We start from the raw sequence: 54,782 nt of genomic DNA, 5'->3' as shown, positions 1-54,782 counted from the left end.
CTTCATGTATCAGCAACTAAATTTGTTTCGGCAAAAGCTCAGGCAAGCATGGTCGTTCAGCTGCTCGAAGAAAACTATTTTACAGATGAAGAAGTCGCTGTTATTAAGAGGGGACGCAATGCTAACCAAGGAACTGTCCCGAAAAACACGGATGTTCAAACGTATAGGCATGCGACCAGCTTTGAGGCGATCATCGGTTATCTCTATCTGTTAAATCAGCATGACCGTCTTAAGAACATGATGGAATATGTGTTAACAGATAATTTTAATAAAGGGGAGGTCTAAAAGATGAGTGAAGCAAAAGACCAAAAAGAACAAGAACTGATCATTGGGCGAAATCCGGTTATGGAAGTACTGCGATCCGGCCGTGATATTAATAAAATTTTTGTAGGTGAAGGTTCTCAAAAAGGACCGGTAAGCACGATCGTTTCGATGGCTAAAAAGCAAAACGTTCTTGTGCAATATGTACCAAAACAGAAGCTGGATTCATTGAGCGGAGGAGGCAATCACCAGGGTGTTATCGCAGGTGTTGCAGCGTACTCTTATGCGGATATCGATGATTTATTTAAAATTGCTGAAGAGCGCGAGGAAGAGCCGTTCTTTATTTTATTGGACGAGCTTGAAGATCCTCATAACCTTGGTTCGATCATGCGTACAGCTGATGCAGTGGGAGCACATGGCATCATCATTCCGAAAAGACGTTCTGTAGGTTTAACGGCAACAGTAGCGAAAGCTTCAACAGGAGCGATTGAATACATTCCGGTTGTTCGTGTAACTAATCTCGTTCAGACGATGAAAGAATTAAGAGATCGAGGCATGTGGTTTGCCGGTGCTGATATGAAAGGGAAAGATGACTACAGACAAGCAAAATGGGACATGCCCTTAGGTCTTGTGATCGGAAGTGAAGGAAAAGGGATGGGAAGACTCGTTTCAGAAACATGCGATTTCCTTGTTCAGCTTCCAATGAAGGGTAAAGTAACTTCACTTAATGCTTCAGTTGCTGCCAGCCTTTTGATGTATGAAGTGTACCGCAACCGCAATCCGCTAGAAGCGCGAAAATGAAAACCCGCCACTATTTGATTGTTGATGGCTACAACATCATTGGCGCATGGCCCGAACTTCGGAGCTTAAAAACATCAGACTTTGCAAAAGCAAGAGACATGCTGATCGAATATATGGCAGAGTACCAGGGAACAACAGGGTATCAAGTAATTGTTGTATTTGATGCCCACCTTTCTCCCGGTACAGAGAAAAAGACCCAAAATCATCGTGTGGAAGTGATCTTCACACGTGAGAATGAAACAGCGGATGAACGGATTGAACGGCTGGTCGGAGAATTAAAATCGATTGATACGCGTATTTACGTAGCAACCTCGGATTCAACAGAACAGTGGCAGATCTTTGGTAAAGGTGCACTTCGAAAATCCGCCCGAGAATTAAAGAACGAAATGGATGAGATTGAAAAGCACATCCATGTGTCAGTTGGCGAGCGGAAAAGAAAACAAAACTCATCATCTATCCTTCTTTCAGACGAAATTGCCGAAATATTTGAAAGATGGAGAAGAGGTCAAAAATAAGGAATGTTGACGCTTTTGTGAATTATGAGCTATAATATTGCTATATTTTGCCGGTAAAAACCTGGTGGGGGGATTTGTCGTGAACATAGATCTCAAGGAACTGTCAGTAAGCGATTACGAGCTCATGGAAGATGAAAGCCTTGTGGAACTGGTTCATGAGGGGGACAGCGCAGCACTTGAATATTTGATTAACAAGTATAAGAATTTTGTTCGTGCGAAAGCAAGATCATACTTTTTGATCGGTGCAGACCGTGAAGATATTATTCAAGAAGGCATGATCGGGCTTTATAAAGCGATTCGTGATTTTAAAGAGGACAAGCTGTCATCCTTTAAAGCTTTTGCCGAACTATGTATTACGAGGCAAATGATTACCGCTATCAAAACGGCAACCAGACAAAAGCACATTCCGTTAAATTCTTATGTGTCGTTGGACAAGCCCATCTATGATGAAGAATCTGACCGTACACTGATGGATGTTATTTGCGGTACAAAAGTCACTGATCCTGAAGAACTGATTATCAACCAAGAAGAATTTGATGATATTGAAGTGAAGATGGGAGAAATATTAAGTGACCTGGAACGAAAAGTTCTCATGCTGTACCTAGACGGAAGATCATACCAGGAAATCTCAGTGGATCTCGACAGACACGTGAAGTCGATCGACAACGCGCTTCAGCGAGTAAAACGTAAATTAGAACGTTATTTAGAACTAAGAGAAATTTCATCTTAAGAGCGGGGATTGTCCCTGCTCTTTTTCTTTTGGTGTTGTCGTTGAAAGATGTTGATTTCCGTTTCAGGTGCTTCGCTTTCCGCGGGGCGTACGGTGAGCCACTTGCCGCATTGCGCCCTAAGTGTCTCCACCTGACCGCTCATCCTAGCCGAGAGTCTCACACCTTACACTCCAATCAACTTATCAAAGAAGCCAAAGAAAAATGAGAGATAACGACAAGCTCTAAGAAAAATATCGTCTTAGTATGGATTTAAAACTAAGTTTAGATGAGATAAACCACCATTTTCCCTTTATTGACAAGCTTATACCCCTATGTTAATGTTTTAAAAGTAACATTGTAACGTGGATGAGTGGGTTTGTCGCACGAAAGGTGTTTATTTAGCATGAGAAAAAAAGTTTTTTTAGCCTGTAAACAATGCTCAAAAAGAAATTATACAACGATGAAGAACCAACAAAACAATCCTGAACGAGTCGAGGTTAAAAAGTTTTGCAGCTACTGCAATGCTCATACCATTCACCAGGAAACTAAGTAAGCGAAGTAAGCTTTTTTTTATAAATGTTAAATGAATGAAAGCATGGGGGTTTATGAAGATGGCGGATGTTGCAGAAAAGACAAAAAAATCACCAGCAAAGTTTCTTTCTGATGTAAACAAGGAAATGAAGCGCGTTAGCTGGCCTGCGCGAAAAGAATTATTTCGCTATACAGGGGTTGTATTGTCAACTGTAGTGGTTATGGCTTTGTTCTTCTGGGTTGTGGATTTAGGTATTTCACAATTAGTTGAGCTTATTTTAGGGTAGATTAGATACAGCTTCTTTTGGATAGAATGCTAGAGTATATCCATTTTAGGAGGGAAAGGACACGGGTCCCATCGTATGGAAAAAAATTGGTACGTAGTTCATACCTATTCAGGTTATGAAAACAAAGTAAAAGCAAACTTGGAAAAGCGTTTGGAATCTATGGGGATGACAGATAAAATTTTCCGTGTACTTGTACCTGTAGAAGAAGAGACCGAAACAAAGAACGGCAAGACAAAAACAAGCATGAAGAAAGTTTTCCCTGGTTATGTATTAACGGAAATGATCATGACAGATGATTCATGGTACGTTGTACGTAATACACCTGGGGTAACTGGATTTGTCGGTTCTGCTGGAGCGGGCTCAAAGCCAACGGCACTTTTGCCTGAGGAAGTAGATCATATTCTTAAAGGTATGGGTATTGAAGCACCGCGTGTTGAAGTTGATTTCGAAATTAAGGAATCTGTAAAAGTAAAAGAAGGTCCTTTTGCTGACTTCGTAGGTACGATCGAAGAGATCGATGCAACAAAACGCAAGCTTAAAGTTCACGTCAATATGTTTGGCCGTGAGACACCTGTTGAACTCGAGTTTAACCAAGTTAGCAAGTTATAATGGAAAAAGACTTGTAATCACTTCGAAAAGGTGATAGAATTTTTTATGTTTGATATTACTAATCAACTGCTTCTTCTCTTTTAGGAGGGGAAGCGTATTTTTGAGTGGGAGGGTTTAGGCCCTAATACCACATCACGGACTTAAGGAGGTGTGTCGCGTGGCTAAAAAGGTTATTAAAATGGTGAAATTGCAAATCCCTGCTGGTAAAGCAAACCCGGCACCGCCAGTTGGACCTGCACTAGGACAAGCTGGGGTAAACATCATGGGATTCTGTAAAGAATTCAACGCTCGTACTGCTGATCAAGCTGGTTTAATCATTCCGGTAGAAATCACGGTTTTCGAAGACCGTTCATTTACATTCATCACTAAAACTCCTCCGGCTGCTGTTCTTTTAAAGAAAGCTGCGGGAATCGAGTCAGGTTCTGGTGAGCCAAACAAGAAAAAAGTTGCGACTGTAAAGCGTGATAAAGTTCGCGAAATCGCAGAATCAAAAATGCCTGACCTAAACGCTGCTAGCGTAGAAGCTGCAATGCGTATGGTTGAAGGTACAGCACGCAGCATGGGAATTGTTATCGAAGACTAATTCCGTGTGTCATGTCTATTAGGTTGCGAGTAAAAGGATTGATATCCTGCCCTTTAAACGGTTCGCAACCTTTATTCATGCAATGCGTTCGATTGCGTTTAAGTTAAGCGCAATAAGTGGGAGGAATATCCGCTAAACCACATAAGGAGGACAATACAATGGCAAACAAAGGTAAGAAGTACCAAGAAGCGGCTAAATTAGTAGACCGCACAAAAGCATATGACGCTGCAGAAGCAATCGAGCTAGTAAAAAAGGCTGCTCCTGCAAAGTTTGACGAGTCTGTAGAAGTTGCAGTTCGTCTAGGTGTAGACACAAAGAAAGCTGACCAACAAGTTCGTGGAGCAGTAGTGCTTCCAAACGGAACTGGTAAGACTCAACGTGTATTAGTTTTCGCTAAAGGTGAAAAAGCAAAAGAAGCTGAAGCTGCTGGAGCAGATCACGTTGGCGATTCTGACTACATCAACAAAATCCAACAAGGCTGGTTCGAGTTTGACGTAATCGTCGCAACTCCAGACATGATGGCTGAAGTTGGTAAACTTGGACGTGTTCTAGGACCTAAAGGTTTAATGCCTAACCCTAAAACTGGAACAGTTACATTTGAAGTTGAAAAAGCGATTAACGAAATCAAAGCTGGTAAAGTAGAATACCGTGTTGATAAGACTGGTAACGTACACGTGCCAATCGGTAAAGTATCTTTCGAAGCTGAAAAGCTTGCAGAAAATCTTAACACAATCATCGAAACATTGTTGAAAGTTAAGCCTGCAGCTGCAAAGGGAACTTACATGAAGAACGTAGCTGTTTCTTCTACTATGGGACCTGGGATCAAAGTTAATCCATCTTCATTTGCTGTAAAACGATAGTTGACAAACGGGTTCAAACCCGTTATATTATATACTGTTAAACACAAACGCATCAGATGAATGCCGTAGACAGCAGGAGCCAACTGGCTTAAATCTTCCTGCCGAGGTGAAGCATCGATAAGCTCATTAGTTCTTTACTTATGACTTTAGATACTCACGCCTCCATGTCTAGACATGGAGGCTTTGTTTTTGGACAAAACCTGCGGTGATGCAATCATTTTACAGGAGGTGTAATAATGAGCAGCATTTTAGAAACAAAAAAGCAGTTAGTATCCACTATTTCTGAGAAAATCAAAAATAGCCAATCAACAATCCTTGTTGACTACCGTGGTCTTACTGTTTCTGAGGTTACTGAACTTCGTAAGTCTTTGCGTGATGCTGGCATCGAGTTTAAAGTTTACAAAAACTCAATGGTAGTCCGCGCGGCTGAAGAGAATGACCTTAACTTATCAGAACACTTAACTGGTCCTACAGCGATCGCATTCTCTAATGAAGATGTTGTAGCTCCTGCTAAGATTCTTAACGATTTCGCTAAGAAGCACGAAGCGCTTGAAATCAAAGCTGGTGTAATCGAAGGACGTATCGCGTCTCTAGAAGAAGTGAAAGCTCTTGCTGAACTTCCATCAAGAGAAGGACTTCTTTCTATGGTACTCAGCGTGCTTCAAGCACCTATCCGCAACTTTGCGTTGGCTACTAAAGCCGTTGCAGAACAAAAAGAAGAACAAGGCGCGTAAGCCCATTCTTCAACCAATAATAACTTACATTCCATAAGGAGGAAATTATAATGTCTAAAGAGCAAATCATTGAAAGCTTAAAAACAATGACTGTTTTAGAGCTTAACGACCTAGTAAAAGCAATCGAAGAAGAGTTTGGTGTAACTGCTGCTGCTCCTGTAGCTGTAGCTGGTGGAGCTGCTGGTGGAGACGCTGCTGCTGAGCAAACTGAATTCGACGTAATTCTTGCAAGCGGTGGAGCTTCAAAAATTAAAGTAATCAAAGTTGTTCGTGAACTTACAGGTCTTGGACTTAAAGAAGCGAAAGAACTTGTTGACGGTGCTCCTAAGCCAGTTAAAGAAGGCGTATCTAAAGAAGAAGCTGAAGAAATCAAAGCTAAGCTTGAAGAAGTTGGAGCTTCTGTTGAAGTTAAGTAATTCAAAAGAAAAGGTTCGCCCGATGGCGGACCTTTTTGTTTGTTTCGCTTAATCTTTTTAGAAGAATTCCTTCTAGAAGGGTGTTGCTATTCTCGTCTTTTGCAAGTTGATTGGAATGCAAGGTGCGAGACTCCTACGGGACGAGTGGTCAGGTGGAGACTCCTAATGGCGCAAAGCGGCAGGAGGCTAATCGGACGCCCCGTGGAAAGCGAGCAACCTGGAGTGGAAAGCAACTACTTACACAAGCTTCTTTGTAGATAGACCGTTAAAGAATTTCGGAACGGGAATACTGTCTTTATCAGAAGGTAAGGAGAGTTTTAAAACGATGAAAAACCATTATTATTCTGAAACACCCGGTACAGAAAGCAAAAGAGAGACGTGGGATTTTTTATTAAACGGCGAAAAGTTTCGCTTTACCACGGATGCTGGTGTCTTTTCAAAGAAAGAAGTAGATTTTGGCAGCCGTGTTTTAATAGAGTCCTTTGTACCTCCAGAAGCACCTGGTGATTATATAGATGTAGGATGCGGATACGGACCGATCGGACTTTCGCTTGCTAGAGCGGAAAAAGATCGTGTTGTTCAAATGGTGGATATCAATGAAAGAGCAATTGAACTTGCTAAGCTGAACGCAGGTAAGAATAAGATCGATAACGTTAAGATCTATAAAAGTTACTTATTTGCTGAAGTGGAAGATAAAGAGTTCGCTGCTGTTATCACAAATCCGCCGATTCGTGCAGGCAAGGCAGTCGTTCATCAAATTTTTGAAGAAGCGTACCATAAACTTAGCGTTGGTGGCGAGTTATGGGTCGTTATTCAAAAGAAACAAGGTGCACCATCTGCTATGGATAAAATGGAACAATTATTCGGCCAAGTTGAAACGGTTGCGAAGAAAAAAGGCTACTATATTTTACGCGCAATAAAAGTTTGACTTGATAAATTCCGTATGTTAGTATTATAAAATGCCAATGGATTCGCATTTTGCTGCTTATTTTTCGTGGTAAGCGAAAAAACGTTGATAAATCAACGTTTTTTACTCATGTTTAGACGTATAGAATGCAAAAAAGTTGGACAAAATTATATAATAGCTTTTATCAAAATAGGAAAACTGCGGTTTTAAAAATATGAAACCCTTTTTCTTTTTGTTTTCTAACCTTCTTACTAGAATGTTAGATAGAAATAAGATACACGAAAAAAACGCTGGATTTGAGGGGTGAAGCAGTTGACAGGTCAACTAGTTCAGTTTGGACGCCACCGCCAACGAAGAAGTTATGCAAGGATTAGCGAAGTGCTTGAATTACCAAACTTAATTGAAATTCAAACCGCTTCCTATCAATGGTTTCTTGATGAGGGGTTACGTGAAATGTTCCGAGACATTTCGCCGATTGAAGATTTTACAGGGAACCTCGTTTTAGAGTTTATTGATTATAACTTAGGTGAGCCGAAGTATCCTGTAGATGAATCAAAAGAGCGCGATGTTACTTACGCTGCTCCGCTTCGTGTGAAAGTGCGTCTGATCAATAAAGAGACGGGCGAAGTAAAAGAGCAGGAAGTATTTATGGGAGATTTCCCGTTAATGACAGATACGGGAACCTTTGTGATCAACGGGGCAGAGCGTGTAATTGTATCACAGCTCGTTCGTTCACCAAGTGTTTACTATAGTGAGAAAATCGACAAAAACGGTAAAAAAGGTTTTACCGCTACTGTCATTCCAAACCGCGGTGCTTGGCTGGAGTTCGAAACAGATGCTAAGGACGTAGTTTATGTGCGTATCGACCGCACAAGAAAAATCCCTATTACCGTATTGCTTCGTGCTTTAGGGTTTGGGTCTGATCAAGAAATCATTGATTTGCTTGGAGAAGACGAGTATCTTCGCAATACGCTGGATAAAGATAATACAGAAGGAACGGAAAAAGCCCTTCTCGAAATCTATGAGCGTCTTCGTCCGGGAGAGCCTCCAACAGTAGATAATGCCAAAAGTTTATTAGATTCTAGGTTCTTTGATCCGAAACGCTATGACTTGGCTAACGTTGGACGCTACAAAATCAATAAAAAGCTTCATATAAAGAATCGTCTATTCAACCAGAAGTTAGCTGAAACACTTGTTGATGCTGAAACTGGTGAAGTGATTGCTGAAGAAGGTACGTTGCTTGACCGCAGAACGCTGGATAAGATTATCCCTGCTCTTGAAAGTGGTGTAGGTTTCAAAACCGTAACACCAGCAGGAGGAGTGGCAGAAGATCAAGATATCGCTCTTCAATCTATTAAAATCTATGCGCCTGACGATCAAGAAGGCGAAAGAATCATTAATGTTATCGGAAACGGTCTTGTTGACAAAGAAATTAAAAACATTACGGTTTCAGACATTATTGCTTCTATTAACTACTTCTTCAACCTATTGCATCAAGTAGGAACTACAGATGATATTGACCATCTTGGAAACCGTCGTTTACGTTCTGTTGGTGAACTTCTTCAAAACCAATTCAGAATCGGACTTTCCAGAATGGAGCGTGTTGTCCGTGAGCGTATGTCTATTCAAGACACAAATGCGATCACACCACAGGCGCTAATCAATATCCGTCCTGTTATTGCCTCTATTAAAGAGTTCTTCGGCAGCTCACAGCTTTCACAGTTCATGGATCAAACGAACCCGTTAGCAGAATTGACGCATAAACGTCGTCTATCTGCACTAGGACCAGGTGGTCTTACACGTGAACGTGCAGGCTTTGAAGTTCGTGACGTTCACTACTCTCACTACGGCCGTATGTGTCCGATTGAGACGCCAGAGGGTCCGAACATCGGGTTGATCAACTCACTTTCTTCTTATGCGAAAGTGAACCAATACGGATTCATCGAAACACCATACCGTCGGGTCGATCCTGAAACAGGTCGTGTGACGAGCCGTATCGATTACCTGACTGCTGATGAAGAAGATTTATACGTAGTTGCACAAGCGAACTCCATTTTAGGTGAAAACGGAGAGTTCATGAACGAAGACGTAATCGCACGTTTCCGTGGTGACAACACTGTTGTAAAACGCGAACGCATCGACTATATGGATGTATCGCCGAAACAGGTTGTATCTGCTGCGACAGCTTGTATTCCGTTCTTGGAAAATGATGACTCCAACCGTGCCCTAATGGGAGCGAACATGCAACGTCAGGCTGTACCTTTGCTTGTTCCTGAATCACCGATCGTTGGTACAGGAATGGAGCACGTATCTGCAAAAGACTCCGGAGCTGCAGTAATCTGTAAGCACGAAGGAATCGTTGAACGTGTTACAGCAAAACAAGTTCAAGTGCGCCGCATTAAAGAAGTAGATGGCAAGGAAGTTTCAGGCGACCTTGACACTTACAACATGCTTAAGTTTATTCGTTCCAACCAAGGAACGTGCTATAACCAGCGTCCGATCGTAAGCACGGGTGACCGAGTAACGAAAGGGGAAATCTTAGCGGATGGACCTTCAATGGAACTCGGTGAACTTGCTTTAGGTCGTAACGTTCTTGTTGCCTTCATGACTTGGGAAGGTTACAACTACGAGGATGCTGTCATTATGAGCGAACGTCTCGTAAAAGATGATGTATACACTTCGATCCATATTGAAGAATATGAGTCAGAAGCACGTGATACGAAACTCGGACCAGAAGAAATCACTCGTGATATTCCTAATGTCGGAGAAGATGCATTGCGTAACCTGGACGAACGCGGAATCATCCGTGTTGGTGCGGAAGTTAAAGATGGAGATATCTTAGTTGGTAAAGTAACGCCTAAGGGTGTAACGGAACTAACAGCTGAAGAGCGTTTATTACATGCGATCTTTGGTGAAAAAGCTCGTGAAGTCCGCGATACTTCATTGCGTGTACCTCATGGTGGAGATGGAATCATCCTTGACGTTAAAGTGTTCAACCGTGAAGATGGCGATGAACTTCCTCCGGGTGTGAATCAGCTCGTTCGTGCATATATCGTGCAAAAACGTAAGATTCACGAAGGAGATAAAATGGCCGGGCGTCACGGAAACAAAGGTGTAATTTCTAAAATTATGCCTGAAGAAGATATGCCTTATCTTCCAGATGGAACGCCAGTTGACATCATGTTAAACCCGCTAGGGGTACCTTCCCGTATGAATATCGGTCAGGTATTGGAGCTTCACCTTGGAATGGCTGCACGTCAGCTAGGCATTCATGTTGCTACACCGGTATTCGATGGAGCGCGTGAGGAAGATGTTTGGTCTACGATCGAAGAAGCTGGAATGGCTCGCGATGGTAAAACGGTACTTTATGATGGACGTACAGGTGCTGCATTTGATAACCGTGTATCAGTTGGGGTCATGTATATGATCAAACTGGCTCACATGGTTGACGATAAGCTGCATGCTCGTTCAACTGGACCTTACTCACTTGTTACACAGCAACCTCTTGGTGGTAAAGCACAATTTGGAGGTCAGCGTTTCGGTGAGATGGAAGTATGGGCGCTTGAAGCATATGGCGCGGCATACACACTACAGGAAATTCTTACGGTTAAATCCGATGATGTTGTCGGCCGTGTGAAAACGTATGAAGCCATCGTTAAAGGTGAAAACGTTCCTGAACCAGGTGTTCCAGAATCATTTAAAGTATTGATCAAAGAACTTCAATCTCTTGGAATGGACGTTAAGATCTGTTCAGGAGATGACAAGGAAATTGAAATGAGAGAGCTTGATGATGAAGACGATCAGGCAAGCGAGAAATTAAATCTAAATCTTGAGTCTTACACTTCGAATGACTAAAACAGGATATCAAAAGGGAGGTACGCTCCTTGATAGACGTAAATAATTTTGAATATATGAAAATTGGTCTTGCTTCACCGGACAAAATCCGGTCGTGGTCAAGAGGGGAAGTAAAGAAACCTGAAACAATCAACTACCGTACACTTAAGCCTGAAAAAGACGGCTTGTTCTGTGAAAGAATTTTCGGTCCTACAAAAGACTGGGAATGTCATTGCGGAAAGTATAAGCGCGTCCGTTATAAAGGTGTGGTTTGTGACCGTTGTGGTGTTGAAGTAACAAGAGCTAAAGTTCGACGTGACCGTATGGGTCACATCGAGCTTGCTGCTCCTGTATCACACATTTGGTACTTCAAGGGAATCCCAAGCCGTATGGGTCTTGTTTTGGATATGTCTCCAAGAGCATTAGAAGAAGTAATCTACTTTGCTTCATACGTTGTTACTGAAACAGGGGATACTCCTCTTGAGAAGAAACAACTGCTTTCAGAAAAGGAATACCGCACATACCGTGAAAAGTATGGAAAAGGTTTCACTGCACAAATGGGTGCAGAAGCGATCAAGCGTCTTTTAGAAGACATCGATGCTGAAAAAGAAGTTGAGATGTTGAAAGAAGAGCTTAAAACTGCACAAGGCCAACGCCGTACACGTGCGATTAAGCGTTTAGAAGTACTAGAAGCATTCCGTCATTCTGGCAATCATGCTGATTGGATGATTCTTGAAGTACTTCCGGTTATCCCACCGGAATTGCGTCCGATGGTACAGCTTGATGGCGGCCGTTTTGCCACATCTGACCTTAACGACCTATACCGTCGTGTTATCAACCGTAACAACCGTTTGAAGCGTCTATTAGACCTAGGTGCTCCTAACATTATCGTTCAAAATGAAAAACGTATGCTTCAAGAAGCAGTTGATGCATTAATCGATAATGGCCGCCGTGGCCGTCCGGTTACAGGGCCAGGAAATCGTCCGTTAAAGTCACTTTCACACATGCTGAAAGGGAAACAAGGACGTTTCCGTCAAAACTTGCTAGGTAAACGTGTTGACTACTCTGGTCGTTCGGTTATCGTTGTAGGTCCGAACCTAAAGATGTACCAATGTGGTCTGCCTAAAGAGATGGCACTGGAACTGTTTAAACCGTTTGTTATGAAAGAATTAGTATCAAAAGGTCTTGCACACAACATTAAGAGTGCAAAACGCAAAGTAGAGCGCGTTCAGCCTGAAGTTTGGGATGTTTTAGAAGAAGTTATTCGCGAGCACCCAGTACTTCTTAACCGTGCACCTACACTTCACAGACTTGGTATCCAAGCATTCGAACCAACGCTTGTTGAAGGCCGTGCAATCCGTCTTCACCCACTCGTATGTACAGCATATAACGCTGACTTTGATGGTGACCAAATGGCGGTCCACGTTCCTTTATCAGCTGAAGCTCAAGCAGAGGCTCGTATCTTAATGCTTGCTGCCCAAAACATCTTGAACCCGAAAGATGGTAAGCCGGTAGTAACACCTTCACAGGATATGGTATTAGGTAACTATTACTTAACACTTGAGCGTGCAGGAGCTATTGGTGAAGGGTCTGTATTTAAGGACATCAATGAAGCGATCATCGCTTATGAAAATGGATATGTACACTTGCATACGCGTATTGCCGTGCCTGTATCCAGCTTGAATAAAGAGACTTTCACGGAAGAACAGCAATCTAAACTTCTGATGACTACAGTAGGTAAGTTGTTATTCAACGAAATCCTGCCTCCGTCATTCCCGTACATTAACGAACCGACTACGACGAACCTTCAAGTGGAGACACCTGAAAAGTACTTCTTAGATCCGGCATCTAATGTGAAGGAAGAAATTCAGAAGCATGAAGAAATTGTTCCTTTCAAGAAAGGAATCCTCGGTAAGATTATCGCGGAAGTGTTCAAACGCTTTAAGATTACTGAAACGTCTAAAATGCTAGATCGCATGAAAGACTTAGGATTCAAATATTCTACACGCGCTGGTATTACGATCGGTGTATCCGATATCGTTGTATTACCAGAAAAGCAAGAAATCCTTGCTGTTGCGGAAGAAAAAGTAGTTAACGTTACAAAGCAATTCAGACGTGGTTTAATCACGGAAGAAGAGCGCTATGAGCGTGTAATTAATGTTTGGAGTTTGGCGAAAGACGAAATCCAAAATAAATTGATGGGTACGCTTGATAAGCGAAACCCAATCTTCATGATGAGTGACTCCGGTGCCCGTGGTAACGCGTCTAACTTTACGCAGCTAGCTGGTATGCGTGGTCTGATGGCCAACCCTGCTGGTAAAATCATCGAGTTACCGATCAAATCAAGTTTCCGTGAAGGTCTAACAGTACTCGAGTACTTTATCTCTACTCACGGAGCGCGTAAAGGTCTTGCCGATACAGCCCTTAAAACAGCTGACTCTGGTTACCTTACTCGTCGTTTGGTTGATGTTGCTCAAGACGTTATCGTCCGTGAAGATGACTGTGGAACTGACCGTGGCTTAGAAGTTGCTGCTATTAAAGAAGGCAACGAAGTGATCGAGCCGCTTCATGAGCGCTTGATTGGTCGTACTGCATATAAAAAGGTATATCACCCAGAAACAAAAGAAATTCTTGCAGACGTTAATCAGCTGATTACTGAAGACATGGCCGCTCATATTGAAGAAGTAGGCGTGAAAGCAGTAACGATCCGTTCTGTATTTACTTGTGACACTCGTCACGGTGTTTGTAAGAAATGTTACGGACGCAACCTTGCAACAGGATCCGACGTTGAAGTTGGGGAAGCTGTTGGAATTATCGCTGCTCAATCCATCGGTGAGCCAGGTACACAGCTTACAATGCGTACCTTCCATACAGGTGGGGTAGCAGGAGACGATATCACACAAGGTCTTCCGCGTATCCAAGAATTGTTTGAAGCGCGTAACCCGAAAGGTCAGGCTGTTATTTCAGAGCTTGAAGGTACGGTTGTTGGCGTAAATGACAATAAAGATAAGCGTGAAGTTGTCGTTCAAGGTGAAATTGAATCTAGATCTTACACAATTCCTTTCGGTGCCCGTATTAAGGCGGTTGAAGGGGATAAGGTAACTGCCGGTCAAGTATTGACGGAAGGTTCAATTGATCCTAAGGAATTAATCAAAGTACGCGGTGCTGAAGGCGTACAAGAATACCTATTGCGTGAGGTACAGAAAGTTTACCGTATGCAAGGGGTAGAAATCGGAGATAAGCACGTTGAAGTAATGGTTCGCCAAATGCTTCGTAAAGTGCGTATCATCGACTCTGGTGATTCTCAAGTACTTCCAGGAGCACTTATGGACATCCATGCATTTACGGATGTTAACCGTAATGTACTTCTTGAAGGTGGAACTCCTGCTACAGGACGTCCGGTGCTTCTTGGTATTACAAAAGCATCTCTTGAAACAGAATCGTTCTTGTCTGCTGCATCGTTCCAGGAAACAACTCGAGTTCTTACTGACGCTGCTATCAAAGGTAAGCGTGACGAGCTTCTCGGACTTAAGGAAAACGTTATTATTGGTAAGCTGATCCCGGCTGGAACAGGTATGAACCGTTACAGAAACATCGGAATCAACTCTCCAGTAGTTGAAGAAGAGAACACTGAAGAGGCAAATCTGCCAACTGAACTTGTTTCTCAAGATTAATAAATGAAATGTTGACATTTGGAGCGCATCGGTGATATGATTACGGATGTGCTCCTAAAGAAATGTTGCTTTGGAGGATATTTGTATGTCTTATGAAAAAGTGACACAGGCTTCTGAAATTATCGTAGGTACTAAGCAAACAATCAAAGCTTTACAGAACGGCGAGGTCAAAGAGCTGGTCGTTGCGGAAGACGCTGATTTTCGAGTAACGAGCAAAGTATTGCAGATTGCTGAAGAGAAGCACGTACCGATCGTAAAGGTTGATTCCATGAAAAAGCTTGGAAAAGCATGCGGTATAGATGTCGGGGCCGCAACTGTTGCGATAAAAGGATAAAATAAACGTTTTTGCGATGAGTAGTAAGATCGCTCCGCTCGCAAAAACTTTCTTTTGTCCTAAAATGAACCACCTGGGTCGGTGGTATTACAAAACGAGAGAGGAGGAAATAAAAAATGCCTACAATTAACCAATTAGTTCGCAAAGGTCGTGTTTCTAAAACAAAGAAATCTGACTCTCCTGCGTTAAACAAAGGTTACAACAGCTTCAAAAAGTCCCAAACTAACGTTTCATCTCCGCAAAAGCGTGGAGTTTGTACGCGTGTTGGTACTATGACTCCTAAGAAGCCGAACTCGGCGCTTCGTAAGTATGCCCGTGTTCGTCTAACAAACGGAATCGAAGTTACAGCTTACATTCCTGGTATCGGACACAACCTTCAAGAGCACAGTGTTGTTCTTATCCGTGGAGGACGTGTAAAAGATTTACCGGGGGTACGCTACCACATCGTTCGTGGTGCTCTTGATACGGCTGGTGTTACTAACCGTATGCAAGGTCGTTCTAAGTATGGAACGAAGCGTCCAAAGGAAGCTAAGAAATAATATTAAAATAAATTAAACAACTATCAGAAAGGAGGGGACCACATGCCACGTAAAGGACCTGTTGCTCGTCGTGATGTGTTACCTGATCCAATTTACAAGTCTAAGCTTGTAACTCGTCTAATCAATAAAATTATGATTGACGGTAAGAGAGGGGTAGCTCAAACAATCTTGTACAATGCGTTCGATCTTATTAAAGAACGTACAAACCAAGATCCTATGGAAGTGTTTGAACAAGCTCTTAAAAATATCATGCCAGTTCTTGAAGTTCGTGCTCGCCGTGTTGGTGGAGCTAACTACCAAGTACCAGTTGAAGTTCGCCCAGAGCGTCGTACAACTTTAGGACTTCGTTACCTAACGAACTACTCTCGTCTACGCGGAGAAAAGACAATGGAAGAACGTCTTGCGTATGAGATCATGGATGCTGCAAACAACACTGGTGCTTCTGTTAAGAAGCGCGAAGATATGCACAAAATGGCAGAAGCAAACAAAGCGTTTGCTCACTACCGCTGGTAAAATTTTAGAGGCAGTTTTCGGACTGTCTCTACAACACTATAAAAATTCCTTTTGAAAAAGGGAAGGAGAGAAATTCATGGCTAGAGAATTCTCCTTAAAAAATACTCGTAATATCGGTATCATGGCTCACATCGATGCTGGTAAAACAACGACTACTGAACGTGTACTTTACTATACTGGCCGTATCCACAAAATTGGTGAAACTCATGAAGGAGCTTCACAAATGGACTGGATGGAGCAGGAACAAGAGCGTGGAATCACGATTACTTCCGCTGCTACAACTGCTCAATGGAAAGGTCACCGTGTCAACATTATTGACACACCAGGACACGTAGACTTTACAGTTGAAGTAGAACGTTCATTACGTGTATTAGACGGAGCGGTTGCTTTACTTGATGCTCAATCAGGTGTAGAACCACAAACAGAAACAGTATGGCGTCAGGCTACAACTTACGGAGTACCTCGTGTAGTATTCGTAAACAAAATGGACAAGATTGGTGCGGACTTCTTATATTCCGTAAAAACTATCCATGATCGTCTTGGTGCAAATGCTCACCCGATCCAATTACCGATCGGTGCTGAAGACCAATTCGAAGCTATCATCGACTTAGTTGAAATGAACGCTGTATTCTACGGGAACGACCTAGGTACTGATATCGAAGTTCGTGAAATTCCTGAAGAGCACATGCCGTTGGCTGAAGAATACCGTAACAAGTTAATTGAAGCGGTAGCTGAGCTAGACGAAGAAATGATGATGAAGTACTTAGAAGGTGAAGAAATTACGAAGGAAGAGCTTAAAGCAGGTATCCGTCAAGGAACTTGTAACGTTGAGTTCTACCCAGTAATGTGTGGTTCGGCATTTAAGAACAAAGGTGTTCAGCTTATGCTTGACGCTGTTCTTGATTACCTTCCATCGCCGGTTGATGTACCAGCTATTAAAGGTGTACTTCCTGACTCTGAAGAAGAAGTAACTCGTGAATCAAGTGACGAAGCACCATTCTCTGCACTTGCATTTAAAGTTATGACTGACCCTTATGTTGGTAAGTTAACATTCTTCCGTGTGTACTCAGGTACATTAAACTCTGGATCATACGTACAGAACTCTACAAAAGGAAAGCGCGAGCGTGTTGGACGTATCCTTCAAATGCACGCAAACTCCCGTGAAGAGATCTCAATCGTATACGCTGGAGATATCGCAGCTGCTGTAGGTCTTAAAGATACTACAACTGGTGATACACTATGTGATGAAAAGAACCTTGTTATCTTAGAATCCATGGTATTCCCAGAGCCAGTTATCTCACTATCTATCGAGCCGAAGTCTAAAGCAGACCAAGACAAGATGGGTATGGCGCTTGCTAAGCTTGCTGAAGAAGATCCAACATTCCGTACTGAAACAAACGAAGAAACTGGACAAACGATCATCGCAGGTATGGGTGAGCTTCACCTTGATATCCTAGTTGACCGTATGCGCCGTGAATTCAAGGTAGAAGCTAACGTGGGTGCTCCTCAGGTTGCTTACCGTGAAACGATTCGCCAAGCTGCTAAAGTTGAAGGTAAATTCGTTCGTCAGTCTGGTGGTCGTGGACAATACGGTCACGTTTGGGTTGAATTCGAGCCAGGTGAAGAAGGATCTGGATTCGTATTTGAAAACAAAATCGTTGGTGGGGCAGTTCCTCGTGAATACATCCCTGCAGTTCAAGCTGGTATTGAAGAATCAATGAAAAACGGAATGCTTGCTGGTTTCCCATTACTTGACCTTAAAGCTCGTATCGTTGATGGATCTTACCATGATGTTGACTCCAACGAAATGGCGTTTAAGATTGCCGGTTCAATGGCACTTAAGAACGCAAAAGCAAAGTGTGACCCTGCAATCTTAGAGCCGATTATGAAAGTTGAAGTAACGGTTCCTGAAGAGTACATGGGTGATATCATGGGTGACGTAACTTCTCGTCGTGGACGTGTTGAAGGTATGGAAGCTCGTGGTAATGCACAAATCGTTAAAGCGATGGTTCCACTTGCAGAAATGTTCGGTTACGCAACTAGCTTGCGTTCTCGTACACAAGGCCGCGGTACTTACTCAATGCACTTCGATCACTACGAAGAAGTACCTAAGTCAATTTCTGAAGAAATCATCAAAAAAGCAACTGGAGCTTAATCGCTTCGGTTGTAAGAAACAACATTTTCATGTAATCTAAAATGGGCAGTATAACCTGTCTGTTTTAAATAAAAAAATCTACTATATGTAACCATATTTAAGGAGGAATCTTTCTCATGGGTAAAGAGAAATTTGATCGTTCCAAAACGCATGCTAACATTGGTACTATTGGTCACGTTGACCATGGTAAAACAACTTTAACAGCTGCTATCACTACTGTTCTTGCTAAGAAAAACGGTAAGGGTGTAGCAATGGCTTATGACCAAATCGATGGTGCTCCAGAAGAGCGCGAACGTGGAATCACAATCTCAACTGCACACGTTGAGTATGAAACTGATTCTCGTCACTATGCACACGTAGACTGCCCAGGACATGCTGACTATGTTAAGAACATGATCACTGGTGCAGCACAAATGGATGGTGGGATCCTAGTAGTATCTGCTGCTGACGGCCCAATGCCACAAACTCGTGAGCACATCCTTCTTTCTCGTCAAGTAGGTGTACCTTACCTTGTTGTATTCATGAACAAGTGTGACATGGTAGACGACGAAGAACTTCTTGAGCTAGTTGAAATGGAAGTTCGTGACCTTCTTTCTGAGTATGACTTCCCAGGAGACGACATTCCTGTAATCAAAGGTTCTGCTCTTAAAGCTCTTGAAGGAGACGCTGATTGGGAAGCTAAAATCTACGAGCTAATGGATGCTGTAGATTCTTATATCCCAACACCTCCTCGTGACACTGAAAAGCCATTCATGATGCCAGTTGAGGATGTATTCTCAATCACTGGTCGTGGTACAGTTGCTACTGGACGTGTTGAGCGTGGAGTAGTAAAAGTTGGTGACGTAGTTGAGATCCTTGGTCTTACTGAAGAGCCAAAATCAACAACTGTAACAGGTGTTGAAATGTTCCGTAAGCTTCTTGACTATGCTGAAGCTGGTGACAACATTGGTGCACTTCTTCGTGGGGTTTCCCGTGACGATGTTGAGCGTGGACAAGTTCTTGCTAAGCCAGGTACTGTTAAAGCTCACACTAAGTTCAAATCAGAAGTATACGTTCTTTCAAAAGAAGAGGGTGGACGTCACACTCCATTCTTCTCTAACTACCGTCCTCAGTTCTACTTCCGTACAACTGACGTAACTGGTATCATCCAACTTCCTGAAGGCGTAGAAATGGTTATGCCTGGAGATAACGTTGAGATGACTGTAGAACTAATCGCTCCAATCGCTATCGAAGAAGGAACTAAGTTCTCTATTCGTGAAGGTGGACGTACAGTTGGTGCAGGCGTAGTTGCAACAATCACTGAGTAATCTCATTACTCTTTTATAAAAACACTCTCCTTTTGGAGGGTGTTTTTTTATATATTTGGATTCTGTTTTCGCATATCGTAGGAGTCGGCAACCTTACGCTTCAATCAACTTGCAAATGATGAGAATAGAAAAAAACATAAAGCAACCATCTTTTAGATAAAGAGCCTTAATAAAACAATAAAACTTGAAAGTGTACTCTAAAAAGCTGAGATAAGAGCGATATAGGACCAGTTTTTAAGGAGAATAGCTGCACGGAACGGTATATCAAATCTTAATTCCTAAATTTCGGAGCATAATTCCGCGAATTTTATGGATAATCCCGCGAGTTTCATAATTAATCCCGCGACTTCACACCATAATCCCGCGAGTTACAAAATCAACTGCGAGCCGAGACAATCCAAGATCATCATCCTCAATCGAATATCTTCTATATATAGAAGAAACACATTCAAGTGTATAAAAGAAATATGCAAAAGAAGAAAAAGGAAGTTGAAATCACGGGATAAAGTCTCTATAATAGAAAAAGTGCGATTAGCGATAAATAAATGCAAATAAAACTTGCATTAGGCATTGCTTTTCTCTATAATAAGTAATGTTGGTCATTCACTGCGATGATCCGGAAGGTTGCTGACACACTAGGCCCCTTTGCCATGGCTGGTGACATCAGGTTGAATTTCCGCGGAGCAATGTCTGTTTATCAAAATAGGCGAATAAAGGAGGGAAAAAAATGGCAAAGCAAAAGATTCGTATCCGTTTAAAGGCGTATGATCACAGAATTCTTGATCAATCAGCTGAAAAAATCGTAGAAACTGCTAAGCGTTCAGGAGCAAAGGTATCTGGTCCTATCCCACTACCTACTGAGAAAGCGATCTACACGATCCTTCGTGCGGTTCATAAGTACAAGGACTCTCGTGAGCAGTTCGAAATGCGTACTCATAAGCGCTTGATCGATATTATCGAGCCAACACCACAAACAGTTGATTCGTTAATGCGTTTGGATCTACCGTCTGGTGTAGACATCGAAATTAAACTATAATTTCACGTTTGCTAATAAATATTTTACTTATTAATAGGAGGTGTGACGAATGACCAAAGGAATCTTAGGTAGAAAAATTGGTATGACTCAAGTTTTCGCAGAAAACGGAGATTTAATTCCAGTTACTGTAGTAGAAGTAACTCCTAACGTTGTTCTTCAAAAGAAATCCGTTGAGAATGATGGCTACGAAGCTATCCAACTTGGATTTGATGATAAAAAAGACTCTCGTACTAACAAGCCGCAAGCAGGACATGCTGCAAAAGCTAGCACGAGCCCTAAGCGCTACGTTAAAGAATTCCGTAATGTTGATGTTGCGGGATACGAAGTTGGTCAGGAAGTCAAAGCTGACATTTTTGCAGAAGGTGACGCTGTAGACGTTACTGGTACATCTAAAGGAAAAGGATTCCAAGGTGTTATCAAACGTCACGGGCAATCACGCGGGCCAATGAGCCACGGCTCCCGTTACCACCGTCGTCCTGGTTCAATGGGTGCTGTTGACCCTAACCGTGTTTTCAAAGGGAAAGCATTACCTGGACGTACTGGCGGAGATACAGTAACTGTACAAAACCTTGAAGTTGTTAGGGTTGATGCAGAACGTAATCTTCTACTAATCAAAGGTAACGTACCTGGAGCGAAAAAGAGCTACGTTACAATTAACTCTGCTGTTAAAGCAAAGGATGCTAAATAAGGAAGGAGGACAATCTGATGCCAAAAGTAGCATTATTTAAACAAGATGGTACTCAAGCTGGCGATATCGAATTAAACGAATCCGTATTCGGTATTGAACCAAATAAAAGCGTGCTTTTCGACGCTGTTATTATGCAGCAAGCATCACAGCGCCAAGGAACGCATGATGTAAAGAACCGTTCTGAAGTTGCTGGTGGTGGACGCAAGCCTTGGAAACAGAAAGGTACTGGACGTGCTCGTCAAGGATCTATCCGTTCTCCACAATGGGTTGGCGGTGGAGTGGTTTTCGGACCAACACCAAGAAGCTATTCTTACAAATTACCTAAGAAGGTTCGTCGCTTAGCTATTAAATCAGCGCTATCTTCAAAGGTTCTAGATAACGACTTGATCGTTTTAGAAGCACTTGCATTCGAAGCTCCTAAAACAAAGGAAATGAAGCAAGTTCTTGCAAATCTATCCGCAGATCGTAAAGCATTAGTTGTAACTGCTGATTACAATGACGCTGTTGCATTGTCTGCACGTAACATCCCTGGCGTAACAGTTGTTACAGCTAACGGCGTTAGTGTTCTTGACGTGTTAAACCACGACAAGCTTCTTATGACTAAAGACGCTGTGGAAAAAGTAGGGGAGGTGCTCGCATAATGGAAGCTCGTGATGTGATTAAGCGCCCCGTTATTACAGAGCGTTCTACTGAAATAATGGCTGACAAAAAATACACGTTCGAAGTAAACCCTCGTGCTACTAAGACTCAAATCAAAGGTGCACTAGAAGAAATCTTTGGCGTAAAAATTCAATCTGTTAACACTGCTAACTACAAAGGTAAGTTTAAGCGTGTAGGCCGTCATACTGGTTACACTTCTAAGCGTAAAAAAGCAGTAGTTACATTAACTCCAGAAAGCAAAGAACTCGACTTTTTTGAAGGAGTTTAAAAAGAACTCGTAAAGGAGGGAAATTACAATGGGTATCAAAAAGTTTAAACCGACAACTAACGGTCGTCGTAACATGTCTCAGCTTGATTTTGCTGAAATTACAACTGACCAACCAGAAAAATCCTTGCTTGCTCCTCTTAGCAAAAAAGCTGGGCGTAACAACCAAGGTAAACTAACAGTTCGTCACCAAGGTGGTGGACACAAGCGTAAGTATCGTATCATCGATTTCAAACGTAACAAAGATGGAATACCAGGTCGCGTTGCTACAATCGAGTACGATCCAAACCGTACAGCAAACATCGCTCTTATCCACTATGCAGATGGTGAGAAGCGTTACATCCTTGCTCCTAAAGGAATCAAAGTAGGACAAGAAATCATGTCAGGAACTGAAGCTGATATTAAAGTAGGTAACTCACTTCCATTAGCTAACATTCCTGTAGGTTCTACAATTCACAACATCGAACTTAAGCCTGGTAAAGGTGGACAATTAGCTCGTTCAGCTGGTGCTGAAGCTCAACTTCTTGGTAAAGAAGAAAAGTATGCGCTAGTTCGTCTTGGTTCTGGTGAAGTTCGTATGATCCTTCTTACTTGCCGTGCAACAATCGGTCAAGTTGGTAACTTAGAGCACGAACTTGTGAACGTTGGTAAAGCTGGTCGTTCTCGCTGGAAGGGTATCCGCCCAACAGTTCGTGGTTCTGTAATGAACCCTAACGATCACCCACACGGTGGTGGTGAAGGACGCGCTCCAATCGGACGTAAATCACCAATGTCTCCATGGGGTAAACCAACTCTTGGATATAAAACTCGTAAGAAAAATAGCCAAACTGACAAGTACATTGTACGTCGTCGCAAAAAATAATGTGATTGTCCTACGGTTCAATCGAGCCGTAGCGCAAACACAAAGGGAGGTTCTCGAATGGGTCGCAGTTTGAAAAAAGGGCCTTTTGTAGATGACCACTTGATGAAAAAGGTCGAGGCACTTAATGAATCTAACGACAAGAAAGTAGTTAAAACTTGGTCTCGTCGTTCTACGATTTTCCCTGACTTCATCGGTCACACAATCGCTGTTTATGATGGTCGTAAGCATGTGCCGGTATATTGTACAGAAGATATGGTCGGTCACAAGTTGGGTGAATTCGCTCCAACGCGTACTTACAAAGGTCACGCAGCCGATGATAAGAAAACAAGACGTTAATTGAGGGGAGGTACACAAAATGGAAGCAAAAGCAATTGCTAAACAAGTGCGTATTGCTCCTCGTAAAGCTCGCATCGTAATCGACTTGATTCGAGGTAAGCAAGTAGGTGAAGCACTTGCGATTCTACGTTTGACGCCTAAAGCAGCTTCTCCTGTAATTGAAAAGGTGCTTAAGTCTGCTATCGCAAACGCAGAACACAACTATGAAATGGAACCGAACAACTTAGTGATTAAGCAAGCGTTCGTTGATGAAGGTATTACTCTTAAGCGTTTCCGTCCTCGTGCGATGGGTCGCGCAAGCCGCATCAACAAACGTACTAGCCACATCACAATCGTTGTTTCTGAAAAGAAGGAGGGTTAAGACGTGGGTCAAAAAGTAAATCCAATAGGTCTACGTATTGGCGTCATCCGTGACTGGGATTCAAAATGGTACGCTGAAAAGGATTACGCTAATCTTTTACATGAAGACCTTAAGATCCGTTCATATATTGAAAAGCGTTTAAAAGACGCGGCTGTATCCGGTGTTGAAATCGAACGTGCAGCTAACCGTGTTAATATCACGATCAAAACTGCTAAACCAGGAATGGTAATCGGTAAAGGTGGATCTGAAGTTGAAGCACTTCGTAAAGCCCTTAACGACATCACTGGCAAGCGAGTTCATGTAAACATCTTTGAAATCAAGCAAGCTGACGTTGATGCTAAGCTAGTTGCTGAAAACATCGCTCGTCAACTTGAAAACCGTGTATCTTTCCGTCGTGCTATGAAGCAGGCGATCCAACGTGCAATGCGTATGGGTGCGAAAGGTATCAAAACACAAGTGTCAGGCCGTCTTGGCGGAGCTGATATCGCTCGTGCTGAACATTATAGTGAAGGTACAGTTCCTCTTCACACACTTCGTGCAGACATCGATTACGGTACTGCTGAAGCAGACACAACTTACGGTAAGCTTGGAGTTAAAATCTGGATTTATCGTGGTGAGGTCCTTCCAACAAGAGGAACGAAAAAAGAGGAAGGAGGCAAATAATTATGTTATTGCCAAAACGTGTTAAATATCGTCGTGAACACCGCGGTAAAATGCGTGGGAACGCAAAAGGCGGTACTGAAGTTCATTTCGGAGAATTCGGTTTGCAAGCTCTTGAAGCTAGCTGGATTACTAACCGTCAGATCGAAGCAGCTCGTATTGCGATGACTCGTTATATGAAGCGTGGCGGTAAAGTATGGATCAAAATTTTCCCGTCAAAGCCTTACACTGCAAAGCCTCTAGAAGTCCGAATGGGATCTGGTAAAGGTGCTCCTGAAGGATGGGTAGCAGTAGTTAAGCCAGGAAAAGTTATGTTTGAAATCGCAGGTGTCTCTGAAGAAGTGGCACGCGAAGCGTTGCGTCTTGCAGCACACAAACTTCCTGTAAAATGTAAGTTTGTTAAACGCGAAGAAGTGGGTGGTGACACAAATGAAGGCTAATGATATTCGTAACCTGACCACTGCAGAAGTTGAACAAAAAGCAAAAGCACTTAAAGAAGAGCTTTTTAACCTTCGTTTCCAACTAGCGACAGGTCAACTTGAAAACCCGGCCCGCATTCGTGAAGTTCGTAAAGCAATTGCCCGTGCAAAAACGGTTTTACGCGAAAGAGAGCTTGGGATTACTAACGGTTAAATCTTGAGAGGAGGTTCGCACAATGAGTGAACGTAACCAGCGCAAGGTGTACACTGGTCGTGTTGTTTCTGACAAGATGGACAAAACGATTACAGTGCTTGTTGAAACATACAAGACTCACACTTTATATAACAAACGCGTTAAATACTCTAAAAAGTTAAAAGCGCATGATGAAAACAACACTGCTAAAATTGGCGATATCGTAAAGGTTATGGAAACGCGTCCGCTTTCTAAAGACAAGCGATTCCGTTTAATCGAAGTAGTAGAAGAAGCAGTAATTATTTAATAAATTGTTCGGATTATACTCATATCCGAAAGGAGGTCCATTCGCATGATTCAACAAGAATCCCGTTTAAGAGTAGCTGATAACTCCGGTGCGAAAGAGTTACTTTGCATTAAAGTTCTTGGTGGTTCTGGTCGTAAGTACGCTAACGTTGGTGACATTATCGTTTGTTCGGTTAAGTCCGCAACACCAGGTGGCGTTGTTAAGAAAGGTGACGTTGTTAAGGCGGTAGTGGTACGTTCTAAGCGTGGTATGCGCCGTAACGACGGATCTTACATCCGCTTTGATGAAAACGCGGCTGTAATCGTTAAGGATGATAAAGGTCCTCGAGGAACTCGTATCTTCGGACCAGTAGCACGTGAACTTCGTGACAAGCAATTTATGAAAATCGTATCTCTTGCTCCAGAAGTTCTTTAATATATTTACTAGCAAGGCGTTTATTGTCTTGTAAGGAGGTGCAACATCACAATGCCATTGCATGTGAAAAAAGGCGATAAAGTACAAGTTATTTCCGGCAAGGATAAAGGCAAACAAGGTGTAATCCTTGAAGCTTATCCGAAGCTTAACAGAGTGCTTGTTGAAGGCGTGAACGTTGTTAAGAAACACGCTAAACCTTCTCAAGCTAACCCACAAGGTGGAATCCTTAGCCAAGAAGCACCAATTCATGCTTCTAACGTAATGCCTCTTGACCCTAAAACTGGTGCTCCTACTCGTGTAGGCTACAATGTAGTTGATGGGAAAAAAGTTCGTGTGGCCAAAAAATCTGGTGAAACCCTAGATAAATAAGTCTCAGAGTGAAAGGAGGACACATAATGAACCGTCTACAAGAGCGATATAAATCAGAGATCTTACCATCTCTAATGGAAAAGTTTAATTACAGTTCAGTAATGCAAGCACCAAAGATCGAAAAAATCGTTATCAACATGGGTGTTGGTGAAGCAGTATCCAACTCTAAAGTGTTAGATACAGCAGTAGAGGAACTTACAGCTATCGCTGGTCAAAAGCCTGTGATTACGCGCGCTAAGAAATCTATCGCTGGATTCAAACTTCGTGAAGGTATGCCGATCGGATCAAAAGTTACACTTCGCGGAGAGCGCATGTATGACTTCCTTGATAAGTTAATCAGCGTTTCCCTTCCACGTGTACGTGACTTCCGCGGGGTTTCCAAGAAGTCTTTCGACGGCCGCGGTAACTACACGCTAGGTGTTAAAGAACAATTGATCTTCCCGGAGATCGACTATGATAAAGTAAACAAAGTTCGCGGAATGGACATCGTTATCGTAACGACTGCGAACACTGACGAAGAAGCACGTGAGCTTCTTACACAAGTCGGAATGCCATTCCAAAAATAACCTTTAGCCAAAGGAGGTTTACCCGTGGCAAAGAAATCCATGATTGCTAAGCAACAACGCAAGCAAAAGTTCCAAGTGCAAGAATATACGCGCTGTGAACGTTGCGGGCGTCCTCATTCAGTAATCCGCAAGTTCAAACTGTGCCGTATTTGTTTCAGAGAACTTGCTTACAAAGGTCAAATTCCTGGCGTTAAAAAAGCCAGCTGGTAATACCCTGAAAAAAGGGAAGGAGGTAACTAGTAATGGTTATGACAGATCCAATTGCAGATATGCTTACTCGTATCCGCAACGCAAACACTGTTCGTCACGATAAATTGGAGCTTCCTGCTTCTAATATGAAAAAAGAAATAGCTGAAATCCTTAAGCGTGAAGGTTTTGTTCGCGATGTGGAATATGTAGAGGATAGCAAACAAGGAATGATTCGCATCTTCCTTAAGTACGGTTCTAACAACGAGCGTGTAATCTCAGGTCTTAAGCGTATCTCTAAGCCTGGTTTACGTGTTTATGCAAAATCAACTGAACTTCCACGTGTTCTTGGAGGACTTGGTATTGCGATCGTATCTACATCAAAAGGCATTATGACTGATAAAGAAGCTCGTCAATCACAAATGGGTGGCGAAGTTCTAGCGTACGTTTGGTAATAAATAGCGAATGGAGGTGTCAACATGTCTCGCGTAGGTAACAAACCGATAGAAGTTCCAGGTGGCGTTACGATCGATGTTGCTAATGACAACACGGTTTCTGTAAAAGGCCCTAAAGGTGAACTTTCTCGCAAATTCAATGCTGACATTAAGATTAATGTTCAAGATAACGAAATTACTGTGGAACGCCCGAGCGACCACAAAGAGCACCGTGCATTGCATGGTACAACTCGCAGCGTATTAAACAACATGGTAATCGGTGTAACAAATGGTTATGAAAGAGCTCTTGAAATTATCGGGGTTGGATATCGTGCTTCCAAAGCTGGTAACAAGCTTGTACTTAACGTAGGTTACTCTCACCCTGTTGAAATCGTTCCTGAGCAAGGAATCGACATCGAAGTACCTTCTAACACGAAGGTTATTGTTAAGGGTATTGACAAGCAACGTGTAGGTGAAGTTGCTGCAAACATCCGTTCAGTTCGTTCACCTGAGCCTTACAAAGGTAAAGGTATTCGTTACGAAGGTGAATTCGTTCGCCGTAAAGAAGGTAAAACTGGTAAATAAAGCCGTTAGGTAGCGGAAAGGAGTGCAAAGGATGATCACGAAAGCAGATAAGAATGTCGCTCGTAAGAAAAGACATGCTCGTGTTCGCCGCGTTGTAAGCGGAACAGCACAACGTCCTCGTTTGAACGTATTCCGTTCTACAAAGCACATCTATGCTCAATTGATCGATGATCAAGCAGGTGTAACAATTGTATCTGCATCTTCCCTTGATAAAGGTGTAAGTGTAGAAAACGGTGGAAACGTAGATGCTGCTAAAGCGATTGGTCAAGAAATCGCTAAGCGCGCAGTAGAAAAAGGAATCAAATCGGTAGTATTTGACCGAGGCGGATATTTATATCACGGACGTATTAAAGCATTAGCAGACGCAGCTCGTGAAGCTGGGTTAGAATTTTAATCGAAGGAGGGAACCTGATGCGTATCGACCCTAACAAACTTGAACTTGAAGAACGCGTCGTTACCGTTAACCGTGTAGCTAAAGTAGTAAAAGGTGGACGTCGTTTCCGCTTTGCTGCAGTAGTTGTAGTAGGTGACAAAAACGGTCACGTTGGATTCGGTACTGGTAAAGCCCAAGAGGTACCAGAAGCGATCCGTAAGGCGATTGAAGATGCTAAGAAAAACTTAGTAACTGTACCGATCGTAAAAACAACAATTCCTCACCAAGTAATTGGACGTTTTGGAGCAGGTAACGTACTTCTTAAGCCTGCATCTGAAGGTACTGGGGTAATTGCTGGTGGACCTGTACGTGCGGTATTGGAGCTTGCTGGTGTAGGTGACATCCTTTCTAAGTCACTTGGATCTAACAACCCAATCAACATGGTTCGTGCAACAATTGAAGGTTTGAAAAATTTAAAGCGTGCTGAAGATGTTGCGAAACTTCGCGGTAAATCAGTACAAGAGCTTTTAGGTTAAGGAGGGAACTTTAGATGGCTAAGAAATTAGAAATCACCCTCACTCGCAGTGTAATCGGCCGTCCGGAAAACCAACGTATCGTTGTTAAGACACTTGGTTTACGCAAAATGCACCAGACAGTTGTGCACGAAGATAACGCGGCTATCCGCGGTATGGTTAACAAGGTGTCTCACCTTTTAACAGTGAAAGAATTAGAAGCTTAAAAAGATAAATAAATCATGAGGAGGTGCTCAGATGAAACTTCATGAGTTGAAGCCATCAGAAGGATCCCGTAAAGTTCGCAACCGTGTAGGTCGCGGTATCGGATCAGGCAATGGTAAAACAAGTGGTCGTGGTCACAAAGGTCAAAACTCTCGTTCAGGCGGTGGTGTTAGACCTGGATTCGAAGGTGGACAAAATCCACTAGCACGTCGTTTACCGAAACGCGGATTCACAAACCCTACTCGTAAAGAGTATGCAGTTGTAAATCTTGAGAAACTTGTTCGTTTTGAAGAGGGCACAGAGGTTACTCCTGAACTTCTTATTGAAACTGGAGTAGTTAGCAGTCTTAAAAACGGCATCAAAGTTCTAGGTAATGGCAAGTTAGAAGTTAAGCTTACAGTTAAGGCGCACAAATTCTCTGTTTCTGCTAAAGAAGCAATTGAAGCAGCGGGCGGAACTACTGAGGTGATCTAATGTTCCAGACAATCTCCAACATTATGCGTGTGGGTGATCTGAGAAACAAGATATTGTTTACACTTGCAATGCTGGTGGTGTTCCGTCTTGGAACATTCATCCCAGTACCTGGTGTAAATCGCGACGTACTGAAATTCAGTACAGGCGACAGTGCTAACATTTTTGGTTTTTTAAATACGTTTGGCGGTGGAGCGTTACAAAACTTCTCCATTTTCGCTATGGGTATCATGCCGTATATTACAGCATCGATCATCGTGCAGCTTTTGCAGATGGACGTTGTTCCTAAATTTACGGAGTGGAGTAAGCAAGGTGAAGTTGGGCGTAAGAAATTAGCTCAGTTCACTCGCTATGGAACTATTGTTCTTGGTTTTATCCAAGCTATCGGTATGTCTATCGGTTTTAACAATCTTTTCCCAGGACTTATACAAAACCCTAGCCCGGCTACGTATCTATTTATCGCGTTAGTTTTAACTGCAGGTACTGCATTCTTAATGTGGTTGGGTGAGCAGATTACCCTTAAGGGGATTGGAAACGGAATTTCAGTTCTGATTTTTGCGGGGATTGCCGCAGCTATTCCTACAGCAGTTAACCAGCTTTTCACAACGCAATTTGAAGGCGGTAGCGATCAGTTATTCATGCATATCGTAACGGTTGTACTGCTTGCTCTTGCGATTGTACTCATTATTATGGGTGTTATCTTTATTCAACAAGGTGTTCGGAAAATCCCGATTCAGTATGCAAAACGAGTCGTTGGAACAAAGCCTGTTGGCGGCCAGTCTACTCATCTTCCGATCAAAGTTAATGCAGCAGGTGTTATCCCGGTTATCTTCGCGATTTCCTTGATCATCACGCCAAGAACTGTTGCTGGCTTCTTCGGACAGAATGATGTTACGACTTGGATTATCAACACGTTTGACTACACGAAGCCAGTCGGAATGATTATATATGCGCTCCTTATTATCGGGTTCTCGTATTTCTATACGTTTATCCAGGTAAATCCGGAGCAAATGGCGGAAAACTTAAAGAAGCAGGGTGGATACATTCCTGGCATTCGTCCAGGAGCTAACACTCAAACTTATATAACAAGAATTCTGTATCGATTAACATTTGTTGGATCTCTTTTCCTGGCTGCAATTGCAGTCCTGCCAGTTGTCTTTACAGCAATTCCAGGTTTGAACCTTCCGCCAGCCATTCAAATTGGTGGAACAAGCTTGCTGATTGTTGTAGGTGTGGCATTAGACACCATGAAGCAGATTGAGAGCCAGCTGATCAAGCGGCACTACAAAGGCTTCATTAAATAAGAGCGAGGGAAGAGTGATCTTCCCAGCCAGCTCTTTAAAAAAGACGATTGTGATTTATGGAGGGATTAGATGTATCTAGTCTTAATGGGATTGCCCGGAGCAGGTAAGGGTACTCAAGCAGAAAGAATTGTTGAGAAATACGGAATACCTCATATCTCTACTGGAGATATGTTCCGAGCAGCAATTAAAGAGGAGACTCCTCTTGGACTTGAGGCAAAATCGTACATGGATGCGGGTAACCTCGTTCCTGACGAAGTTACAATCGGTATCGTACGTGACCGACTTTCTAAAAAGGACTGCGAAAAAGGATTTTTACTAGATGGATTCCCTCGGACAGTTGCCCAAGCGGAAGCGCTGGAAGAAATCACAACTGAGCTAGGAAGAACGATTGATTATGTGTTAAACATTTCAGTAGATTCCGATCAGCTTATGCAGCGATTAACAGGTCGTCGGATTTGCCAAACATGCGGAAGCACGTATCATGTAATATTCAACCCGCCAAAGGTTGAAGGAGTATGTGATAAAGACGGCGGTACGCTTATCCAACGTCAAGATGATAATGAAGAGACCGTTCGAAACCGTTTAGATGTAAACATGAAGCAGGCTAAACCACTGCTTGATTTTTATGGTGAAAAAGGTTACCTGAAAAACGTTAATGGTGATCAGGATATCGACAAAGTCTTTCAAGACATTGACCAACTTATTGGGGGATTGGCGAAATGATAATCTGCAAAACACCGCGAGAGATTGAAATCATGCGGGAGGCAGGTCGCATTGTTGCCTTAACTCATCAAGAGTTAAAAAAACACATTAAGCCTGGCATAACTACTAAGGAACTGGACAAAATTGCTGATAAGTTTATCCGCAGCCAAGGTGCAATTCCTTCATTTAAAAACTATAATGGTTTTAGTGGAAGCATCTGTGCTTCTGTAAATGAAGAACTTGTGCACGGAATTCCAGGTAAACGCGTACTCAACCATGGCGACATTATCTCTATAGATATTGGGGCGAAGTACAATGGATACCACGGTGACTCCGCTTGGACGTATGGAGTTGGCGAGATTTCGGAAGAAGCTCAAAAACTTCTGGATGTAACCGAAGAGTCTTTGTATAAAGGACTCGAGAAAGCAAAAGCCGGTGCCCGGTTAACTGACATTTCTCATGAGATACAAAAGTATGCTGAGGATGAAGGATTTTCTGTTGTTCGCGAATACGTCGGACACGGAATAGGCCAGGACTTACATGAGGACCCGCAAATTCCTCATTATGGACCGCCTGGTAAAGGACCGGTACTGAAAAAGGGCATGGTTTTAGCAATAGAACCTATGATTAATGCGGGAACTCGCTATGTTCGAACATTATCCGATAACTGGACGGTTGTCACAACGGATGGCAAATGGTGTGCTCACTTTGAACACACGGTTGTCATTACGGAAGAAGGCTTTGAAATCTTAACAAAGATCTAAGTGAAGGTGATGAAATGGTAAGCGAATCTGATTCGGTACCGAACATAGGACAACTGGTTCGGATACTAAAAGGAAGAGACGCAGATCGGTTAGGTGTTATTGTCGGTATTCTCGATGGGCGTTTCGTCCTCGTCGCAGATGGCGACAAGCGTAAGTTTGATCGAGCCAAGCGCAAGAACCTAAACCACTTAGAACTGCTGGATTTTACTTCTCCGGAAGTTGTTAAAAGCATTCTTGAAACAGGTCGTGTAACCAATGGCAAATTGCGTTATGCAGTAGCGAAGTTTTCCGACGAGAAAGTCATTGCTCTGAAGAAGGGAGATCAAGTCGATGGCTAAAGATGATGTTATTGAGGTAGAAGGTACAGTTATTGAGCCTCTTCCGAACGCCATGTTTCGTGTTGAACTAGAAAACGGACACAAAGTTCTAGCGCACGTTTCTGGAAAGATTCGTATGCACTACATTCGAATTCTTCCAGGGGATAAAGTAACCGTAGAATTGTCTCCGTATGACTTATCACGTGGTCGTATAACGTATCGTTTTAAATAATCAATGTACTCCGTGACATAAGGAGGTTATAAAAAATGAAGGTAAGACCATCAGTCAAGCCAATATGTGAAAAATGTAAAGTGATTCGCCGCAGAGGCACTGTAATGGTGATCTGTGAAAATCCGAAACATAAACAAAAACAAGGTTAATATACAGGAGGTGCAAAAATTATGGCACGTGTTGCAGGTGTAGATATTCCTCGTGATAAGCGAGTAGTAATCTCTTTAACATACATCTTCGGTATCGGTAAAACAAAAGCACAGCAAATTCTTGCTGCAGCTGGAGTTTCTGAAGATACACGCGTTCGTGATCTTACTGAAGATGAATTAAATAAAATCCGCGAAGTCATCGATGGACATAAAGTGGAAGGTGACCTTCGTCGTGAAGTATCACTAAACATCAAGCGTCTAATCGAGATCGGAGCATATCGTGGTGTTCGTCATCGTCGTGGATTACCAGTACGTGGTCAAAACACGAAGAACAACTCCCGTACTCGTAAAGGACCTCGTCGTACAGTAGCGAATAAGAAAAAGTAAGTAAAGGAGGTAAACTCTAAATGGCAAAAGCACGTAAGACTAATACACGTAAACGTCGTGTCAAAAAGAATGTTGAAGTCGGCGTAGCACATATCCGTTCTACATTCAACAACACGATCATTACGATCACTGACACGCACGGGAACGCAATCTCTTGGGCGACTGCTGGTCACCTAGGATTTAAAGGTTCTCGTAAGTCTACTCCGTTCGCAGCACAAATGGCAGCTGAAACAGCTGGTAAAACTGCAATGGAACATGGTATGAAAACGTTGGAAGTATCCGTTAAAGGACCTGGTGCTGGACGTGAAGCAGCAATCCGTGCCCTTCAAGCGGTAGGCTTAGAAGTAACAGCTATTCGTGACGTTACTCCTGTACCTCACAACGGTTGCCGCCCGCCAAAACGCCGTCGCGTGTAACGATATACACGGTATATATTTCTATAACTTGTCTATAATGGTTATAGTAAAAGTTTTGGTAATTGATAAGTCGGAATGCCTATGGGGAATTTCGGCTGGAAATCTCCAGCCGAGATTCGACGTTTGAAGGAGGGTTCAGTTGAATGATCGAAATCGAAAAGCCAAGAATTGAGACGGTTGAAATCAGCGACGATGCCACATACGGAAAGTTTGTTGTTGAACCACTTGAACGTGGATACGGGACTACACTAGGCAACTCCTTGCGTCGTATCTTGTTGTCCTCACTACCTGGTGCAGCAGTTACATCTATTCAGATTAATGGCGTATTGCATGAGTTCTCTACAGTTGAAGGTGTAGTTGAAGATGTTACAACCATCATCTTAAACTTAAAGAAACTTGCAATGAAGATTTACTCTGATGAAGAGAAGACACTCGAAATCGATGTTCAAGGTGACGGTGTTGTAACAGCTGGCGACATCACTCATGACAGCGATGTTGAAGTCCTTAACCCGGATCTTCATATCGCAACACTAGCAAAAGGCGCTCATTTCCAAATGAAGCTTCATGCTAGACGTGGTCGTGGTTATGTACAGGCAGAAGGCAATAAACGCGAAGACCTGCCGATCGGAGTTATTCCTGTTGATTCTATTTACACACCAGTTTCTCGTGTAAACTATCAAGTGGAAAACACTCGTGTAGGACAAGTAACAAACTATGATAAGCTAACGCTTGATGTATGGACAGATGGGAGCATTCGTCCAGAGGAAGCAGTTTCTCTTGGTGCGAAGATCATTAGCGAACATTTAAACATTTTTGTTGGCTTAACAGATCAAGCTCAGAACGCTGAGATTATGGTAGAAAAAGAAGAAGACCAAAAAGAAAAAGTACTTGAGATGACGATCGAGGAACTTGATCTTTCTGTTCGTTCTTATAACTGCCTAAAGCGTGCTGGCATTAATACAGTTCAAGAACTTGCGAATAAGTCTGAAGAAGACATGATGAAAGTACGCAACCTTGGAAAGAAATCTCTTGAGGAAGTTCAAGAGAAACTTGAAGAGCTAGGTCTTTCATTACGCGCTGACGATTAATTCGTAATACGCGCTTTTTCAAGACGAGAGAGAAACGCGCAGAGGAGGGAATACAAGCATGGGATACCAAAAGTTAGGTCGTGTATCTGCGGTTCGTAAAGCAATGCTTCGTGATTTAGCTACTGATTTAATCATCAACGAGCGTATTGAAACTACAGAAGCACGTGCAAAAGAAGTTCGTAAATTTGCTGAAAAAATGATTACGCTTGGTAAGCGTGGAGACCTTCATGCTCGCCGTCAGGCTGCATCGTTCCTTCGTAACGAAGTAGCAGACGCTGAGTCTGGACAAAGATCTCTTCAAAAACTTTTCAGTGATCTTGCACCTCGCTATGCAGAGCGTAACGGTGGTTACACTCGCATCGCAAAAATCGGCCCTCGCCGTGGTGATGGTGCACCAATGGTTATCATTGAATTAGTTTAATAAAACGTATGAAAGGGCGGGATCAAGTCTTCAATGACAATCTTGCCCTTTTTTATTTTTTTCGGAAAACTATAAAACATTAGCACTGTGGGAAAGCATGGGTGCTGTTTAATATAACCCGCTGGAAATAGCTGTGGTTGAGGGGTATAGGTTAGTTAATATTTGTCGATTTATGTCGACTCGCCGACATATGAGCCAAACTCGCTGGATTATAGCTAAAACTCGCTGGAATAACCACAAAATTTCTAGGATTATTCCTGATATTTCTCGAATTAATGGGTAAATTACCCCGCCCGGTATAAGTAAAGGTGCGTCATCAGAGCTGAATCGACACTTATTATACGGAAAAATTGCAGAATAGAACCCTCAGGAAGGAACTAGCGGAGATTCATCGCTGTTCGTCATCAGAAAATGAGGTTTTTTTGATAAATCAACACCAGAATTAACAAGGTAACAAAGCTTTTAAGCTAACTACGAGCAGAGAGCAGCTTAGAATGAGCAGCAGCTAAGAGGAGGATGTCACATGGAAAACATCATTACCGTTAAAGATGTGACCTTTTATTATCCGGGAGAAGAGACACCTACACTTAAAGGTGTAACGTTAGATGTACACAAAGGGGAATGGCTTTCCATTGTAGGCCATAACGGCTCTGGGAAGTCCACGTTGGCAAAAATGTTAAACGGACTGTTGTTGCCAAACGAAGGTGCCGTTTTTGTCTCAGAATACAAGACAGAGCGCCTAGACGACATATGGGAAGTAAGAAGACAAGTGGGTATGGTCTTTCAAAACCCTGATAATCAGTTTGTTGGGACAAGCGTGCAGGACGATATTGCGTTTGGCCTTGAAAATTTCGGTGTTCCCCGTGAAGAGATGATAAAGCGTATCAGCGAAAGTGTAGAACGTGTGGGAATGGAAGCTTTCTTAAACCAGGAACCTCATCAGTTATCCGGCGGTCAGAAACAAAGGGTGGCTATTGCAGGCATCTTGGCACAGAAGCCATCTGTTATTGTACTGGATGAGGCAACATCGATGCTTGATCCGATTGGACGAATTGAAGTTATCGAGACTGTTCGGGAACTGAATAAAAAAGAAGGCATCACTGTCATTTCCATTACACATGATTTAGAGGAAGCGCTAAGTGCAGACAGAGTTGTCGTCATGAAAATGGGAGAAAAGGCAGCTGAAGGTACACCTGAGGACATCTTTCAACAGCGTGAATTGTTGAAATCGGCCGGTCTGGATTTACCGTTTTCACTAAAATTGAGTGAAGCTCTCCGCCAACAAGGTGTGGAGCTTGATAAAAGCTATTTAACGCAGGAAGAGCTGGTGAATGCATTATGGAAATTAGCATAAACCGCCTAGAACACCGCTACATGCAAGGCACTCCATTTGAGAGACGTGCGCTTCACGACATTACGCTTGATATTGGCGACGGAACGTTTCTTGCTTTGATCGGGCACACCGGTTCGGGAAAATCCACGCTCATACAACATTTTAATGGATTGTTAAAACCTTCTGCAGGTTCAATTAAAATGGGCAGCACCGAGCTCAAAGCTGGCGGTAAAAAACAAGATTTAAAACCGCTTCGAAAAAAAGCGGGAATCGTATTTCAATACCCAGAGCATCAGCTGTTTGAAGAAACAGTTGAAAAAGACATCATGTTCGGGCCGCGGAATTTTGGGGTGTCTGAAGAAGACGCAAAGAAAACAGCTGCCAACGTGATTGAAATGGTGGGTCTTCCTCAATCCGTGCTAACAAAGTCACCTTTCGACTTAAGCGGAGGGCAGATGCGCCGGGTTGCGATTGCAGGAGTCCTGGCTATAAGTCCGGAAGTGCTGATTTTAGATGAGCCTACAGCAGGACTTGACCCTTCAGGCAGAGTTGAGATCATGGAGTTGTTTTACGGCCTTCATGAAAAGAATAACCTAACAACGATCCTTGTTACTCACAGCATGGAGGATGCATCGAGGTATGCAGATGAAATCGCTGTGATGCATAAGGGTGAACTGTATCTGCATGGAAAACCTAGCGATATCTTTAATCAGCGAGAACTGCTGATTAAAGCAGGGCTAGATGTACCAGAGACCGTCCAATTCCTCAACAAATGGAATGAAGTATCAGGGCACAACCTTTCCCTATCCAGTTTTACGATTGAGGAGCTCGCTAAACAAGTGAGTCACTCCCTTAAGAAGAGGGGGGATTAATATGCTGCAAAATGTAATCATCGGGCAGTATTACCCTGCATCTTCACCATTGCATCGCATGGATTCACGTTCGAAGCTTATTGCTGCGTTCTTTTATTTGTTTATTGTTTTTCTAGCAAACAGCTGGGTGACTTACGGATTGCTTATTGCGTTTACTGCGGTCACCGTTACGATGTCTAAAGTTCCACTGCGATTTTTGTATAAAGGGTTAAAGCCAATTCTTATTCTTGTTGTGTTTACGATGCTTCTGCATGTGTTCTTAACAAAAGAAGGGGATCTGCTGTATAAAGCAGGCTTTTTAGAAATTTATGAAGGTGGAATCATTCAAGGGGTATTTATCGCGATGAGGCTTCTCCTTCTTGTCTTAATGACATCATTATTAACGTTAACAACAACACCGATTGATATAACGGATGGCTTGGAGCATCTCTTAGGACCACTTAAGAAGTGGAAACTGCCTGTTCATGAGTTTGCTCTAATGATGTCGATCTCCTTAAGGTTTATCCCGACACTTCTGCAGGAAACGGAGAAAATCATGAAAGCGCAGATGGCTCGCGGCGCTGATTTCACAAGCGGTCCGATTAAAGAAAGAGCAAAAGCTTTTGTACCGCTTTTAGTTCCTTTATTCGTTTCCTCGTTCAAACGAGCGGAAGAGCTGGCTCTTGCGATGGAAGCGAGAGGATACCGAGGCGGAGAGGGAAGAACACGCCTTAGAGCATTAGAGTGGCATAAACGAGACACATTTGCGCTTCTGCTTCTATTATTGCTGACGGCATCGTTGTTATTATTACGCAGTTAAAAGGAGATTGAACATGGCTCGTATGAAAGTAACCGTAGCTTATGACGGTACGGAGTTTGCCGGGTACCAAATACAGCCTAGCGGCAGAACGGTGCAAGGAACCATTCAAGCCGTGCTGCAAAAGATTCATAAGGGAGAGACCGTTACCATTTCTGCTTCAGGACGAACAGATGCGGGCGTACACGCTGTCGGTCAAGTGTTTCATTTTGACACAGATCTCCAAATACCGGATGAAGCGTGGGGAAAGGCTTTAAACGCTATGCTTCCAAATGATATTTTAATCAAAAAAGCAGAGCAGGTTGAGAGCACGTTTCATTCCCGATTTTCGGCTCTCAGCAAAGAATATCACTATAAGCTGCTCATAAGGAAACAACCAGATGTGTTCATCCGAAACCATATGTTTCATTATCCATATCCTTTGAACGTGGAAGATATAAAACGTGCGGCGAAGTTATTTTTAGGCACACATGATTTTACATCGTTTTCTTCTGCCAAATCAGAAGTGGCGGACAAAGTTCGTACTATTTTTGAATTGGATGCTGTTGAAGAAGGTAACACGCTCGTTTTCAAGATCAGAGGCAGCGGCTTTTTGTATAACATGGTTCGCATCATCGTTGGCACGCTTTTAGAAGTTGGACAAGGTAAGAGAAAACCAGAAGAGATCTCTGCGATTTTAGAGGGGAAAGACCGGTCGCTTGCCGGCAAAACGGCTCCTGCTCATGGTCTCTATTTATATCAAGTGAATTACGAAGAGAAAACGGAATAATATTTAGGATACGCTTGACATCGTTGTTTATATATTATAAGATATTATTTGGTATTTCTAAAGATATCGTCCACATGCCCCGGAGATATTTTGGGAAATGTTCACATTAAATATAATTGAAATTGATTGAAGATACAGGAGGGAAAACACATGCGTACGACTTTCATGGCGAAAGCTTCTGAAGTAGAACGTAAATGGTTTGTGATCGACGCTGAAGGCAAGACTCTTGGACGTCTATCCAGTGAAGTTGCTTCTATCCTTCGCGGTAAGCATAAGCCTATTTATACACCACACGTTGACACTGGTGATCACGTGATCATCATCAACGCAGAAAAGATCGAATTAACAGGTAAAAAATTAACAGACAAAATTTATTACCGCCACACTGGTCACCCAGGTGGACTTCGTACGAGAACTGCATTAGAAATGCGTACAACTCGTCCGGTCCAAATGCTTGAATTAGCAATCAAAGGTATGCTTCCAAAGAACAGCCTTGGTCGCCAAATGTTCAAAAAGCTTCACGTATATGCTGGAGCTGAGCACAACAATCAAGCACAAAAACCTGAAAACTACGAGTTACGCGGATAAAAAAGGAGGGTATTTACGTGGCACAAGTACAATATTATGGCACTGGACGTCGTAAGCACTCCGTAGCGCGTGTACGATTAGTTCCTGGTGAAGGCCGTATCGTTATCAACGGACGTGACATTGACGAATTTTTCGGATTAGAAACATTAAAGCTTATCGTTAAGCAACCACTTAACACAACTGAAACAACTGATAAGTATGACGTATTAGTAACTGTTCATGGCGGTGGATACACTGGACAAGCAGGAGCTATCCGTCACGGTATCTCTCGTGCGCTTCTAGAAGCAGATCCTGAGTACCGCGGATCTCTTAAAGCAGCTGGATTCCTTACTCGTGACGCTCGTATGAAAGAGCGTAAGAAGTACGGACTTAAAGGCGCTCGTCGTGCACCTCAGTTCTCAAAACGTTAATCTTTATTACGTTTATATCAAAACCCTGTTCTCTTCGTAGAGCGGGGTTTTTATATGTATTGAGGCTGATTCGGGATAATTGAGTCTGAATTGGAATTATTGAGTCTAATCTAATGACAAATCATAAATCCCCCTTTGCTGAGTGAGTAATGGGCTTTTTCCCATCTTTTATGCAGTGTCGTCTTTCCTCCCTTGGAGAAAATAAAAGTATGGAAAAACAATGCGTGACAAAACGCGCAGAAAGGGGAGGCAATGATGGCAATCGTTTTAAACAATTTTAAGGAGAAACAGCGTTTTAAAAAAGAAACATTCGAGCGAAAAGTGCTTCGGGATTTGTCGCTCGCTACAATAAAAAAAGAATTCCAGCGGTTATTTCAGCCATTTTTCCAATACTCACTTCTTTATCAAAATGACATTGAAGATGCATGTATCGATATGGCGATAGATGCTTATCTTTTAGGAGCGAGCTACAGCCGTTTTGCTTATCATGGTGAAACATTAGAAAAAATTAAGGATAGAGCGTACGAAAAACAAACAGCAATTGCTGATGGACTTTTTGAATACTGGCAGTTCTGGTGCTGGGGAACTGAGATGATGATGGAATCGCTGCATCTTTGCTGTGAAGCGTATGTCCACATTTGGTGGATGGAAGGCTACAAAAACGGTGAAAAACGATATCGGATGAAGCTTCAATAAAACTTCAACAGGTAATAAATCTTGTCTTGTCCCATATACATATTATTATATGGCTTGTATAGGGGGACGAAACATGAAGAAGTGGGTGAAGGGAGCCGCATTTGCATTAGGATGCGCAGTCCTTTTCTTTATTTTCACCTATCATTTTTTAGATGATGACTCATGGCGGTCATGGAATCTGCCGCTGTCAGGAAAAATCATTGTCATTGACCCAGGTCATGGAGGTGTTGATGGCGGTGCTATTGGAGACGGAGAAGTTCTGGAAAAAGAGATCGCATTAAACATTTCTGTTTTGCTTCGTGATTATTTGCAAGAAGCGGGAGCACTTGTCATCATGACGCGCGAAACGGATAGGGATCTTGCGAATGAAGGTACAAAAAAATTAAGACATCGCAAGTGGGAAGATCTCAAAGAACGAAAGCGAATTATTAATGAAAATAATGCGGACTTATTTATCTCGATTCATTTAAATTCATTGCCTTCATCCAGGTGGAGAGGCGCACAAGTCTTTTATCATCCAGGTAAAGAGGATGGGGAAAACGTATCTAAATTTATTCAAGACGAAATAAAACGCAATCTGCAAAATACAAACAGGTTTGCAAAATCTATGGAAGGTCTTTACCTGCTTCGGACTGCAGAAGTACCAGGCGCGTTAGTTGAAGTTGGCTTTCTATCCAATCCGACAGAACGAGAGCTGCTGAAAACAGAATCTTATCAAAAAAGTGTCGCGGCATCGATCTACCAAGGAATGCTCCGATTTTATACAAATGAACCACTACCAAAATCTCCTCTTGATTAGAGGGGATTTTATTTTTTGAAAAAATTTGATGCTTATTCTTGTGCTTCATTAGCAAGTTGATTGGAGTAGAAGGTGCGAGACTCCTGCGGGACAGGCGGGAAGGTGAGACACTTAAAAGTGAAACGTCACGAATGTGGCTCACCCCCTGCCCCGCGGAAAGCGAGCACCTGGAACGGAGATCAACCACTTTCAAGAGCAAAAGAGTCAGCTAAATAAAAAACCGCTTACATGATTGTCCATTGAGGTTGTGATATACTGAAAAGGAATTTTACAGGTAAAGGATGTGTCTATGTGCTTACAGAAGAAAAAGTCATCGAGCTGTTAGGTCCTATTCAAGACCCTTATTTACATAAAAGTATGGTGGACTCCGGCAGTATCCGTGAGTTAAAGATAAAAGAAGGCTATGTCGGGCTTAAGATTGGACTTGCTCATACAAGTACACCTGAACAAATGCAGCTTCAGCAGCAGATCGTGCAAGTGCTGAAGAATGCAGGAGTAGAATCAGTCGGTCTTCGTTTCGAGAAAAGAGACGATGTTACAGCGGCAGATCCAAGTACAGCTCAGCAAGCTGCACCAACTACTCTTCTTTCCGAAAATAGCAAAACAGAATTTATTGCGATTGCAAGCGGGAAAGGCGGCGTAGGAAAGTCTACTGTCTCCGTTAACTTAGCAGTTGCGCTTGCAAGACTAGGGAAAAAAGTTGGATTGATTGATGCGGACATATACGGGTTCAGTGTGCCAGATATGATGGGGATCACAGAACGCCCGAAAGTAAAAGGGGACCGTATCTTTCCTGTTGAACGTTTTGACGTAAAAGTAATATCAATGGCTTTTTTCGTGGAAGATAATGCACCTGTTATCTGGCGCGGGCCGATGTTAGGAAAAATGCTGATGAACTTCTTTAGCGAAGTCGAATGGGGAGATCTCGATTACGTCCTTCTAGACTTGCCGCCTGGAACGGGTGACGTTGCACTCGATGTTCATAAAATGCTTCCTAAATGTAAAGAAGTGATTGTAACGACACCTCATGCAACAGCAGCTTTCGTTGCAGCGCGAGCGGGTACGATGGCGATTAAAACTAACCATGAAGTACTTGGAATCGTTGAAAACATGGCGTACTTCCAAAGTGAATCTACAGGTGAAAAAGAATATGTATTCGGTAAAGACGGTGGAAAGCGATTAGCTGAAGAGCTGAATGTTCCTTTGCTTGGGCAAATTCCGCTTGGCCAGCCTGAAATCAAAGAAGATGATTTTGCGCCGAGCGTGTATGAGCAAACACATCCGATCGGTGAACACTACATCCAAATGGCAAAAACCATTATTGAAAAAACAAAAAGCTGATCTGACTGATATTTAACAACAGTAAAAGGGCTGCCGAAAAAGTAAGTTATCCTTACTCATCGGACAGCCTCTTTTATTGTGGACTTGTGGAACCTTGGCCGCCTGCAGCTTCTTTTTCCTTTTTGGAAATGGATTGATCAATTTCTTCATGAGCTGCTTTTTTTAGCATTTCTTGAATTTGAGCTTGTACGATTGGACTTTCAAATGTTTCAAGCATCACTTTTTTCATTTCTTTTCTGACAGGCTGTGTATCGACAAGTGCTAATAACTTTTGTGCCATTTGCGGGTTCTGCATGATCTTCATTACTTCTGCCTGATATTGTGGATCTTTTATTAAATCCTTCATCAGCTTTTCGTGTTCTTTACGCATGCTTTTTGCAAAGGCTACTGAAAACTTAGGGTCTTTAAATAGCGTCTGCCAGAATTTTTGTCCTTTTTCAGAAAGAAGCTGCTGTTCAATCGTTTGTTTGATTACTTGTTGATCAATCAATATATCTTGCTGAATTTCTTTATCAGATAAAACTTCTTTAATGGCCTTTTTTCCATCATCGGTCTTCAACAGATCGACGAGCATCTTCTTAGTTGCTTCATAATCAACCTGTGAACTGCCCTGGGCTTCTTGTGCACAGCCTGATAGAGCAGCGAGCGAGATACAAAAGAGGAAAATGTATATTTTTTTCAACCGAATTCCTCCTCCTTTCAAGTGGGCTCGATACTTATAGGATTGATTTTTAACACGTATTTATACTGGTTATTTAAAGGAAAACTGGCAATTTAAAAAGGACATTGGTACAATCGTTACGGAACATGTTAGAGGGGGAAAACAAGGGTGAAAATTAAAAGCTGGCTCTTTTTATTCATTACCACACTGTTAATTGGAATTGTAAGTGCAATTACAGTGGGTCTTATATTAAAGTTTCCTGAGAACAGCAGCCTTTTCGAGGTATTATTATATATCTTTGGATTAATCGGATTCGGTGCGTTGTTCAGTGTATTTAGCCAAATGGGCTTCTTTGCTTATTTAACCGTACATCGCTTTGGACTTGGCATCTTTAAAAGCCACCGCTTATGGAATGGTGTACAGCTTGTTCTAATTGCTGTTGTATTATTTGATCTTTTCTTTTTACGATATACTTCTTTTCATAAAGACGGCGACAGTATCGTTAACTATATATTGATTCCTCTTGCCATCTTACTTTACGGATTGATTATCGCTTACTTAAAAGTAAAACAAACGTCCAATGTAGCATTTATCCCAACGCTTTTCTTTATTACCGTGGTAACCATCTTAGAGTGGGTGCCCGTTCTAAAAGAGAACAACACACTTTCACTTTGGATAGGGTTTGTTCCATTGATGCTTTGTAACACGTATCAAATTTTAATGCTCCACCGATTGCTGCAGTCTGATCAAAATAAGCAATCTAAACAAACAAAGCCCTCTGCCTAAATAAGCAGGGGCTTTTTTACGTTTATTAGTTAACCTCTTTGCTGTTTGCTTCTGTATTTGCGATCATTTCACCCACGCTTACAAATTTAAAGCCATCTCCCCGCAATTTATCAATAATAGTCGGGAGTGCTTTATGAGTTTGCTTAACAGAGTCAGAAGCATGAAGCAAAATGATATCTCCAGCTTTTGTTTTATTAGTAGCCGTCGTAACAATTTGATCTACTCCAGGGTTCTTCCAATCCTTCGTGTCGATACTCCAGTGAACTACCGTATGATGAAGGTCTTCAGAAATGTTCAGAACACGCTCATCAAAATTACCGTTTGGCGGACGAAGAAGCGATGTCATCTTACCTGATACTTTTTTAATCTTTTCCTGAGCTAGCAAGATGTCCCGTTTAATCTGCTTATCTTCCCATTCTGTATAGCTTTTGTACTGATAGCCGAGACTCGCCACTTCATGACCATCTTTTACGATACGTTCCACAATATCAGGATGACGTTCTGCCCAAGCAGCTGAAATAAAGAACGTACAGTTTTTTACGCCTTTTTCTTTTAAGACATCAAGGATTGGCGTAACCCTTTTATCTCCCCAGCTAATATCAAATGTGAGTGAGACCTTGTTTCCTTGATCTTCACCTTTGTAGATTGCACGGGGACCATCTTTTGATGAAAAAACAGATAATTGCTGCTGTCCTACAAAAGCGATCGAAGCGGCAAAGAATGCAGCGAAAACAACAACCATGTATTGTTTCACTTTTTTACCGTTTATGACAAAGAAAAATTTCATATCACCATTTACCCCCTTGTCCATCGTCCTTACAAAATATCTATGATAGTAAGGACAAGATATGACGGTTATTTAGAAAAACCTAAAAAATAATAACTCGTCATTTTCATGGCAATAATGTTAAAAGAAAAAAACAAGCGGGGTGTCGTCTATTGTCTTTAGTAGGAATGCTCTTAAATCATCAAGAACTTCACGAGTTTGAATATGTGCTTAAAAAAGAAATGGAAGAACTCAGATTTGATCTGGAAGACCATAAAATTGACGCTATTGTAAAATCGGTGTTAGAAGAAAGGTATCAGATCATCTACCGGTTATTCTGCCGGTTCGCCAAACCTTGTGATTGCAGAAGATACTTACGGCAAAAACAAAGAAATTAACTTTTTTTATAAAAACTATTGACCAAGATATGTTGAAGGTGGTATATTACTTCTTGTCGCTTTTACAGCGGCTGAAAAAAACGAAACAAACAAATTAAGAATCACGTAAAAAAGCAGTTGACATCAACTAGCCAACGGTGGTATCTTATAAAAGTCGCCAAAACGAGCGGCAAGCTAGAAACACACAGTTCTTTGAAAACTGAACAAAAGAAATAGGTAAGGAATTAAGAATTAATTCCGTCAGTTTTAAAATCGAGCAAGACAAACACTTTTATGGAGAGTTTGATCCTGGCTCAGGATGAACGCTGGCGGCGTGCCTAATACATGCAAGTCGAGCGAATGAAGAGGAGCTTGCTCCTCTGATTTAGCGGCGGACGGGTGAGTAACACGTGGGTAATCTGCCTGTAAGACGGGGATAACTCCGGGAAACCGGGGCTAATACCGGATAATAAGAGAAGAAGCATTTCTTCTTTTTGAAAGTCGGTTTCGGCTGACACTTACAGATGAGCCCGCGGCGCATTAGCTAGTTGGTGAGGTAACGGCTCACCAAGGCGACGATGCGTAGCCGACCTGAGAGGGTGATCGGCCACACTGGGACTGAGACACGGCCCAGACTCCTACGGGAGGCAGCAGTAGGGAATCTTCGGCAATGGGCGAAAGCCTGACCGAGCAACGCCGCGTGAGCGATGAAGGCCTTCGGGTCGTAAAGCTCTGTTGTTAGAGAAGAACAAGTACGAGAGTAACTGCTCGTACCTTGACGGTACCTAACCAGAAAGCCACGGCTAACTACGTGCCAGCAGCCGCGGTAATACGTAGGTGGCAAGCGTTATCCGGAATTATTGGGCGTAAAGCGCGCGCAGGCGGTCTCTTAAGTCTGATGTGAAAGCCCACGGCTCAACCGTGGAGGGTCATTGGAAACTGGGAGACTTGAGTGCAGGAGAGAAAAGTGGAATTCCACGTGTAGCGGTGAAATGCGTAGAGATGTGGAGGAACACCAGTGGCGAAGGCGGCTTTTTGGCCTGTAACTGACGCTGAGGCGCGAAAGCGTGGGGAGCAAACAGGATTAGATACCCTGGTAGTCCACGCCGTAAACGATGAGTGCTAGGTGTTGGGGGGTTCCACCCTCAGTGCTGAAGTTAACACATTAAGCACTCCGCCTGGGGAGTACGACCGCAAGGTTGAAACTCAAAGGAATTGACGGGGGCCCGCACAAGCAGTGGAGCATGTGGTTTAATTCGAAGCAACGCGAAGAACCTTACCAGGTCTTGACATCCTTTGACCACTCTAGAGATAGAGCTTTCCCCTTCGGGGGACAAAGTGACAGGTGGTGCATGGTTGTCGTCAGCTCGTGTCGTGAGATGTTGGGTTAAGTCCCGCAACGAGCGCAACCCTTGACCTTAGTTGCCAGCATTCAGTTGGGCACTCTAAGGTGACTGCCGGTGACAAACCGGAGGAAGGTGGGGATGACGTCAAATCATCATGCCCCTTATGACCTGGGCTACACACGTGCTACAATGGATGATACAAAGGGTTGCGAAGCCGCGAGGCCAAGCCAATCCCAAAAAGTCATTCTCAGTTCGGATTGTAGGCTGCAACTCGCCTACATGAAGCCGGAATTGCTAGTAATCGCGGATCAGCATGCCGCGGTGAATACGTTCCCGGGCCTTGTACACACCGCCCGTCACACCACGAGAGTTTGTAACACCCGAAGTCGGTGGGGTAACCCTTTTGGGAGCCAGCCGCCGAAGGTGGGACAGATGATTGGGGTGAAGTCGTAACAAGGTAGCCGTATCGGAAGGTGCGGCTGGATCACCTCCTTTCTATGGAGATTATGAAACAGCTTCGACTGTTTCGTAAGTACACCTATTCTTCTTTTGTTCAGTTTTGAGAGAACTAACTCTCAACTAAATAACACTTTTTATGATTCATTCTGAAAAGGTTATTTTCTATGTTCTTTGAAAACTAGATATCGACATCCAAACAATATGCAAGGCAGATAGATATTTATCTGCGCCAAGCAAGATCTTTGATGTGTAAACATCATATAAGGTTAAGCTAGAAAGGGCGCACGGTGGATGCCTTGGCACTAGGAGCCGAAGAAGGACGGGACGAACACCGATATGCCTCGGGGAGCTGTAAGTAAGCATTGATCCGGGGATTTCCGAATGGGGGAACCCACCATCCGTAATGGGATGGTATCCATATCTGAATACATAGGGTATGAGAAGGCAGACCCGGGGAACTGAAACATCTAAGTACCCGGAGGAAGAGAAAGCAAATGCGATTTCCTGAGTAGCGGCGAGCGAAACGGAAACAGCCCAAACCAGAGGGCTTGCCCTCTGGGGTTGTAGGACACTCTACATGGAGTTACAAAGGAACGAAGTAGGTGAAGCGGTCTGGAAAGGCCAGCCAAAGAAGGTAACAGCCCTGTAGCTGAAACTTCGTTCTCTCCTGAGTGGATCCTGAGTACGGCGGGACACGTGAAACCCCGTCGGAATCCGGGAGGACCATCTCCCAAGGCTAAATACTCCCTAGTGACCGATAGTGAACCAGTACCGTGAGGGAAAGGTGAAAAGCACCCCGGAAGGGGAGTGAAATAGATCCTGAAACCGTGTGCCTACAAGTAGTCGGAGCCCATTAACGGGTGACGGCGTGCCTTTTGTAGAATGAACCGGCGAGTTACGATCCCGTGCAAGGTTAAGTTGATAAGACGGAGCCGCAGCGAAAGCGAGTCTGAATAGGGCGACATAGTACGTGGTCGTAGACCCGAAACCGTGTGATCTACCCATGTCCAGGGTGAAGTTCAGGTAACACTGAATGGAGGCCCGAACCCACGCACGTTGAAAAGTGCGGGGATGAGGTGTGGGTAGGGGTGAAATGCCAATCGAACACGGAGATAGCTGGTTCTCCCCGAAATAGCTTTAGGGCTAGCCTCGCGGCAAGATTCCTGGAGGTAGAGCACTGATTGGACTAGGGGCCCCCACAGGGTTACCGAATTCAGTCAAACTCCGAATGCCAGAGAATTATCCGCGGGAGTCAGACTGCGAGTGATAAGATCCGTAGTCAAAAGGGAAACAGCCCAGACCATCAGCTAAGGTCCCAAAGTATACGTTAAGTGGCAAAGGATGTGGAGTTGCCCAGACAACCAGGATGTTGGCTTAGAAGCAGCCACCATTTAAAGAGTGCGTAATAGCTCACTGGTCGAGTGACTCTGCGCCGAAAATGTAACGGGGCTAAACGTATCACCGAAGCTATGGCTTGTACCGTATGGTACAGGGGTAGGGGAGCGTTCGAAGTGCAGCGAAGTCAGACCGGAAGGACTGGTGGAGCGCTTTGAAGTGAGAATGCCGGTATGAGTAGCGAAAGACAAGTGAGAATCTTGTCCATCGAAAGCCTAAGGTTTCCTGAGGAAGGCTCGTCCGCTCAGGGTTAGTCGGGGCCTAAGCCGAGGCTGAAAAGCGTAGGCGATGGATAACAGGTTGATATTCCTGTACCACCTCCTTTCCGTTTGAACAATGGGGGGACGCAGTAAGGTAGGGTGAGCGCACTGATGGAATAGTGCGTCTAAGCAGTTAGGCTGTTGGGTAGGCAAATCCGCCCAACGTGAAGGCTGAGCTGTGATGGCGAGGGAAATTTTAGTACCGAAGTCCCTGATCCTACACTGCCAAGAAAAGCCTCTAGTGAGGAAAGAGGTGCCCGTACCGCAAACCGACACAGGTAGGCGAGGAGAGAATCCTAAGATGATCGGGAGAACTCTCGTTAAGGAACTCGGCAAAATGACCCCGTAACTTCGGGAGAAGGGGTGCTCTGATAGGGTTTATCGCCCGAGAGAGCCGCAGTGAATAGATCCAAGCGACTGTTTAGCAAAAACACAGGTCTCTGCGAAACCGCAAGGTGAAGTATAGGGGCTGACACCTGCCCGGTGCTGGAAGGTTAAGAGGAGGGGTTATCCTTACGGAGAAGCTCTGAATTGAAGCCCCAGTAAACGGCGGCCGTAACTATAACGGTCCTAAGGTAGCGAAATTCCTTGTCGGGTAAGTTCCGACCCGCACGAAAGGTGTAACGACTTGGATACTGTCTCAACGAGAGACCCGGTGAAATTATAGTACCTGTGAAGATGCAGGTTACCCGCGACAGGACGGAAAGACCCCATGGAGCTTTACTGCAGCTTGATATTGGATTTTGGTACAGCTTGTACAGGATAGGTAGGAGCCTGAGAAGCCGGAGCGCCAGCTTCGGTGGAGGCGTCGGTGGGATACTACCCTGGCTGTATTGAAATTCTAACCTTGAACCGTGATCCGGTTCGGAGACAGTGTCAGGCGGGCAGTTTGACTGGGGCGGTCGCCTCCTAAACAGTAACGGAGGCGCCCAAAGGTTCCCTCAGAATGGTTGGAAATCATTCGCAGAGTGTAAAGGCACAAGGGAGCTTGACTGCGAGACCTACAAGTCGAGCAGGGACGAAAGTCGGGCTTAGTGATCCGGTGGTTCCGCATGGAAGGGCCATCGCTCAACGGATAAAAGCTACCCTGGGGATAACAGGCTTATCTCCCCCAAGAGTCCACATCGACGGGGAGGTTTGGCACCTCGATGTCGGCTCATCGCATCCTGGGGCTGAAGTAGGTCCCAAGGGTTGGGCTGTTCGCCCATTAAAGCGGTACGCGAGCTGGGTTCAGAACGTCGTGAGACAGTTCGGTCCCTATCCGTCGCGGGCGCAGGAAATTTGAGAGGAGCTGTCCTTAGTACGAGAGGACCGGGATGGACACACCGCTGGTGTACCAGTTGTTCCGCCAGGGGCATAGCTGGGTAGCTACGTGTGGACGGGATAAGTGCTGAAAGCATCTAAGCATGAAGCCCCCCTCAAGATGAGATTTCCCATCACGTTAAGTGAGTAAGACCCCTTAGAGATGATGAGGTTGATAGGTCTGGTGTGGAAGCGTGGTGACACGTGGAGCTGACAGATACTAATCGGTCGAGGGCTTATCCTTAAAATGCATAACGTTTGGAAACGTCGTATCTAGTTTTGAGAGAACATAAAAAATGATGAAAATCATTAAAAAAATCTCTTGCAAAACGCTTTAAAATATAATAAAATTTATCTTGTCCCAACAGGATAAATGATTTTGAGAGTGTTACATAAGTAACAAGGTCCAGTGATGATGGCGAAGAGGTCACACCCGTTCCCATACCGAACACGGAAGTTAAGCTCTTCAGCGCCGATGGTAGTTGGGGGTCTCCCCCTGTTAGAGTAGGACGTCGCTGGGCTATATCTCAAAATTCCAATTTTAGTTGTGGATCGTTTATTACATTATTCCACAGTAGCTCAGTGGTAGAGCTATCGGCTGTTAACCGATCGGTCGCAGGTTCGAGTCCTGCCTGTGGAGCCATTTTTACTTGCTTCCATAGCTCAGCAGGTAGAGTGCTTCCATGGTAAGGAAGAGGTCACCGGTTCGAGCCCGGTTGGAAGCTCCATATCATAATACAAACAGTTATGGCCCGTTGGTCAAGCGGTTAAGACACCGCCCTTTCACGGCGGTAACACGGGTTCGAATCCCGTACGGGTCACCATTACTTTAAACAAATCTTTTGGAGGATTAGCTCAGCTGGGAGAGCACCTGCCTTACAAGCAGGGGGTCGGCGGTTCGAACCCGTCATCCTCCACCATTTATTTTTTGCTTGCCGGTTTAGCTCAATTGGTAGAGCAACTGACTTGTAATCAGTAGGTTGGGGGTTCAAGTCCTCTAGCCGGCACCACAATTTTATTAAAAGATTGTCTCTTTTTTTATGTGGAGGGGTAGCGAAGTGGCTAAACGCGGCGGACTGTAAATCCGCTCCCTCCGGGTTCGGCGGTTCGAATCCGTCCCCCTCCACCATCTTTGTTTAACTTTCCAGAAGTTAGACGATAATACTTAAATACGCGGGTGTAGTTTAGTGGTAAAACAAGAGCCTTCCAAGCTCTGGTCGTGAGTTCGATTCTCATCACCCGCTCCATTAATTTCGGGGCTTTAGCTCAGCTGGGAGAGCGCCTGCCTTGCACGCAGGAGGTCAGCGGTTCGATCCCGCTAAGCTCCACCATACATACTTACATAACAAATGTTACTTCAGGCGATGCCTGAAGTTTTTTTATTTGCTGATAGAAATCAATATGAAGAGGTAAAAACTCTGGGGAAATTAAAAGTGGACAGTAAAAATGACAGAGTGGACAGTAAATCATCGGGAGTGGACAGTAAAGTTCATGAAAGTGGCTATGCATCACCCGAATGCTACCTCAAAAAAGATGATGAATCCAAACAAATTTATTCTATAGACCAGATTCTTCTCTGGTCTTTTTTAATACTTAAGAATCCCCGAACCTCATAAATATGTAAACAACCTTCGAAAGCGCTTTCTTTTTGGTATATCTATGCATTATTTTGTCCAGTTGAACCATGAAATCCCTTACAGCTACAATAGAGATAGTGATTCTTTAGTTTTTGTGTTTTTCATAAGGGAGGAAGAAAAAATGTTAAAAGATATTACAGTAATCGGAGTACCGATGGATTTAGGACAAATGCGCCGTGGTGTAGATATGGGGCCAAGCGCGATTCGATACGCAGGTGTCGTGGAACGTCTTGAAAATCTTGATTATCGCGTAGAAGATTTTGGTGATATAGAAATTGCTCGTCCAGAAAAACAAAGTATTGAAAACGAAGGAAATCTTAAAAATTTAAACGGAGTAATCGAAGCGAGTGAAAAGCTGTCACAAACCGTTTCTGATGTTATTACGAGTAAAAAGTTCCCGCTCGTTTTAGGTGGAGATCATAGTATTGCGATCGGTACGCTAGCGGGTGTTTCTAAAAATTATAAGAACCTAGGTGTGATTTGGTACGATGCACACGGAGATTTAAATACAGCCGATACATCACCAAGTGGAAACATTCACGGAATGCCGCTTGCAGTGAGCATTGGAATCGGGCATGAGAGACTAACGAACATCAGTGACTATACACCAAAAATCAAACCAGAAAATATCGTGATTATCGGAGCTCGATCACTAGATGAAGGTGAACGAGAACTTATTAAAGAAAAAGGAATTAAAGTATACACGATGCATGAAGTGGACCGTCTTGGCATGACAAAGGTTATGGAAGAGACGATTGAGTACTTATCGCATACAGATGGCGTTCACTTGAGTCTTGATCTTGATGGGCTTGATCCACATGATGCTCCTGGTGTTGGGACTCCGGTTCTTGGGGGAATCAGCTACAGAGAGAGTCATTTGGCGATGGAGATGCTTGCTGAAGCGGAGATTATTACATCAGCAGAATTTGTAGAAGTAAATCCGATTCTAGATGAAAAGAATAAAACCGCGACGGTTGCTGTGGCGTTAATGGGTTCTTTATTCGGAGAGAAACTACTATAATAAGATAGAAAAAATAAAAACAGTTGCCTCTTTACAGATGCAACTGTTCTTTTTGATTTATGCGTTGATATTGATTAAGCAGCTGATCAATTTCCTGTGAAAGTTCAACTACTTCTTCTGCAATTAATGGTAGGTGTTTTGAAAGTTCATTCATTTGCTGTCTGGAGTGTTCGATCTGTTCAATTAATGATTCTCTATGCATACAAACTACCCCTCTCTGTTTCAGCATAATATCTTATATGATTAATATTCCCAGGGCTTATTTTTTTGAAACACGATATTTAGAAAAAAATACCTTTTTATTTCGTCAAATTCTGCAACATGATAAAATAAAAAAATATGAAAACATTTGAAACTTATGGAATGCTGGTACGTAAATAAAATCCGAGTGGTGATAAAATAATGGACGCCTTAATAGCGAATATGGTGACCCAAGTAAAAAAAGGGGACCAGGAAGCGTTTGAAGGCATTGTCGACCTATTTAAAGATAAAATCTACCGGCATTGTTTCCGGATGGTCGGCAATGGACATGAAGCAGAAGATTTGGCACAAGAAACTTTTTTGCGAGCTTACCGTAATATTAGTAAGTACAATAACGAATATAAATTTTCAACTTGGATATTCCGCATTGCTACAAATCTTTGTATCGACAGACTGAGGAAGAAGAAACCTGATTATTATTTGGATGCAGAAGTACCTGGAACGGACGGAGCAAACATGTATAGTCAGCTTTCAACGGAAGAACCGTTACCCGAAGAAGTCGTTACAGAGAACGAACAATGGAACGAGCTTCAAGCAGAAATAATGAAGCTTCCTGAAAAATATCGGACAGCTATTCTTTTAAAGTATGTAGAAGACCTATCATTAGAAGAAATCAGTCAGATTATGGACATACCAGTACCAACAGTAAAAACTCGTATACATCGGGGCCGGGAAGCGCTGAAGAAAGTATTTCAAATGGTTGTAAAAACGAGGTGAAGAAAAATGCAATGTGAAGCTTCCGTGTATGATGAATTAATGAATAAAGTACTTGATGGTGAAGCAACGAGTGAAGAAGAACACATCTTTCAAATTCATTTGAAGCAATGTGCATCTTGTAGAGAAGAATATGAGCTGCTGACAGAATCATTGAAGGAACTGCAGCTGCAATCCCATATAAAGGCCCCAGCAGGCTTTACAGAGGCTGTAATGGCTAAACTGCCAAAAGAGAGACAGCAAGTGAAGTGGAAGCGCTGGATGAAACGTCATCCTGCTCTGACCGCTGCAGCCATCTTTATGTTCTTTATGGCCGCATCTGTGCTCACTAGTTATAATCAGCAAGATCTGGCTGTTGTAAAAGGTGAGGGAAACCTTCAAATAAAGAAATCTGAGCGGGTAGTAGTCGTTCCGGCTGGAGAAACAATAAAAGGCGATTTAGTCGTTGAAAATGCAGATGTTCGAATAGAAGGAAAAGTAGAAGGTGATGTGACTGTCATAAAAGGCAATCAGTATCTAGCTTCTGCAGGTGAGGTAACGGGCCACAGTCAGGAAATCGGTCAAGTGGTCGAATGGGTATGGTATAAGTTGAAGTCTTTGGTTAGTACAAATAATGAAACGATGAATAATCATAATGAGAGCCGTCCCCATACGGCTTTTTTTAATGCTCAAAATGTACAAAATTGAATATCATCAAAACATCATTAACAAAACATGAGTAGGTCATGCTAAGTTTTCTTTACAATGAGGTATGCTATAATATATAAGTTAAATCTTTTTTTGTTAGTTTCTGGTTTGTTAATAAATTATTACTTCAAAGTGCTTTTGTAAAGTCTTCACTGAAGAGTTGATTGTAGTGCAAGGTGCGAGACTCCTGGGGGATTAGCGGGACAGGTGAGACTCCTAAGATCGCAAAGCGAC

At 43.1% G+C, this 54,782-nt stretch carries 70 protein-coding genes, 8 tRNA genes, 3 rRNA genes and 1 other annotated feature (1 of these 82 running past the window's edge); of the genes, 78 read left to right on the top strand and 3 right to left on the bottom strand.

The annotated features are described in order from the left end of the window. The 61 genes from QUF49_RS20720 to QUF49_RS20420 form a co-directional block, all read left to right on the top strand. Window positions 1-285 carry the 3' portion of a Mini-ribonuclease 3 gene (locus tag QUF49_RS20720; RefSeq protein WP_289497534.1) on the top strand. 126 nt of this gene lie to the left of the window's left edge, so the window shows 285 of its 411 coding nt (coding positions 127-411); the start codon falls outside the window, past its left edge; its stop codon occupies window positions 283-285. 3 nt (window positions 286-288) lie between these two features. After that, the gene (rlmB, locus tag QUF49_RS20715; RefSeq protein WP_289497533.1) at window positions 289-1,062 is read left to right on the top strand and encodes a 23S rRNA (guanosine(2251)-2'-O)-methyltransferase RlmB; all 774 of its coding nucleotides are present in this window, start codon (window positions 289-291) and stop codon (window positions 1,060-1,062) included. Beyond that, the gene (locus QUF49_RS20710) at window positions 1,059-1,577 is read left to right on the top strand and encodes an NYN domain-containing protein (RefSeq protein ID WP_289497532.1); all 519 of its coding nucleotides are present in this window, start codon (window positions 1,059-1,061) and stop codon (window positions 1,575-1,577) included. Before rlmB ends, QUF49_RS20710 begins: the two co-directional genes overlap by 4 nt. A gap of 79 nt (window positions 1,578-1,656) precedes the next feature. Further along, window positions 1,657-2,307, top strand: a complete 651-nt coding sequence (sigH, locus tag QUF49_RS20705) for an RNA polymerase sporulation sigma factor SigH (protein ID WP_066238011.1) — start codon at window positions 1,657-1,659, stop codon at window positions 2,305-2,307. Between the two features lie 383 nt (window positions 2,308-2,690). Beyond that, window positions 2,691-2,840 (top strand): 50S ribosomal protein L33, encoded by a 150-nt coding sequence (gene rpmG / locus QUF49_RS20700; RefSeq protein WP_077365486.1) that lies wholly within the window; start codon window positions 2,691-2,693, stop codon window positions 2,838-2,840. 58 nt (window positions 2,841-2,898) lie between these two features. Then, the gene (secE, locus tag QUF49_RS20695; protein ID WP_289497531.1) at window positions 2,899-3,105 is read left to right on the top strand and encodes a preprotein translocase subunit SecE; all 207 of its coding nucleotides are present in this window, start codon (window positions 2,899-2,901) and stop codon (window positions 3,103-3,105) included. A gap of 75 nt (window positions 3,106-3,180) precedes the next feature. Then, on the top strand, window positions 3,181-3,714 hold the full coding sequence (gene nusG / locus QUF49_RS20690; RefSeq protein WP_066238007.1) for a transcription termination/antitermination protein NusG: 534 nt from the start codon (window positions 3,181-3,183) through the stop codon (window positions 3,712-3,714). A 157-nt stretch (window positions 3,715-3,871) separates the two neighbouring features. Then, on the top strand, window positions 3,872-4,297 hold the full coding sequence (rplK, locus tag QUF49_RS20685; RefSeq protein ID WP_066285502.1) for a 50S ribosomal protein L11: 426 nt from the start codon (window positions 3,872-3,874) through the stop codon (window positions 4,295-4,297). Between the two features lie 158 nt (window positions 4,298-4,455). Then, on the top strand, window positions 4,456-5,157 hold the full coding sequence (rplA, locus tag QUF49_RS20680) for a 50S ribosomal protein L1 (RefSeq protein ID WP_066390636.1): 702 nt from the start codon (window positions 4,456-4,458) through the stop codon (window positions 5,155-5,157). 45 nt (window positions 5,158-5,202) lie between these two features. Then, window positions 5,203-5,354 (top strand) — a sequence feature (ribosomal protein L10 leader region). Between the two features lie 39 nt (window positions 5,355-5,393). Next, window positions 5,394-5,891, top strand: coding sequence for a 50S ribosomal protein L10 (gene rplJ / locus QUF49_RS20675; protein WP_066285506.1), 498 nt, complete (start codon window positions 5,394-5,396; stop codon window positions 5,889-5,891). A gap of 50 nt (window positions 5,892-5,941) precedes the next feature. Beyond that, a complete protein-coding gene (gene rplL / locus QUF49_RS20670) occupies window positions 5,942-6,307 on the top strand; it encodes a 50S ribosomal protein L7/L12 (protein ID WP_289497530.1) in 366 nt (121 codons plus the stop codon). Between the two features lie 122 nt (window positions 6,308-6,429). Further along, window positions 6,430-6,564: a hypothetical protein gene (locus tag QUF49_RS20665; RefSeq protein WP_289497529.1), complete on the top strand. Its 135-nt coding sequence runs from the start codon at window positions 6,430-6,432 to the stop codon at window positions 6,562-6,564. 68 nt (window positions 6,565-6,632) lie between these two features. After that, on the top strand, window positions 6,633-7,235 hold the full coding sequence (locus QUF49_RS20660; protein WP_289497528.1) for a class I SAM-dependent methyltransferase: 603 nt from the start codon (window positions 6,633-6,635) through the stop codon (window positions 7,233-7,235). Window positions 7,236-7,526: 291 nt separating this feature from the next. Next, window positions 7,527-11,069: a DNA-directed RNA polymerase subunit beta gene (gene rpoB, locus QUF49_RS20655; protein ID WP_289497527.1), complete on the top strand. Its 3,543-nt coding sequence runs from the start codon at window positions 7,527-7,529 to the stop codon at window positions 11,067-11,069. Window positions 11,070-11,098: 29 nt separating this feature from the next. After that, window positions 11,099-14,722, top strand: coding sequence for a DNA-directed RNA polymerase subunit beta' (gene rpoC, locus QUF49_RS20650; protein ID WP_289497526.1), 3,624 nt, complete (start codon window positions 11,099-11,101; stop codon window positions 14,720-14,722). A gap of 85 nt (window positions 14,723-14,807) precedes the next feature. After that, window positions 14,808-15,056, top strand: a complete 249-nt coding sequence (locus tag QUF49_RS20645; protein WP_066237983.1) for a 50S ribosomal protein L7ae-like protein — start codon at window positions 14,808-14,810, stop codon at window positions 15,054-15,056. A 116-nt stretch (window positions 15,057-15,172) separates the two neighbouring features. Then, entirely contained in the window at window positions 15,173-15,595 is a 423-nt protein-coding gene (gene rpsL / locus QUF49_RS20640) for a 30S ribosomal protein S12 (protein ID WP_066237979.1), read from the top strand. A 42-nt stretch (window positions 15,596-15,637) separates the two neighbouring features. After that, window positions 15,638-16,108, top strand: coding sequence for a 30S ribosomal protein S7 (rpsG, locus tag QUF49_RS20635; RefSeq protein ID WP_066237973.1), 471 nt, complete (start codon window positions 15,638-15,640; stop codon window positions 16,106-16,108). 76 nt (window positions 16,109-16,184) lie between these two features. Further along, window positions 16,185-18,263, top strand: coding sequence for an elongation factor G (fusA, locus tag QUF49_RS20630; RefSeq protein ID WP_137792246.1), 2,079 nt, complete (start codon window positions 16,185-16,187; stop codon window positions 18,261-18,263). A 116-nt stretch (window positions 18,264-18,379) separates the two neighbouring features. Next, the gene (gene tuf / locus QUF49_RS20625; protein WP_066285528.1) at window positions 18,380-19,570 is read left to right on the top strand and encodes an elongation factor Tu; all 1,191 of its coding nucleotides are present in this window, start codon (window positions 18,380-18,382) and stop codon (window positions 19,568-19,570) included. Between the two features lie 727 nt (window positions 19,571-20,297). Continuing rightward, window positions 20,298-20,606 (top strand): 30S ribosomal protein S10, encoded by a 309-nt coding sequence (rpsJ, locus tag QUF49_RS20620; protein WP_053356198.1) that lies wholly within the window; start codon window positions 20,298-20,300, stop codon window positions 20,604-20,606. Between the two features lie 49 nt (window positions 20,607-20,655). Then, complete coding sequence (gene rplC, locus QUF49_RS20615; protein ID WP_066237965.1) at window positions 20,656-21,294, top strand: 50S ribosomal protein L3; 639 nt, start codon at window positions 20,656-20,658, stop codon at window positions 21,292-21,294. Between the two features lie 17 nt (window positions 21,295-21,311). Beyond that, window positions 21,312-21,935: a 50S ribosomal protein L4 gene (gene rplD / locus QUF49_RS20610; protein WP_289497522.1), complete on the top strand. Its 624-nt coding sequence runs from the start codon at window positions 21,312-21,314 to the stop codon at window positions 21,933-21,935. After that, entirely contained in the window at window positions 21,935-22,222 is a 288-nt protein-coding gene (gene rplW / locus QUF49_RS20605; protein WP_066390671.1) for a 50S ribosomal protein L23, read from the top strand. Before rplD ends, rplW begins: the two co-directional genes overlap by 1 nt. A gap of 28 nt (window positions 22,223-22,250) precedes the next feature. After that, window positions 22,251-23,081: a 50S ribosomal protein L2 gene (gene rplB, locus QUF49_RS20600; RefSeq protein WP_066390675.1), complete on the top strand. Its 831-nt coding sequence runs from the start codon at window positions 22,251-22,253 to the stop codon at window positions 23,079-23,081. Window positions 23,082-23,138: 57 nt separating this feature from the next. Beyond that, window positions 23,139-23,417 carry a 30S ribosomal protein S19 gene (gene rpsS, locus QUF49_RS20595; protein WP_066237951.1) on the top strand — a complete coding sequence of 93 codons (279 nt, stop codon included), beginning with the start codon at window positions 23,139-23,141 and terminating at the stop codon, window positions 23,415-23,417. Between the two features lie 19 nt (window positions 23,418-23,436). Continuing rightward, window positions 23,437-23,778, top strand: coding sequence for a 50S ribosomal protein L22 (gene rplV, locus QUF49_RS20590; protein WP_066237948.1), 342 nt, complete (start codon window positions 23,437-23,439; stop codon window positions 23,776-23,778). 3 nt (window positions 23,779-23,781) lie between these two features. Beyond that, window positions 23,782-24,441 (top strand): 30S ribosomal protein S3, encoded by a 660-nt coding sequence (gene rpsC, locus QUF49_RS20585; RefSeq protein ID WP_066237945.1) that lies wholly within the window; start codon window positions 23,782-23,784, stop codon window positions 24,439-24,441. Window positions 24,442-24,443: 2 nt separating this feature from the next. Beyond that, window positions 24,444-24,878, top strand: coding sequence for a 50S ribosomal protein L16 (gene rplP / locus QUF49_RS20580; RefSeq protein ID WP_066237943.1), 435 nt, complete (start codon window positions 24,444-24,446; stop codon window positions 24,876-24,878). Next, the gene (rpmC, locus tag QUF49_RS20575) at window positions 24,868-25,071 is read left to right on the top strand and encodes a 50S ribosomal protein L29 (protein WP_066237940.1); all 204 of its coding nucleotides are present in this window, start codon (window positions 24,868-24,870) and stop codon (window positions 25,069-25,071) included. Before rplP ends, rpmC begins: the two co-directional genes overlap by 11 nt. A gap of 22 nt (window positions 25,072-25,093) precedes the next feature. After that, window positions 25,094-25,357: a 30S ribosomal protein S17 gene (rpsQ, locus tag QUF49_RS20570; RefSeq protein ID WP_289497519.1), complete on the top strand. Its 264-nt coding sequence runs from the start codon at window positions 25,094-25,096 to the stop codon at window positions 25,355-25,357. Between the two features lie 45 nt (window positions 25,358-25,402). Beyond that, window positions 25,403-25,771, top strand: coding sequence for a 50S ribosomal protein L14 (gene rplN / locus QUF49_RS20565; RefSeq protein WP_066237936.1), 369 nt, complete (start codon window positions 25,403-25,405; stop codon window positions 25,769-25,771). Between the two features lie 57 nt (window positions 25,772-25,828). Continuing rightward, complete coding sequence (gene rplX / locus QUF49_RS20560; RefSeq protein WP_066294477.1) at window positions 25,829-26,140, top strand: 50S ribosomal protein L24; 312 nt, start codon at window positions 25,829-25,831, stop codon at window positions 26,138-26,140. Between the two features lie 26 nt (window positions 26,141-26,166). Continuing rightward, window positions 26,167-26,706, top strand: a complete 540-nt coding sequence (gene rplE, locus QUF49_RS20555) for a 50S ribosomal protein L5 (RefSeq protein ID WP_289497518.1) — start codon at window positions 26,167-26,169, stop codon at window positions 26,704-26,706. Between the two features lie 24 nt (window positions 26,707-26,730). After that, window positions 26,731-26,916, top strand: coding sequence for a 30S ribosomal protein S14 (gene rpsN / locus QUF49_RS20550; protein ID WP_066237928.1), 186 nt, complete (start codon window positions 26,731-26,733; stop codon window positions 26,914-26,916). 32 nt (window positions 26,917-26,948) lie between these two features. Further along, the gene (rpsH, locus tag QUF49_RS20545) at window positions 26,949-27,347 is read left to right on the top strand and encodes a 30S ribosomal protein S8 (RefSeq protein ID WP_066237923.1); all 399 of its coding nucleotides are present in this window, start codon (window positions 26,949-26,951) and stop codon (window positions 27,345-27,347) included. A 24-nt stretch (window positions 27,348-27,371) separates the two neighbouring features. Next, window positions 27,372-27,911 (top strand): 50S ribosomal protein L6, encoded by a 540-nt coding sequence (gene rplF / locus QUF49_RS20540; RefSeq protein ID WP_066237919.1) that lies wholly within the window; start codon window positions 27,372-27,374, stop codon window positions 27,909-27,911. Window positions 27,912-27,942: 31 nt separating this feature from the next. Further along, window positions 27,943-28,305 (top strand): 50S ribosomal protein L18, encoded by a 363-nt coding sequence (rplR, locus tag QUF49_RS20535; protein ID WP_066237916.1) that lies wholly within the window; start codon window positions 27,943-27,945, stop codon window positions 28,303-28,305. 14 nt (window positions 28,306-28,319) lie between these two features. Further along, on the top strand, window positions 28,320-28,820 hold the full coding sequence (gene rpsE / locus QUF49_RS20530) for a 30S ribosomal protein S5 (RefSeq protein WP_066237913.1): 501 nt from the start codon (window positions 28,320-28,322) through the stop codon (window positions 28,818-28,820). Window positions 28,821-28,834: 14 nt separating this feature from the next. Then, the gene (gene rpmD, locus QUF49_RS20525; protein ID WP_066237910.1) at window positions 28,835-29,023 is read left to right on the top strand and encodes a 50S ribosomal protein L30; all 189 of its coding nucleotides are present in this window, start codon (window positions 28,835-28,837) and stop codon (window positions 29,021-29,023) included. A gap of 31 nt (window positions 29,024-29,054) precedes the next feature. After that, window positions 29,055-29,495 carry a 50S ribosomal protein L15 gene (rplO, locus tag QUF49_RS20520; protein WP_066237907.1) on the top strand — a complete coding sequence of 147 codons (441 nt, stop codon included), beginning with the start codon at window positions 29,055-29,057 and terminating at the stop codon, window positions 29,493-29,495. Continuing rightward, entirely contained in the window at window positions 29,495-30,796 is a 1,302-nt protein-coding gene (gene secY / locus QUF49_RS20515) for a preprotein translocase subunit SecY (protein WP_289497516.1), read from the top strand. The genes rplO and secY overlap by 1 nt, the downstream gene beginning before the upstream one ends. Window positions 30,797-30,865: 69 nt before the next feature. Continuing rightward, complete coding sequence (locus QUF49_RS20510) at window positions 30,866-31,519, top strand: adenylate kinase (RefSeq protein ID WP_289497515.1); 654 nt, start codon at window positions 30,866-30,868, stop codon at window positions 31,517-31,519. Continuing rightward, window positions 31,516-32,262 (top strand): type I methionyl aminopeptidase, encoded by a 747-nt coding sequence (map, locus tag QUF49_RS20505; protein ID WP_289497514.1) that lies wholly within the window; start codon window positions 31,516-31,518, stop codon window positions 32,260-32,262. The genes QUF49_RS20510 and map overlap by 4 nt, the downstream gene beginning before the upstream one ends. Before the next feature lie 14 nt (window positions 32,263-32,276). After that, entirely contained in the window at window positions 32,277-32,600 is a 324-nt protein-coding gene (locus tag QUF49_RS20500; RefSeq protein ID WP_066390694.1) for a KOW domain-containing RNA-binding protein, read from the top strand. Beyond that, a complete protein-coding gene (gene infA / locus QUF49_RS20495) occupies window positions 32,593-32,811 on the top strand; it encodes a translation initiation factor IF-1 (protein WP_066237890.1) in 219 nt (72 codons plus the stop codon). Before QUF49_RS20500 ends, infA begins: the two co-directional genes overlap by 8 nt. A gap of 35 nt (window positions 32,812-32,846) precedes the next feature. Further along, entirely contained in the window at window positions 32,847-32,960 is a 114-nt protein-coding gene (rpmJ, locus tag QUF49_RS20490) for a 50S ribosomal protein L36 (RefSeq protein WP_007203526.1), read from the top strand. 21 nt (window positions 32,961-32,981) lie between these two features. Further along, the gene (rpsM, locus tag QUF49_RS20485) at window positions 32,982-33,347 is read left to right on the top strand and encodes a 30S ribosomal protein S13 (protein WP_066237886.1); all 366 of its coding nucleotides are present in this window, start codon (window positions 32,982-32,984) and stop codon (window positions 33,345-33,347) included. Window positions 33,348-33,367: 20 nt separating this feature from the next. Continuing rightward, a complete protein-coding gene (rpsK, locus tag QUF49_RS20480) occupies window positions 33,368-33,763 on the top strand; it encodes a 30S ribosomal protein S11 (protein WP_066237883.1) in 396 nt (131 codons plus the stop codon). A gap of 143 nt (window positions 33,764-33,906) precedes the next feature. Beyond that, complete coding sequence (locus tag QUF49_RS20475) at window positions 33,907-34,851, top strand: DNA-directed RNA polymerase subunit alpha (RefSeq protein WP_289497513.1); 945 nt, start codon at window positions 33,907-33,909, stop codon at window positions 34,849-34,851. 58 nt (window positions 34,852-34,909) lie between these two features. Then, on the top strand, window positions 34,910-35,272 hold the full coding sequence (gene rplQ, locus QUF49_RS20470) for a 50S ribosomal protein L17 (RefSeq protein WP_066237878.1): 363 nt from the start codon (window positions 34,910-34,912) through the stop codon (window positions 35,270-35,272). Between the two features lie 523 nt (window positions 35,273-35,795). After that, window positions 35,796-36,626 (top strand): energy-coupling factor ABC transporter ATP-binding protein, encoded by an 831-nt coding sequence (locus QUF49_RS20465; protein ID WP_289497512.1) that lies wholly within the window; start codon window positions 35,796-35,798, stop codon window positions 36,624-36,626. After that, complete coding sequence (locus QUF49_RS20460) at window positions 36,611-37,477, top strand: energy-coupling factor ABC transporter ATP-binding protein (RefSeq protein ID WP_289497511.1); 867 nt, start codon at window positions 36,611-36,613, stop codon at window positions 37,475-37,477. Before QUF49_RS20465 ends, QUF49_RS20460 begins: the two co-directional genes overlap by 16 nt. A 1-nt stretch (window position 37,478) precedes the next feature. Beyond that, complete coding sequence (locus tag QUF49_RS20455; RefSeq protein WP_289497510.1) at window positions 37,479-38,276, top strand: energy-coupling factor transporter transmembrane component T family protein; 798 nt, start codon at window positions 37,479-37,481, stop codon at window positions 38,274-38,276. Between the two features lie 13 nt (window positions 38,277-38,289). Then, window positions 38,290-39,042 carry a tRNA pseudouridine(38-40) synthase TruA gene (gene truA, locus QUF49_RS20450; RefSeq protein WP_289497508.1) on the top strand — a complete coding sequence of 251 codons (753 nt, stop codon included), beginning with the start codon at window positions 38,290-38,292 and terminating at the stop codon, window positions 39,040-39,042. 150 nt (window positions 39,043-39,192) lie between these two features. Next, on the top strand, window positions 39,193-39,630 hold the full coding sequence (rplM, locus tag QUF49_RS20445) for a 50S ribosomal protein L13 (RefSeq protein ID WP_066237860.1): 438 nt from the start codon (window positions 39,193-39,195) through the stop codon (window positions 39,628-39,630). Window positions 39,631-39,647: 17 nt separating this feature from the next. Continuing rightward, window positions 39,648-40,040 (top strand): 30S ribosomal protein S9, encoded by a 393-nt coding sequence (gene rpsI, locus QUF49_RS20440; protein WP_066237857.1) that lies wholly within the window; start codon window positions 39,648-39,650, stop codon window positions 40,038-40,040. A 252-nt stretch (window positions 40,041-40,292) separates the two neighbouring features. Further along, window positions 40,293-40,736: a DUF2521 family protein gene (locus QUF49_RS20435; RefSeq protein ID WP_289497507.1), complete on the top strand. Its 444-nt coding sequence runs from the start codon at window positions 40,293-40,295 to the stop codon at window positions 40,734-40,736. Window positions 40,737-40,809: 73 nt separating this feature from the next. Further along, window positions 40,810-41,535 (top strand): N-acetylmuramoyl-L-alanine amidase CwlD, encoded by a 726-nt coding sequence (cwlD, locus tag QUF49_RS20430; RefSeq protein WP_289497506.1) that lies wholly within the window; start codon window positions 40,810-40,812, stop codon window positions 41,533-41,535. Window positions 41,536-41,607: 72 nt separating this feature from the next. After that, window positions 41,608-41,751 (top strand): hypothetical protein, encoded by a 144-nt coding sequence (locus tag QUF49_RS20425; RefSeq protein ID WP_289497505.1) that lies wholly within the window; start codon window positions 41,608-41,610, stop codon window positions 41,749-41,751. A gap of 75 nt (window positions 41,752-41,826) precedes the next feature. Further along, window positions 41,827-42,876, top strand: coding sequence for an Mrp/NBP35 family ATP-binding protein (locus tag QUF49_RS20420; protein WP_289497504.1), 1,050 nt, complete (start codon window positions 41,827-41,829; stop codon window positions 42,874-42,876). Between the two features lie 73 nt (window positions 42,877-42,949). Here the strand turns inward: QUF49_RS20420 and gerD are convergent, their stop codons facing one another. Next, on the bottom strand, window positions 42,950-43,558 hold the full coding sequence (gene gerD / locus QUF49_RS20415; protein ID WP_289497503.1) for a spore germination lipoprotein GerD: 609 nt from the start codon (window positions 43,556-43,558) through the stop codon (window positions 42,950-42,952). A 147-nt stretch (window positions 43,559-43,705) separates the two neighbouring features. Between gerD and QUF49_RS20410 the strand changes: the two genes are divergently transcribed. Continuing rightward, the gene (locus QUF49_RS20410; protein ID WP_289497501.1) at window positions 43,706-44,323 is read left to right on the top strand and encodes a KinB-signaling pathway activation protein; all 618 of its coding nucleotides are present in this window, start codon (window positions 43,706-43,708) and stop codon (window positions 44,321-44,323) included. Window positions 44,324-44,348: 25 nt separating this feature from the next. On the opposite strand, the gene pdaB is transcribed toward QUF49_RS20410, so the two are convergent. Then, window positions 44,349-45,110 carry a polysaccharide deacetylase family sporulation protein PdaB gene (gene pdaB / locus QUF49_RS20405; RefSeq protein WP_289497499.1) on the bottom strand — a complete coding sequence of 254 codons (762 nt, stop codon included), beginning with the start codon at window positions 45,108-45,110 and terminating at the stop codon, window positions 44,349-44,351. 152 nt (window positions 45,111-45,262) lie between these two features. On the opposite strand from pdaB, the gene QUF49_RS20400 reads away from it, so the two are divergent. The 14 genes from QUF49_RS20400 to rocF all read left to right on the top strand — a co-directional run bounded on the left by QUF49_RS20400 (window position 45,263) and on the right by rocF (window position 52,886). Beyond that, the gene (locus QUF49_RS20400; protein WP_289497498.1) at window positions 45,263-45,487 is read left to right on the top strand and encodes a hypothetical protein; all 225 of its coding nucleotides are present in this window, start codon (window positions 45,263-45,265) and stop codon (window positions 45,485-45,487) included. A gap of 270 nt (window positions 45,488-45,757) precedes the next feature. Further along, window positions 45,758-47,307: ribosomal RNA gene (locus QUF49_RS20395) — 16S ribosomal RNA — on the top strand. A 228-nt stretch (window positions 47,308-47,535) separates the two neighbouring features. Continuing rightward, window positions 47,536-50,472 (top strand): 23S ribosomal RNA (locus QUF49_RS20390). Between the two features lie 161 nt (window positions 50,473-50,633). Next, window positions 50,634-50,749, top strand: a 5S ribosomal RNA gene (gene rrf / locus QUF49_RS20385). The 16S, 23S and 5S rRNA genes sit together here with 8 tRNA genes alongside, the layout of an rRNA operon. A gap of 47 nt (window positions 50,750-50,796) precedes the next feature. Continuing rightward, a tRNA-Asn gene (locus tag QUF49_RS20380) sits at window positions 50,797-50,871 on the top strand. Between the two features lie 9 nt (window positions 50,872-50,880). Beyond that, window positions 50,881-50,956 (top strand) — tRNA-Thr (locus QUF49_RS20375). Between the two features lie 21 nt (window positions 50,957-50,977). Beyond that, window positions 50,978-51,052, top strand: a tRNA-Glu gene (locus QUF49_RS20370). Window positions 51,053-51,072: 20 nt separating this feature from the next. Next, window positions 51,073-51,148, top strand: a tRNA-Val gene (locus QUF49_RS20365). Window positions 51,149-51,162: 14 nt separating this feature from the next. Further along, window positions 51,163-51,238 (top strand) — tRNA-Thr (locus QUF49_RS20360). Between the two features lie 34 nt (window positions 51,239-51,272). Next, a tRNA-Tyr gene (locus QUF49_RS20355) sits at window positions 51,273-51,357 on the top strand. A gap of 44 nt (window positions 51,358-51,401) precedes the next feature. Then, window positions 51,402-51,475, top strand: a tRNA-Gly gene (locus QUF49_RS20350). Window positions 51,476-51,483: 8 nt separating this feature from the next. Beyond that, window positions 51,484-51,559 (top strand) — tRNA-Ala (locus QUF49_RS20345). Window positions 51,560-51,592: 33 nt separating this feature from the next. Then, window positions 51,593-51,844 (top strand): hypothetical protein, encoded by a 252-nt coding sequence (locus QUF49_RS20340; protein WP_289497497.1) that lies wholly within the window; start codon window positions 51,593-51,595, stop codon window positions 51,842-51,844. Between the two features lie 142 nt (window positions 51,845-51,986). Next, entirely contained in the window at window positions 51,987-52,886 is a 900-nt protein-coding gene (gene rocF / locus QUF49_RS20335) for an arginase (protein WP_289497496.1), read from the top strand. Window positions 52,887-52,917: 31 nt separating this feature from the next. Here rocF and QUF49_RS20330 read toward each other — a convergent pair whose 3' ends face one another. Next, complete coding sequence (locus QUF49_RS20330; RefSeq protein ID WP_289497495.1) at window positions 52,918-53,088, bottom strand: aspartyl-phosphate phosphatase Spo0E family protein; 171 nt, start codon at window positions 53,086-53,088, stop codon at window positions 52,918-52,920. Between the two features lie 200 nt (window positions 53,089-53,288). Between QUF49_RS20330 and sigW the strand changes: the two genes are divergently transcribed. Both sigW and QUF49_RS20320 read left to right on the top strand, forming a co-directional pair. After that, window positions 53,289-53,864, top strand: coding sequence for an RNA polymerase sigma factor SigW (gene sigW / locus QUF49_RS20325; RefSeq protein ID WP_289497494.1), 576 nt, complete (start codon window positions 53,289-53,291; stop codon window positions 53,862-53,864). A gap of 6 nt (window positions 53,865-53,870) precedes the next feature. Continuing rightward, window positions 53,871-54,548, top strand: coding sequence for an anti-sigma factor family protein (locus tag QUF49_RS20320; protein ID WP_289497493.1), 678 nt, complete (start codon window positions 53,871-53,873; stop codon window positions 54,546-54,548). Window positions 54,549-54,782: the final 234 nt, after the last annotated feature.

Origin of the sequence: Fictibacillus sp. b24 (assembly GCF_030348825.1) — a bacterium.
Lineage (GTDB): Bacteria > Bacillota > Bacilli > Bacillales > Fictibacillaceae > Fictibacillus.
Note: the sequence above shows the minus strand (reverse complement) of the source record. Positions and strands in the feature narration are given on the sequence as shown.

Bases quoted from the DNA above. Each gene is read 5' to 3' on its own strand.
- truA (WP_289497508.1), top strand. From the start codon at position 38,290: ATGGCTCGTATGAAAGTAACCGTAGCTTATGACGGTACGGAGTTTGCC.
- QUF49_RS20465 (WP_289497512.1), top strand. From the start codon at position 35,796: ATGGAAAACATCATTACCGTTAAAGATGTGACCTTTTATTATCCGGGA.
- rpsL (WP_066237979.1), top strand. From the start codon at position 15,173: ATGCCTACAATTAACCAATTAGTTCGCAAAGGTCGTGTTTCTAAAACA.
- QUF49_RS20660 (WP_289497528.1), top strand. From the start codon at position 6,633: ATGAAAAACCATTATTATTCTGAAACACCCGGTACAGAAAGCAAAAGA.
- rpsQ (WP_289497519.1), top strand. From the start codon at position 25,094: ATGAGTGAACGTAACCAGCGCAAGGTGTACACTGGTCGTGTTGTTTCT.
- QUF49_RS20460 (WP_289497511.1), top strand. From the start codon at position 36,611: ATGGAAATTAGCATAAACCGCCTAGAACACCGCTACATGCAAGGCACT.
- rplB (WP_066390675.1), top strand. From the start codon at position 22,251: ATGGGTATCAAAAAGTTTAAACCGACAACTAACGGTCGTCGTAACATG.
- rplQ (WP_066237878.1), top strand. From the start codon at position 34,910: ATGGGATACCAAAAGTTAGGTCGTGTATCTGCGGTTCGTAAAGCAATG.
- rplO (WP_066237907.1), top strand. From the start codon at position 29,055: ATGAAACTTCATGAGTTGAAGCCATCAGAAGGATCCCGTAAAGTTCGC.
- rplF (WP_066237919.1), top strand. From the start codon at position 27,372: ATGTCTCGCGTAGGTAACAAACCGATAGAAGTTCCAGGTGGCGTTACG.
- rplJ (WP_066285506.1), top strand. From the start codon at position 5,394: ATGAGCAGCATTTTAGAAACAAAAAAGCAGTTAGTATCCACTATTTCT.
- rplV (WP_066237948.1), top strand. From the start codon at position 23,437: ATGGAAGCAAAAGCAATTGCTAAACAAGTGCGTATTGCTCCTCGTAAA.
- tuf (WP_066285528.1), top strand. From the start codon at position 18,380: ATGGGTAAAGAGAAATTTGATCGTTCCAAAACGCATGCTAACATTGGT.
- QUF49_RS20320 (WP_289497493.1), top strand. From the start codon at position 53,871: ATGCAATGTGAAGCTTCCGTGTATGATGAATTAATGAATAAAGTACTT.
- rpsG (WP_066237973.1), top strand. From the start codon at position 15,638: ATGCCACGTAAAGGACCTGTTGCTCGTCGTGATGTGTTACCTGATCCA.
- rplM (WP_066237860.1), top strand. From the start codon at position 39,193: ATGCGTACGACTTTCATGGCGAAAGCTTCTGAAGTAGAACGTAAATGG.
- QUF49_RS20510 (WP_289497515.1), top strand. From the start codon at position 30,866: ATGTATCTAGTCTTAATGGGATTGCCCGGAGCAGGTAAGGGTACTCAA.
- QUF49_RS20455 (WP_289497510.1), top strand. From the start codon at position 37,479: ATGCTGCAAAATGTAATCATCGGGCAGTATTACCCTGCATCTTCACCA.
- rpsH (WP_066237923.1), top strand. From the start codon at position 26,949: ATGGTTATGACAGATCCAATTGCAGATATGCTTACTCGTATCCGCAAC.
- QUF49_RS20710 (WP_289497532.1), top strand. From the start codon at position 1,059: ATGAAAACCCGCCACTATTTGATTGTTGATGGCTACAACATCATTGGC.
- sigW (WP_289497494.1), top strand. From the start codon at position 53,289: ATGGACGCCTTAATAGCGAATATGGTGACCCAAGTAAAAAAAGGGGAC.
- rplR (WP_066237916.1), top strand. From the start codon at position 27,943: ATGATCACGAAAGCAGATAAGAATGTCGCTCGTAAGAAAAGACATGCT.
- rocF (WP_289497496.1), top strand. From the start codon at position 51,987: ATGTTAAAAGATATTACAGTAATCGGAGTACCGATGGATTTAGGACAA.
- map (WP_289497514.1), top strand. From the start codon at position 31,516: ATGATAATCTGCAAAACACCGCGAGAGATTGAAATCATGCGGGAGGCA.
- QUF49_RS20435 (WP_289497507.1), top strand. From the start codon at position 40,293: ATGATGGCAATCGTTTTAAACAATTTTAAGGAGAAACAGCGTTTTAAA.
- rpmG (WP_077365486.1), top strand. From the start codon at position 2,691: ATGAGAAAAAAAGTTTTTTTAGCCTGTAAACAATGCTCAAAAAGAAAT.
- QUF49_RS20500 (WP_066390694.1), top strand. From the start codon at position 32,277: ATGGTAAGCGAATCTGATTCGGTACCGAACATAGGACAACTGGTTCGG.
- rlmB (WP_289497533.1), top strand. From the start codon at position 289: ATGAGTGAAGCAAAAGACCAAAAAGAACAAGAACTGATCATTGGGCGA.
- rplL (WP_289497530.1), top strand. From the start codon at position 5,942: ATGTCTAAAGAGCAAATCATTGAAAGCTTAAAAACAATGACTGTTTTA.
- rpsJ (WP_053356198.1), top strand. From the start codon at position 20,298: ATGGCAAAGCAAAAGATTCGTATCCGTTTAAAGGCGTATGATCACAGA.
- rplN (WP_066237936.1), top strand. From the start codon at position 25,403: ATGATTCAACAAGAATCCCGTTTAAGAGTAGCTGATAACTCCGGTGCG.
- rplA (WP_066390636.1), top strand. From the start codon at position 4,456: ATGGCAAACAAAGGTAAGAAGTACCAAGAAGCGGCTAAATTAGTAGAC.
- rplE (WP_289497518.1), top strand. From the start codon at position 26,167: ATGAACCGTCTACAAGAGCGATATAAATCAGAGATCTTACCATCTCTA.
- rplP (WP_066237943.1), top strand. From the start codon at position 24,444: ATGTTATTGCCAAAACGTGTTAAATATCGTCGTGAACACCGCGGTAAA.
- rpsK (WP_066237883.1), top strand. From the start codon at position 33,368: ATGGCAAAAGCACGTAAGACTAATACACGTAAACGTCGTGTCAAAAAG.
- rplD (WP_289497522.1), top strand. From the start codon at position 21,312: ATGCCAAAAGTAGCATTATTTAAACAAGATGGTACTCAAGCTGGCGAT.
- rpmJ (WP_007203526.1), top strand. From the start codon at position 32,847: ATGAAGGTAAGACCATCAGTCAAGCCAATATGTGAAAAATGTAAAGTG.
- rpmC (WP_066237940.1), top strand. From the start codon at position 24,868: ATGAAGGCTAATGATATTCGTAACCTGACCACTGCAGAAGTTGAACAA.
- QUF49_RS20330 (WP_289497495.1), bottom strand. From the start codon at position 53,088: ATGCATAGAGAATCATTAATTGAACAGATCGAACACTCCAGACAGCAA.
- rplW (WP_066390671.1), top strand. From the start codon at position 21,935: ATGGAAGCTCGTGATGTGATTAAGCGCCCCGTTATTACAGAGCGTTCT.
- rpsM (WP_066237886.1), top strand. From the start codon at position 32,982: ATGGCACGTGTTGCAGGTGTAGATATTCCTCGTGATAAGCGAGTAGTA.
- pdaB (WP_289497499.1), bottom strand. From the start codon at position 45,110: ATGAAATTTTTCTTTGTCATAAACGGTAAAAAAGTGAAACAATACATG.
- cwlD (WP_289497506.1), top strand. From the start codon at position 40,810: ATGAAGAAGTGGGTGAAGGGAGCCGCATTTGCATTAGGATGCGCAGTC.
- rplC (WP_066237965.1), top strand. From the start codon at position 20,656: ATGACCAAAGGAATCTTAGGTAGAAAAATTGGTATGACTCAAGTTTTC.
- fusA (WP_137792246.1), top strand. From the start codon at position 16,185: ATGGCTAGAGAATTCTCCTTAAAAAATACTCGTAATATCGGTATCATG.
- rpsS (WP_066237951.1), top strand. From the start codon at position 23,139: ATGGGTCGCAGTTTGAAAAAAGGGCCTTTTGTAGATGACCACTTGATG.
- rpmD (WP_066237910.1), top strand. From the start codon at position 28,835: ATGGCTAAGAAATTAGAAATCACCCTCACTCGCAGTGTAATCGGCCGT.
- QUF49_RS20645 (WP_066237983.1), top strand. From the start codon at position 14,808: ATGTCTTATGAAAAAGTGACACAGGCTTCTGAAATTATCGTAGGTACT.
- infA (WP_066237890.1), top strand. From the start codon at position 32,593: ATGGCTAAAGATGATGTTATTGAGGTAGAAGGTACAGTTATTGAGCCT.
- nusG (WP_066238007.1), top strand. From the start codon at position 3,181: ATGGAAAAAAATTGGTACGTAGTTCATACCTATTCAGGTTATGAAAAC.
- QUF49_RS20340 (WP_289497497.1), top strand. From the start codon at position 51,593: ATGCCTGAAGTTTTTTTATTTGCTGATAGAAATCAATATGAAGAGGTA.
- secE (WP_289497531.1), top strand. From the start codon at position 2,899: ATGGCGGATGTTGCAGAAAAGACAAAAAAATCACCAGCAAAGTTTCTT.
- QUF49_RS20475 (WP_289497513.1), top strand. From the start codon at position 33,907: ATGATCGAAATCGAAAAGCCAAGAATTGAGACGGTTGAAATCAGCGAC.
- secY (WP_289497516.1), top strand. From the start codon at position 29,495: ATGTTCCAGACAATCTCCAACATTATGCGTGTGGGTGATCTGAGAAAC.